Raw genomic sequence first — 57,671 nt, 5'->3', positions numbered from 1 at the left:
TCGCCCGTGAAGTCGACGTCGTGGGGCTCTTGTTCGTAGTGCACCACGAGTGCCTCGGCGGCCTCCCTGGCCTGCTCGGACGTCTCGGCGACGACCAGTGCCACCGGCCAGCCCAGGTGGGGCACCCGGTCGTGCTGGAAGACGGCGCAGGTCGGGTCCGGCCGCGTGCCCAGCAGGCCGACGTAATCGGTCTCGAGGCGTGGGGCGTTGCGGTGGTCCAGGACGGCGAGGACGCCCGGCATGGCGAGGACGGGGTCGGTGTCGATGGCGCGGATGCGGCCGCGGGCGACGGTGGACAGCGCCAGCCAGCCGTGCGCGAGGTCGGCGAAGGGGATCTCTCCGGCGTAGCGGGCCGCTCCGGTGACCTTGTCCCTGCCCTCCACGCGGGTGTGGGCGGTGCCGACGGAGGGCACCGGCGTGGGTGTCCCGGTGGTGACGGTGGTCATCGGGCGGTCTCCTCGGCGAGTTCGGTCAGTACGGCCACCACGAGGTTGCGCATGAGGGTCACCTTGTAGGCGTTGTGCGGCAGCGGTCGCGCCGCGGTCAGTTCGGCGTCGGCGGCGGCGGCGAAGGTGCCGGCGTCGGCCGGCGCGCCGGTCAGCGCGCGTTCGGCCGCGAGGGCCCGCCACGGACGGGAGGCGACCGCGCCGAAGGCCAGGCGGGCGTCCCGGACGACGCCGTCCCGGACGTCGAGCGCGGCGGCGACCGAGCCGATGGCGAACGCGTACGAGGCGCGCTCGCGGACCTTGCGGTAGCGGGAGTGGGCGGCGGTGGGCACGGGCGGCAGGGTGACGCCCGTGATCAGTGCTCCCGGCGGAAGTGCGGTCTCGCGGTGGGGGGTGTCGCCGACGGGGAGGTAGAACTCGGCGAGCGGCAACTCCCCCGGTCCGTCGGCGGTTTCGTAGTGCACGACGGCGTCGAAGGCGGTGAGCGCGACGGCCATGTCCGAGGGGTGTACGGCCACGCAGTGGTCGGAGGCGCCCAGGATCGCGTGGTTGTGGTGTTCGCCCTGGACGGCGGGGCAACCGCTGCCCGGGACACGCTTGTTGCACGGTTGGGTGACGTCGGTGAAGTAGCCGCAGCGGGTGCGCTGCAGCAGGTTCCCGCCGACCGTGGCCATGTTGCGCAGCTGCCCGGACGCGCCCGCCAGCACCGCCTGCGCCAACGCCGGGTAGCGGCGCCGGACTTCGGGGTGGGCGGCCAGGTCGCCGTTGGTGACGGTGGCGCCGATACGCAGGCCGCCCTCCGGCGTCGACTCGATTTCGCCGAGCGGGAGTTCACGGATGTCGATGAGCCGTGCGGGGCGTTCGACACCGGTCTTCATGAGGTCGACGAGGTTGGTGCCGCCGCCGAGGAAGCGGGTGTCCGGATCGGCGCCGAGCAGCGCGACGGCGCCGGCGACATCGGATGCCCGCTGATAGCCGAACTCCCTCATGCCACGGCCCCCTTCGTGCCCGCTGCCGCGGGGCTGACGGGCGCCGCGTGCGTGTCGGTACCGGCCTCGGCCGCACGGGCCACCGCCTCGACGATCGAGACGTAGGCGCCGCACCGGCACAGGTTGCCGCTCATTCGTTCGCGAATCTCCTCGGCGGTGAGGGGTGGTGGCCCCGCTTCGGGCCGGACGTCGTCGGTGACGGCGCTGGGCCAGCCCGCCGCGTGTTCCTGGAGCACGCCGATGGCCGAACAGATCTGTCCGGGGGTGCAGTAGCCGCACTGGAAACCGTCCAGGTCGAGGAACGCCTGCTGCACCGGGTGCAGCTGTTCACCGTCGGCGAGGCCTTCGATGGTGGTGATCTCGCGGTCCTCGGCCGCCACGGCCAGTTGCAGGCAGGCGACGGCCCGCCGGCCGTCCAGCAGGACGGTGCAGGCACCGCATTGCCCCTGGTCGCAGCCCTTCTTGGTACCGGTCAAGGTGAGGCGCTCGCGCAGTGCGTCGAGCAGGGTCGTGCGGTGATCGACGGGCAGTGTGTACTTCTCGCCGTTGATCTTCAAGGTGATGACACTGGACGTCGATAGGGCCATGAGCAGCTTCTTTCGCATTCCAGAACAGTTGGGGGGTCCGGCGGCCGGAGGACCGGGCGCCGTGGAGGGTGCGTGGTGCGGGTCGATGTCGCAGGGGCGAAGCGCAAGGGCGGGATGCCGGGGCCGAAGGTTGCGGCCGCCGACTGCCGTAGGGCCGCCTCCACGGCTATCGTGGACGGAACCGGACAGCTGTCCGCTATCTCGGAACCGTAACGGACAGCTGTCCGGTTAGCAAGGGCGGGGTTCGGCCACGAACCCTCGAGGAGGACGGACGAGTGCCGCAGAAGAAGGACCCACCCCTGCGCTCGGACGCGCGGCGCAACCGCGAACGCATCCTGGACGTGGCCCTCGCCGAGCTGACCCGTTGCGCCGACGCCCCGCTGAGCGCGATCGCCAAGAAGGCCGGCGTCGGGCAGGGCACGTTCTACCGCAACTTCCCCAACCGCGAGGCGCTCGTCCTGGAGATCTACCGCCACGAGATGCAGCAGGTCGCCGACAGCGCGGCCCAGCTGCTCGCGACACGGACCCCCGAGCAGGCCCTGCGCGCCTGGATGGACCGGCTCGCCGAGTTCGCCATGACCAAGGCCGGTCTGGCCGACGCGATACGCCAGGCGACCGGCGCACCGGGAAGTCCGGCGAAGCCCGCCAACACACCGGTGACCGCGGCGGCGGAACTCCTGCTGCGCGCCAACGAGGAAGCCGGCACCATCCGCCCCGGAATCACCCAGGACGACTTCCTCCTCGCCATCGCGGGCCTGTGGCAGCTCGACCCCCACGACGACTGGCAGCCACGCGCCACCCGACTCCTCGACCTCGTCATGGACGGCCTGCGCACGGGGGCGTCCGGCCGATGAACGCGGCACCGCCGGCGGCACGCCGGCGCGTCCGGCCGGTGAGCCAGGGTTCACCGCCGGCGGACCGTCGAGAGCGCCGACCGTACCCCCCGTACGGAGCCCGACAGCCCCGCCGACATCGCGTGGTCGGCCGACCGTGCCCGGCGGGGCCCTACCACCGGCACGAAGCCCGACAGCCGTGCCGAGACCGCGTAGTCGACCGCCCACGCCCGGCGGGGCCCCGGCGCCAACGCCGACCGAACCCCCGGCACGAAGCCCGACAGGCGTGCCAAGACCGCGTAGTCGACCGCCCACGCCCGGCGGGGCCCCGGCGCCAACGCCGACCGAACCCCCGGCACGAAGCCCGACAGCCGTGCCAAGACCGCGTAGTCGACCGCCCACGCCCGGCGGGGCCCCGGCGCCAACGCCGACCGAACCCCCGGCACGAAGCCCGACAGGCGTGCCTTGGGCGCGTGGTCGGCCGCCCGTGCCCAGGGGGGCCTCACAGACCCAACGTGATCGCAGCGCCGACCCCGCCGAGGACGAGGGCCAGTGCGGCCTCGGCCCAGCCGCCGCGGCCCCAGGGAAGGAACCGGTCGACGGACAGGCGGCCCGGGCCGATGGCCGCGACGGCCAGCGCGACCACGGCGATGCTGACGTTGTACTCGACGCCGCCGTCCGTCTCCCACAGGCCGTGGGCGGCGGTGACAGTCACCATGGCATTGATCATCACGCCGATCACGGCCGCGGCCGCCAGTGGAGTCAGCAGCCCGAGCGCCAGGCCGAGACCGCCGAGAAATTCGGAGAGGCTGCCGATCAGAGCGAAGACCTTTCCCGGACGGTAGCCGAGGCTTGCGAAGGCCCGGCCGGTCGCCGTCAGGCCGTCCCCGCCGAACACCCCGAACAGTTTCTGGGCCCCGTGGGCGGCCATCAGCAGCCCGAAGGTCAGTCGCAGGAGCAACAGGCCCCAGTCGGCGGCGGACGACGTCCGCGCGGCGGCGTCGTCTGCTCGCGAGTCCGCGGGACTCGAAGGGCCGTGCGGATTTCGTCTCGTATACATGGCAGTGCTCCGGAACGGGCGGTGCCCCAGTGCCGATCCTTCCGCAGCGACCATGATCATGCATCTGGGGCGGGTCCGCGCTGCCGGCGGTAGCCTGCTCGTGAGGGCAGCCATGGCCGAAAAGGTACGCATCCGGCTCCTCGGCGGTTTCACCGTGACGGTCGACGACCGCCCGGTCCCCGCCGGGGCGTGGCGGCTGCGCAAGGCCCGGAGCCTGCTGAAACTGCTCTGCCTCGAACCAGGCCACCGGATGCACCGGGAACGGCTCTACGACCTCCTGTGGCCGGGCCTGGACCGGACGGCAGCGGCCAACAACCTGCACCAGGTGCTGCACGCCGTACGACGGGCTCTGGCGGCCACGGGCGCGCCGGGCGATGTCGTCGTGCTCCGCGACGACATGGTGCTGCTCGGCCCCGACGGAGGTGTCCGGATCGACCTCGATGCCTGCGACGAGGCGGCCCGGCGGGCCGCCGACGGCGGCGGAACCGCGGACTACCGTGCCGCGCTCGTCCTGGCCGGTCCGGATCTGCTGCCGGAGGACCGCTACGAGTCCTGGGTGAGCGAGGCGGCCGGGGCGCTGGAGACACGACGTACGGCGCTGCGGCTGGGACTGGGTGAGGCGCTGGAGCGGGAGCAGCGCACGGCCGAGGCCATCGAGGTGCTGCGGGCCCTGGTGGACGAGGATCCCCTGCACGAGCCCGGCCACCGGGCCCTGATGCGGGTCCTGGCCGGCGCCGGCCGGCGCCGGGAGGCACTGGCCGCCTACGAACGTCTGCGGGACGCACTGGGCGCGGACGGCGGCGCCGACCCCGACCCGCAGACGCGCAGCCTCTACCGCACGTTGCTGGCCGACTCGGTCGAGGCGCAAGAACCGCGGGCGGAGCCCCGACGGCGGCAGCGGGCGAAGCCCCCACCGCACCGTCTGCCGGCACCGGCCACACAGCTCATCGGCCGGGAGCGGGAGCTGGCCGAGGTGGAGCAGTTGCTCGGCCGGAGCGGGCTGCTCACGCTCACCGGGGCCGGCGGCTGCGGCAAGACGCGGCTCGCGCTCGCGGTGGCAGCGCGTCGGGGCGACGACTTCCGGGACGGGGCGTGCTTCGTGGACCTCGCGGGGCTGGCGGAACCGGACCTCGTGCCCGAGGCGGTCGCCGCGGCGCTGGGGCTGCACCTTCCGCCGTACGGCGGTGGCCGGCAAGCCCTGGTCGCACAGCTCGGCGGCCGGGAGCTGCTGCTGGTGCTGGACAACTGCGAGCACCTGATCGACGCGTGCGCCACCCTGGCCTCCGAGGTCATCGCCCACTGCCCGGGCGTCTTCGTCCTCGCGACCAGTCGGGAGGCGCTGCGCTCCTACGGAGAACGCACCTTCCGGGTGCCCTCGCTGAGTCTGCCGGATCCGCGCCGGCTGCCGTCCGTGACGGAACTGGGCCGCTTCGCCTCCGTGCGGCTGTTCGTGGAGCGGGCCGCCGACGCGGCGCCGGGGTTCCGGCTGTCCGACGGTAACGCGGCCGCGGTGGCGCAGATCTGCTTCCGGCTCGACGGGATGCCGCTGGCCCTGGAGCTCGCGGCGGCCCGGGTGCACGTGCTCGCCCCGCGGCAGATCGCCGAACGCCTGGACGACGCGCTGGCCCTGCTCGGCCGGGGCAGCCGGCGCGGTGCGACACGCCAGGAGACGCTGCTGGCCACGCTGGAGTGGAGCCACCGGCTGCTGGACGACGAGGAACGGCGTCTGTTCCGCCGGCTCGCGGTCTTCGTCGGCGGGTTCTCCCTCGCCGCGGCCGAGGAGGTGTGCGCGGACGGGGTGCACGCCGCCTCGGTGCTGGACCTGCTCGGCCGGCTGGCCGACAAGTCCCTGGTGTGGGTGGAGCCCCGGCAGGACGAGGTCCGCTACCGGCTGCTCGAGACGATCCGGCAGTACGCGGCGGACCGGCTGCGGGCCGCCGGCGAACTGGCGGTCACCGAGGCCGGGCACCGGCGTTTCTACCTGGCGCTCGCCGAGGCCCTGGACCGGGAGCCGCCCACCGGTGTCTCGGGGGCTGCGTCGCTGGAGCTGGAGGCCGACTACGGCAATCTCCGGGCCGCCCTGCGCTCCCTGCTGCGCCACGAGCCGGACGGCGCGCTGCGGCTGGGCGTCGCCCTGCGCTCCTTCTGGCCCGAGCGGGGCCGCCTCGCCGAGGGCCGGCGGTGGCTGGACGCCGCCCTGGCCGCCGCACCGGAGCCCTCCCCCGAGCGGGCGCGGGCGCTGATGGGGCGGGCCGTGCTGGAGATCCGGCTCGGGGACGGCTCCCCGCTGGAGGACATCGGCGAACAGATCGTCGGGATCCACCAGCGCCGGCCGGACTCGGCAGCGCTGGCGTACGCCCGCTGTCAGCAGGCGGTCCTGCTCTGGATGCGCGGTGCCTGGGACCGTGCGGGCACCGCCCTCGGCCTGGCCCGAAGCCTGGCCCACGAGACGGGCGAGCCATCGGTCCTCGCCGTCGCGGCGCATCTCGAGGGCGTGTGGGCCGTCTGCCGCGGCGAGGGCGCGGTGGCCCGTGCGGCCTGCGGGGAGAGTCTCCGGCTGCTGGACCACGTCGCGGCCGGGTGCGGACCGTTCTTCCCGGTCATGACACCGGGCTACGCGCTGGAGGACGACGGGGCGGGGCCGGTGTCGCTGTACTTCGAGGAGACGGTGCTCGCCGGCCGTACGGTCGGTCCGTCCCGGGCGCGCGGCTACGCGCTGGCGAACCTCGCGTGGGCGAGCCGTCTCGACGGCGACACCGGCGCCGCCGTCGCCGCGGCCGAACGCAGTGCCGGCCACTTCCGCGCGCTCGACGATCCGCACGGCGAGTCCCTGGCCCTCAACGCGCTCGGCAACATCCACCGAAGCCGCGGCGACCTGGATGCGGCACGGAAGTACCTGGACGCGGCGCTGTCGATCAGGCGCCGGCTCGGTGACCGCCGGGAGGTGGGCATCACCCTCGGCTGCCTGGGCCTGCTCCAGCTGGCCGGCGGGGACACCGGCAGCGCGCGGGCGACCCTCGCGAAGGTCCTCGCCGGCTTCGAGGAGACCGACGACATCCCGGGCATCACCAACAGCCTGCTCCACCTCGGGCTCGTGGCCCGGGCCACCGGCGACTCGGCGCGAGCGCGCACCCTGCTGACCCGGGCCCTGCGTCTGGAGCACGTCGCCGGGTCGCCGTCCGCCGCCGGATGGGTCGCGCTCATGCTGGCGCGGCTGCAGTGGCAGGCCGGTGAGCGCGAGGCGGCACAGGCGACGGCGGCCCGGGCCGGCGACCTGTTCGCCGGCCTCGGCAACGCCCGCGGGCCGGCCGTGCTGCGGCGCGCCATCCCCGGCGGGCCCGGCGGCAAAGCGGCTGCTGAGTGAGTGCTAAGTGGCGCTGCCTAGCGTCCTGAGCGTCGGTGCACGCACTCACACCAAGGAGCCGATCATGTCGATCGACACGGCCAAGGGCATCCTGGGGGACGCCACCATCGCCGAGCTGGAGGCGGGCCTGCGCGGCACCGTCGTCCGCCCCGAAGACCCCGGCTACGACCAGGCCCGCGCCGTCTGGAACGCCGCCCACGACAAGCATCCGGCACTCGTCGTGCGGTGCGCCGGGACCGCCGACGTCATCCGCGCCGTCGAGTTCGCCCGCAGCCAGGACCTGCTCGTCGCCGTACGCGGCGGCGCCCACAGCATCGCCGGGTTCTCGACCTGCGACGACGGCATCGTCATCGACCTGTCCCCGATGAAGGGCGCCTTCGTCGATCCTGTACGGCGCCGGATGGTCGCCCAGGCCGGGATGACGTGGGGCGATCTCGACCACGAGACGCAGGCCTTCGGGCTCGCCGTGCCCGGTGGCCTGATCTCGACGACCGGGATCTCGGGCTTCACGCTCGGCGGCGGAGTGGGCTGGCTGCTGCGCCGCCACGGACTGGCCTCCGACAACCTGACGGCGGCCCAGGTCGTCACCGCGGACGGCCGCGTGGTGCACGCGGACGCGCAGGAGCACTCCGACCTCTTCTGGGCCCTGCGCGGCGGCGGCGGCAACTTCGGGGTCGTGACCTCGCTCGAGTACCAGCTGCACCCGGTCGGGCCGCAGGTCCTGGCCGGCCTGATCGTCTACCCGCTGGACGAGGCCCGGCAGGTGATCACGGGCTGGCGCGAGCTGATCGCGGACATGCCCGACGAGCTGACGACGCTGATCGTGCTGACCACGGCACCGCCGCTGCCCTTCCTGCCCCCGGAGGTCCACGGCACCCGCATCGTGGTGCTGGCCGGCATGTACGCGGGTGACCCCGCGGCCGGTGAGACGGCCGTCGGTCCGCTGCGGACGCTGGGGACACCCATCGCCGACGTCATGGGCCCGATGCCGTACACGGGGATGCAGTCGCTGCTCGACCCGATGTGGACGGCCGGTGCCCACAACTACTTCACGTCGGCGTTCATCGAGCCGACCGAGGCCGCCCTCGACGCCGTGCTGCGCCGCCACGCGACGACGCCCACGCCCTCCAGCGAGCTGCATCTGCACCAACTCGGCGGTGCCTTCGCCCGTGTGCCCGCGCAGGCCTCGGCGTTCAGCCAGCGGGATTCGGGCGTGCTGTGCAACGTGATCGCCCGGTCTCCCGACGCGACGGCCTTCGACGCGCATGTCGCCTGGGCCCGCGACACCCGCGAGGAGATCGCACGGCACGGCCACGGGGCCATGTACGTCAACTTCACCGGCGACGCCGCCGAGGACAGGGTGCGCGCCGCGTACCCCGGCTCGGTGCACGAACGGCTCGTGCGGGTCAAGGACGCCTACGACCCGACGAACCTGTTCCGCCTCAACCAGAACATCCGCCCCTCGGCCGCCGCATGACCGGCCGGAGGCGGATACCGGCGTCGGTCGTACAGGTGATCACCCGATCGTGCAGAGCCGTCCGGTCCCGCGTTGCGCCTGATCTCGCCGCGGACGCTCCCACGCGTGTGCTGATTCGCGCGGAGCCCTCCTCCTGACCGCGCGAGCCCGGCCGAAGGGCGCCGGCCGGTGTCAGAGGGCCATCTCGTCGAACAGGAGGGACAGGTCCGGTTCTTGGACCCGGCCCAGTGTCTGTTCGGCCCAGATCACCTTGCCGCGCGGTGCGTAGCGGACACCCCAGCTGTCGGCGAACTGGGAGACGAGGAACAGGCCGCGGCCTCCTTCGTCGGTGGTGGCCGCGCGTCGCAGCCGGGGTGAGGTGTTGCTGCCGTCCGACACCTCGCAGACCAGGGTGCGGCCCAGCAGGATCCTGACGCGTACCGGCGGAGCGCCGTAGCGGATCGCGTTGGTGAGGAGTTCGCTGAGGATCAGTTCCATGGTGAAGGCCTGCTCCTCCAGCCCCCAGTCGGCGAGCCGCCGGCTCGCCTCGGAGCGGGTCCGGGACACGGACTCCACGTCGAACGGCACGTCCCAGGTGGCTACCCGGGACGGGTCGAGCAGCCGGGTCCGGGCCACCAGCAGGGCCACGTCGTCACTGGGGTGCTCGGGCAGCATCGTCTCCACGAGGGCGCCGCAGGTCTCCTCCGGCGTCCCGCCCGCCCGGGCGATGGTGGAGCGGAGCAGCTCCAGGCCCTCGTCGATGTCCCGTCCGCGGTTCTCCACCAGGCCGTCGGTGAACAGGACGAGGCGGCTGCCCTCGGGGAGGTCCAGCTCGCCGGTCTCGAAGGGATGGCCGCCCACTCCCAGCGGCGGGGACAGCGCGAGATCGGGGAAGGTCACCCTGCCCTGGGCGTCCGCCACGGCGGGTGCCATGTGCCCGGCGCGGGCGAAGGTGCAGTGCCCGCCGACCGGGTCGTAGACGGCGTAGAGGCAGGTGGCCCCGGTGAGCGGGGCTTGGTCGTCGTCGGCGTGGGCCGTCTGTGTGTCCAGCCGGATCACCATCTCGTCGAGATGGCCGAGCAGCTCGTCCGGGGCCAGGTCCAGCGAGGAGAAGTTCAGTACGGCGGTCCGCAGCCGTCCCATGGTGACCGCGGCTTGCAGCCCGTGTCCCACGACGTCGCCGACGACGAGTGCCACCCGGAAGCCCGGCAGCGCGATGACGTCGAACCAGTCGCCGCCGACGCCGGACTGCGCCGGCAGATAGCGGGAGGCGATCTCCAGCGCGTCCTGTTCGGGCAGGCCCAGGGGCAGCAGGCTGCGCTGCAGCGTCACGGCCATCGCGTGCTCGCGGGAGTACCGGCGTGCGTTGTCGATCGCGACGGCGGCCCGGGCCACCAGTTCCTCGGCCACGGCGACGTCCTCCTCCTCGAACGGTGGGGAGTCCGTGGACCGCCAGAAGTTGACCATGCCGAGGACCACACCGCGTGCCCGCAGCGGCACCGTGATCAGCGAACGGATGCCGTAGTCCAGCGCCTGCCGGGCTCCCTGCGGGTCCCGGGCGCGCCAGTCCTGGGCGGTGTTCAGGTCGGGCACCAGGACGGCCTTGCCGCGGTGCAGTGCCGCCGCGCTCGGTGTGTCGGCCACGACGAACCGGATCAGGTCCCCCACCGGCTGCAAGGGGTGCCCGGCTCGTGATTCGCGCAGCGCGGTCCGCCGCATCTGGCGCACCGCGCCCGTGGGCTCCTCGCCGCGCAGCACGGAGTCGAGGAGTTCCACGGTGACGAAGTCGGCCATGCGCGGAACAGCCACCTCCGACAGCTCCTCGGCGGTGCGCCGCATGTCGAGGGTGGTGCCGATCCGCATGCCGGCCTCGTACAGGAACGACAGCCGGCCCCGCGCCACCGCGGCCTGGCCGGAGAGGGCTCTCAGCTCGGTGGTGTCACGGAAGGTGGCGACCAGCCCCTGCCCGCCGCCGTACGGTGCGGTGGGCCGGGTGTTCACCGCCAGCAGCCGGTCCCCGGCCGGGATCACCTCGTCGGACGCGGCCTCCCCCGATGCCAGCAGCCGTGTGAGAGCGGGGCCCAGCCCCAGCTCCGTCACCTGCCGCCGGTCGGCGTCCTCGGGAAGCGCCAGCAGCCGGCGTGCCTCGTCGTTGGCGAGCAGGACCCGTCCGTCGCCGCCGATGATCAGGACTCCCTCGCGCACGGCGTGCAGCACGGCGTCGTGGTGTTCGTACATCCGGGTCATCTGGACCGGGCCGAGTCCGTGGGTCTGCCGTAGCAGCCGGCGGCTGACCAGAGCCGTACCGCCGGTCGCCAGCAGGAGCGCCCCGGCCGCCGCACCGAGCAGCATCGGCAGCTGTCGGTTCAGCACGCTGGTCAGGTTGGCGTACTGGATCCCGGCGCTGACCATGCCGACCACACGTCTGCTCGCGTCCATCACGGGTACGACCGTGCGCACGGCGTCGGTCGGCCGACCGTGGAAGGTCTCCGTGAACGCCTCGCCGGCGGCGGCTCGGCCGACGCCCGGGGCCTTCTTGCCGATCAGGGTGGGGTCGGAGTCGGCGATCCGGACCCCGTGTTCGTCCAGGACGGTGATGAAGTCGACGCCGGACGCCTTCTCCGCCTGCTCCACCGACATCTGCAGCTGTGCCGACGCATTCGGTGCCCGCACCGCGAGTGCCGTGCCGGGCGCGTGGGCGAAGGACTCGGCGGCGGCCATCGACCGGTCACGGGCGCTGCGCTCGGCGTCGTACCGGCCCTGCAGGAGGAGGGCGGCGGCCGCCACCGCGACCAGTACCAGCACGATGAGGGCCTGGAGCAGGAAGACCTGTGCGGCGAGTGTGCGGACGCTCAGGGCCGACGAGAGGCGGCGCCCGTGTGACGGCCGGAACCTTGGGCGACGGGGCGGACGGGATGTCCGCCGTGCGCCGGGCGGCGGCGCCGCTCTCGCCCATGGCCGGCGGGAACGCCCGCTCATGTCCCTTTTCTAGCACTGGGTCTCCCTGCTCGGCGACCGGTGTGCCCCCTGTCGCCGCGTCGCGCGCCGTCACCGGCCCGCCGATCCGGGCCGCGGAGCCGGCCAGGTCTTACGGAGCCATGACGCCCAGGGCGCCCGCGTGGGGCCGCGGCGCGGGCCGCTCTAGCGTGGCCGTATGCGCGTACTGGTCACCGGCGGTGCCGGGTTCATCGGGTCCCATGTCGTCGAGGCACTGCGGGAGAGCGGGCACGAGCCGCTCGTGTACGACGTCAGGGACGATCCCGGCGCGGACGTCCGGGACGCGGGGGCGGTCGCCGGGGCACTGTCCGGTGTGGACGCCGTCTGCCACCAGGCGGCCATGGTGGGGCTCGGCAACGGTGTCGCCGACGCGGCGGAGTACGTCTCGCGCAACGACCTGGGTACGGCCGTGCTGGTGGCCGCCATGGCGGAGGCGGGGGTGCGGCGCCTGGTGCTGGCCGGTTCGATGGTGGTCTACGGGGAAGGGCGGTACGACTGCCCGCGCCACGGTGTCGTGCGGCCCGGGCCGCGGGCCGCGGCCGACCTCGACGGGGGATCCTTCGAGCCGCGGTGCCCGCAGTGCGGGCAGGACCTGGTGCCCGGCCTGGTCGGTGAGGACGCCCCGGCCGACCCCCGGAACGTGTACGCGGTCACCAAGCTCGCCCAGGAGCACCTGGCCGCCGTCTGGGCGCGCTGCACGGGCGGGTCGGCGGTGTCCCTGCGGTACCACAACGTGTACGGTCCCCGGATGCCGCGCGACACCCCGTACGCCGGTGTGGCTTCCTTCTTCCGCTCGGCGCTCGCCCGCGGCGAGGCCCCCCGGGTGTTCGAGGACGGGCGGCAGCGGCGGGACTTCGTGCACGTGCGGGACGTGGCCGCGGCGAACGTGGCGGCGCTGGAGGCGGAGTCCGCACCGGGTGTGCTCACGGCGTACAACACCGGCAGTGGTGAGCCTCGGACCGTCGGTGAGATGGCGCGGGCGCTGTCCGACGCGTACGGAGGCCCGCACCCCGTGGTCACCGGGGAGTACCGGTTGGGCGACGTGCGGCACATCACCGCGGACTCGTCCCGGCTGCGGGCCGCGCTGGGCTGGAAGCCGCGGGTCGGATTCGGAGAAGGGATGCGGGAGTTCGCGCGGGCCGGGCTGCGCGGGCAGTGAGTCAGGGCGCGGCGGGGATGGTCACCTCGAAGCGGCAGCCGCCGGGAATGTTGCGGACGGCCGCCCGGCCCTGGTGTGCCTCCACGATGCCCCGCACGATGGCGAGGCCGAGGCCCGCGCCCGCCGGGGGTGTCCGGGCGTCGGTGCCGCGCCAGCCGGTGTCGAAGACCCGCGCCAGGTCCTCCTCGGGGATGCCGCCGCAGCCGTCGGTGACGGACAGCAGCACACCGTCCTCGGTGCGCTCCGCCGCGACCGCCACCGTGCCGTCGGCCGGGGTCCGGCGGATCGCGTTCACCAGCAGGTTGCCCAGGACCCGGCTCATCTCCCTGCCGTCCACCTCCACCGGCAGCGGCTCGACGCGGTCGCCGACCAGCCGTACCCCGTGTTCCCGGGCGAGCGCGTCGGCTCCCGCCAGCGCGTCGCCGACCAGGTCGTACACGGAGACACGGGAGGGGCTCAGCGGGAGGGTGCCCGCGTGGATGCGGGAGAGTTCGAAGAGGTCGCCGACCATGTCGTTGAGCCGTTCGACCTCGGTGCGGATCTGCTTCAGGTAGCGGTCGGGGTCGGCGGCCACGCCGTCCTCCAGCGCCTCCGACATGGCTCGCAGTCCGGCCAGCGGGGTGCGCAGGTCGTGCGAGATCCAGGCGACCAGCTCACGCCTGGAGGCCTCCAGCGCCCGCTCCCGCTCCCGGGACTCGGCGAGTTTGGCGCTGGTCGCCGCCAACTGGCGGCTGAGCGCGTCCAGTTCGGCGGTGGCCGGGGCGACGGGAGCGGCGAACTCGCCGCCGTCGCCGAAGTGGCGGGCGGCTTCGGCGAGTTCACGGCTGCTGGCGACGACCCAGCGGCCGAGCAGCAGCGCGGTGGCCAGCGAGACGACGGCCGCCATCGCGACGACGGTGGTGACAACGGTCAGGTCGTGCGAGGACAGGAACATCGCCCAGGCGACGGCGAGCGTGCCGGCGAGCATCGCGACGACCCCGACGGCCGCGACCACGGTGAGCGATGCGGTGAGCGAACGGCGTCGGACCAGGCGCAGCAGGCCTGCTCCGGCGAGGCCGGTGGCCGCGGCGCCGGCGAAGGAGTACAGGGCCATGAGGAGGGTGTCGTGCATCGTCAGCGCACCGCCTCACGGGCTTCGAAGCGGTAGCCGACGCCCCACACCGTCTGGATCAGGCGGGGTCGGGCCGGGTCGTCCTCGACCTTGCCGCGCAGTCGGCGGACATGGACGGTGACGGTCGACAGGTCGCCGAAGTCCCAGCCCCACACCTCCCGCATCAGGTCCTCGCGGCTGTAGGCCCGGCCCGGGTGCCGCAGGAAGAAGGCGAGCAGGTCGAACTCGCGGAGGGTGAGCGCGAGTTCGCTGCCGTTCTTGGTGGCCCTGCGGGCCCCGAGGTCGACCGACAGACCCGCTCCGACCAGTTGGGGGCCGGTGGCGACGGGGCGGCTGCGGCGCAGCACCGACTCCACGCGCAGGACGAGCTCCCGGGGGCTGAAGGGCTTGGTGACGTAGTCGTCGGCCCCGACCTCGAGGCCCAGGATGCGGTCGTCCTCGTCGCCGCGGGCGGTGAGCATGATGACCGGTACGGGAGCGCGGTCGCGTATCCGCCGGCACACCTCCAGACCGTCCATGCCGGGCAGCATCAGGTCCAGGACCACGAGGTCGGGCCGGTGCGCCGCGGCGCGCGTGAGCGCCGTCGGGCCGTCGTCGGCGCGGTCGACGACATAGCCGGCGCGGTGGAGATATCCGGTGACGACCTCGGCGACGGTCGGGTCGTCGTCGACGACCAGGACCCGGGCCGGCCCGTCGGAGGCTTCGGCCCCGGGGGACTCGTACGGCGGTTGCATGCCCCCAGCGTCGCACCGCGCGCCTGCCGTCGCGGAGCCGGCGGGTGCGGCGTCCGCGTTTCGTAAGGAGCGCGCGCCCGTCATGTCCGGTTCCCGTTCGTAGGGTGAAACCGTGACGACCACTTCATCGGACGTCGACGTGGTGCTCCCCTGCCTGAACGAGGCCGACGCCCTGCCATGGGTGCTCGCCCGGATCCCGGCCGGCTGGCGCGCCCTCGTCGTCGACAACGGTTCCACCGACGGCTCGGCCGAGGTCGCCCGCTCTCTCGGTGCGACGGTGGTGCACGAGCCGCGGCGCGGCTTCGGCGCCGCCTGCCACGCCGGGCTGACCGCGGCCACCGGCGCCATCGTGTGCTTCTGCGACTGCGACGCCTCCCTGGACCCCTCGCTGCTCGTCCCCTTCGTCCGCGAGGTCCGGCGGGGCGAGGCCGACCTGGTCCTCGGCCGGCGGCGCCCGCAGGGCCGCGGTGCCTGGCCCGCGCACGCCCGGGCCGGCAATCTCGTGCTCGCCCGGATGCTGCGCCGGCGTACCGGGCTGCGTCTGCACGACCTCGGACCGCTGCGTGCAGCCCGCCGCGAGGCGCTGCTCGGGCTGGGCCTCACCGACCGGCGCAGCGGCTACCCGCTGCAGATGGTCGTGCGCGCGGCCGACGCCGGCTGGCGCGTCGCCGAACACGACGTGCCCTATCTGCCGCGTACCGGGGCCTCGAAGGTGACGGGCACCTGGCGGGGTACCTGGCAGGCGGTACGGGACATGAGCCGTGTCCTGGCCGAAGCACCGGCCACCCAGGCCCCGGCCGACGGGAGGACCGTACGGTGACCACGCTGCTCGTCATCGCCAAGGAGCCGCGTCCTGGACGGGTCAAGACCCGGCTCACTCCGCCGTTCAGCCGGCAGGAGGCGGCGGAACTCGCCCAGGCGGCTCTCGCCGACACCCTGTACGCGGTGGCGGCCGCGCCCGCGTCCCGGCGGGTCCTCGTCCTCGACGGTGCTCCCGGACCGTGGCTGCCGCCCGGCTTCGAGGTGGTGCCGCAGTGCGCGGGCGGCCTGGACGAGCGGCTGGCGGATGCCTTCGCGCACTGTTCCGGCCCGGCCCTCCTCATCGGCATGGACACCCCGCAGGTGACACCGGAGTTGCTGACCGTCGACCTCACGGACTGCGACGCGTGCTTCGGCCCGGCCGAGGACGGCGGTTTCTGGGCGCTGGGGCTGGCCGCAGCCGATCCGGCACTGCTGCGGGGCGTTCCCATGTCGACGCCCGTGACCGGTGCCGTGCAGCGGGCGCGCCTGGTCGCCGCCGGGCTGCGGGTACGGGACCTGCCCCGGCTGCGGGACGTCGATGTCGCCGCCGACGCCCGTGCCGTGGCCGCCCTCGCCCCGCACAGCCGGTTCGCCGCGCGCCTGGCGCGCTGCACGCCGGCCACCGGGCGATGAGCAGCCCGCCCGCCGCCCGCCTCGCGTGGGCGGCGGCCGACCCGTACTCCACCGCCCTGCGCAGCGGCCGGGGCCCGCTGTTCCTGCGCCGTGCGGACGGCTGGCTGCTGCCGCTGGAGGTGGAGCGCTGGTGCGCCCGGGCCGATCCGGTCGACCGGGAGGTCCTGGACCGCTGTGAGGGTGCCGTCCTCGACGTCGGCTGCGGGCCGGGCCGGCTGGTGGCCGAACTCGCCGCCCGGGGCCGGAACGTGCTCGGCATCGACGTCAGCGACGCCGCCGTCGAGCACACCGCGCGACGCCTTCGGTCTCCCCGGCCCGGTCAGCGAGCGCGTGGGGAAGGAAGGGCGCTGCGCCGCTCGGTCTTCGACCCGCTGCCCGGTGAGGGCCACTGGGACACCGTCCTGCTCATGGACGGCAACATCGGCATCGGCGGGGATCCGGCCGCCCTGCTGGAGCGGGTGACCGGGATCCTGCGCCCGCACGGTCTGCTGATCGTCGAGACCGTACCGGTCGACGTCGACGAACGCGCCCGGGTCCAGGTGGTCGATGTCGTCGACGCCTCCTGCGGCACCGGCGCCCCCTTTCCCTGGGCCCGCCTCGGTACCCCGGCCCTGCTCGGGTACGCGCGCGGGGCCGGGCTGCGGGCCGTCGCTCAGTGGGAGGCCGGCGGCCGGTGCTTCGCGGCCCTGCGGGCCCGCAGGGCCAGCAGCAGCGCCGAACCGCCGAAGAGTACGGCGCTGATCAGCAGCCAGCGGGTCAGGAAGCCGTTCGCCGAGAGCCCGGTGGCCGATCGGTAGCGTGCCGCCACCATGCCGCTGATCAGCGGGAACCAGACGAGAAGGAGCAGGGCGGACAGCGCGGCCGGTACCCGCACGTACGGGGTCCAGCCGCGCCGCCCGGCCGCCCCGAGACCCCGCACGACCGCCCGGTCCGCCACGGCGTACAGCGGCAGCAGGACCAGATCGTGCAGCAGGGCGGCGCCCACGAACCACAGCGCCACGCCGGCCCAGTCACCGGCGAACAGCCGTACCCCCGCGTATGCGGCGAGCGCGAAGGAGCAGGCGAGCAACAGCGTCTGCAGCGGACTGCCGAGGGGCGGAGGACGGCGCCTCATCACAGGTCTCCGAACGTGAGTCGGGCCACCCATTTGGTGTTGAGCACACCGGGCGCGGCGGGCACGATGACCCGTGCCGGGTAGCCGTGGTCGGGGGACAGGTCCTCGCCGTTGACCTGCAGGGCGAGCAGGGAGCGCGGGTCGGCCACCTGGTTGGCGCGCAGGGCCGCGTGCCGGAAGGCGCCGTGCCGTTGCAGTGACTCCACGAACACGTCCGGCGGATCGCCGTCGTGTCCGACGAGCGCCGCGAGGTCCCGCAGCCGTACCCCGCGCCACCACTGGTCGGTGGTCGACCAGCCCTCCACGCAGGCGATGGGCAGCGACGAGCTGCGCAGCGGCAGCCGGAGCAGCTCGGCGCGGCCGAGCCGGACGGTGCCGGCGCGGCCGGTGACGACGAGCCGCCAGGAGTCCTCGTGGGTGTCGGCCGGGGTGATGTGGGCGTAGGCGGCCGTCTTGTTGATCTGGAAGCCGTTCGGGCCGCCGCCCGGGTCGGCCGTGCCGTGCGGGGCGAGCAGGGCCGTGCGGCGGACGGGGCCGCCCAGGCTCTGCCCGACGGTGGTCAGGAACAGCAGCAGCGAGCCGCCGCCGACCAGCCCCAGCGCACCACGCCGGGAGACCGTCGGCGGATCGGGGCGCGGGGAGACCAACGGGTCCTGCGGGGGTACCGACGGATCGTGCGGGGGTGGCGACGGGGCGTGCGGGGAGACCGGCGGGTCGCCGGCCGCGGCGGTGTCGGCCGTCAGCCGCCGCCGTACGGTGCGCAGCGCGGTCGGTGTCTTCAGCACCGCGTGGGCCACGAACGCGGCGAAGAACACCCATGCCCCGTAGAAGTGCAACGGGTAGAACGAGCCGGGGAAGACGTAGTCCAGCTGGACGTTGAGCACCCCGGTCGTGAACTCGAACAGCCCGCCGCCGACCAGTAGCAGCAGTGAGATCCGCTCCAGCGCGTGCGCGACGGAGCGGGCCGGCGGCAGCGCGAACAGCTTCGGCACCACCGACCACAGCTTGGCCAGCAGGACGGGGATCAGGGTGATGCCGAGCGTGACGTGCATGCCCTGGGTGAGCCGGTACAGCCATACCGGGTCGGTCGGCCAGGCGAAGAGGTAGAAGCCGAGGACGCCCTTGTCGGGGGTCTGGTCGTTCACCGGGGACAGGCCCGGGTTGTAGGCGGCGTACGACACCAGGCCGGTCACGAACAGCACGGTGATGCCGACGAGCAGGACGAGGCCGAGCACCGAGGTGAACCCCGGGCCGCGCAGGGGGCTGCGCCAGAAGCCGGGAGAGCTGGGGAGCCGGGAATGGTCGCGCATGCCTCGACCGTAGGCCGGGAAGCCCCTGGGCAGCGGTCGGCGACCGATGACGAAACGCTGACGTCGGGTCCCTACGGCGGCCCGCCGCCGCTGCCCCGGCCCTAGCGTGTGGGCGTGACCCGCTTCCTCCGCCGCGATCTGTATGCCGCCGGTGCCGCCGCCCTGCTCGTGACGGTGGCGGTACTGATCGGCCGCCACATCCAGGGCATGCGCCACACGCTGTTCGTGCACTGGCCACCGGTGCTGGCCGAGTGGGATCCGCATGTCGGCCCCGGCACTCCGGCGGCCTTGGCGGTGGCGGTGGCCGCGGTGGTGTACGGCCCCGTCCTCGCGGCTCGTCTGCCCTGGCGCGCGCTGCTCGTGACGGCCTGGGCGACCGCGCTGGCGTGGATCCTCTCGCTCGCGCTCGTCGACGGCTGGCACCAGGGCGTCGCGGGCAAGCTGACCAGCCACAACGAGTACCTGCGCGTCATCCACCGCTTCCACGACATCCCGGCCACGCTGCGCGACTTCACCCACCACATCGTCAGCGGCACCCCCGACCCCTGGCCCGCTCACGTCGCCGGTCATCCCCCGGCGGCCCCCCTGACCTTCGTCCTGCTCGACCGGGTGGGACTGGGGGGCGGCGGCTGGGCCGGGATGTGGTGCATCACCGTGGGCGCGACGGGGTGCGTGGCCGTGCTGGTCGCGGTCCGCGCGCTGGCCGGGGAGGCGCTCGCGCGGCGGGCGGCGCCCTTCCTGGTGCTGGCCCCCGCGGCCGTGTGGCAGGGTACGTCCGCCGACGCCTACTTCGCGGCCGTCGCCGCGTGGGCGGTCGCGCTGCTCGCCCTCGCGCTCACCCGCCGGTCCCTGTCCTGGGCGGCCGGCTCCGGACTGCTGTTCGGTCTGGCCTGCTACCTCTCCTACGGCCTGACGCTCTTCGCGCTGATAGGCGCCGCGGTACTCGTCCTCGGCCGGCGCGAACTGCGGGGACGTCCCACCCTGCTGCTGCCCCTGCTCGCCGGAGTGGCCACACTGCCGGTGGTGTCGGCCCTGGCCGGCTTCGACTGGTGGGAGGCCTACCACCTCCTGGTCACCCGCTACTACCAAGGGGTGGGCGGCACCCGCCCCTACGGCTACTGGATCTGGGCCAACCTCGCCTGCACCGTGCTCATCACCGGCCCGGCGACGGCGGCCGGCCTGCGGCGGACCGCGGGGGCACTGTTCCGCCGACGCGGCGCCGACGAATCCTCGCCGGGGGCCACCGACGGGACGACGGGACGATTCCGCCTGGCGGTCCTCGTGTCGGCCGCGCTGCTCGCGCTGCTCGTCGCCGACCTGTCCGGCATGAGCAAGGCGGAGACCGAACGCATCTGGCTGCCCTTCGCGCTGTGGCTGCTGCCGGCCTGCGCGTTCCTCCCCCGGCGCCGCGCCTGGCTCACCGCGCAGGCCGTGCTCGCGCTGCTCCTCAACCACCTGTTGCTGACCGGCTGGTGACCGCCGCCCCGTCAGCGGCCGAAGGCGCCGACGGCAAGCAGGACACGCTCCGACTGCTCCAGTCGAGTTCGTCTGTCATCCAGAAGGGGGCATTCCACTCGTTCAAGGCTGCGCCCCACCCCTGGCACAGCCAGGATGACGGCTTACGAACGACGTGAAGTGCGAGTCTCGGGAGACCCCTGCTTGTGAGCATCCTCAACGAACCCCACGGTGCCGCGTCCCCCGAGGACTCGTACGAGAACGAGCTGCCGGTCAGGCGCAAGCAGCCCGGCAACGTGGTGGTGAAGTGGCTGACGACCACCGACCACAAGACGATCGGCACGCTGTACCTGACGACGTCGTTCGCGTTCTTCCTGATCGGCGGCGTGATGGCGCTGCTCATGCGCGCCGAGCTGGCCCGGCCGGGCATCCAGATCATCTCCAACGAACAGTACAACCAGGCGTTCACGATGCACGGCACCGTGATGCTGCTGATGTTCGCCACCCCCCTGTTCGCCGGGTTCACGAACTGGATCATGCCGCTGCAGATCGGCGCGCCGGACGTGGCGTTCCCGCGGCTGAACATGTTCGCCTACTGGCTGTACCTGTTCGGCTCGTCCATCGCGGTCGCCGGCTTCCTCACCCCGGACGGCGCGGCCGACTTCGGCTGGTTCGCCTACACTCCGCTGTCCGACGCCGAACACTCGCCGGGCATCGGCTCCGACATGTGGATCATGGGTCTGGCCTTCTCCGGCTTCGGCACCATCCTCGGCGCCGTCAACTTCATCACCACGATCATCTGCATGCGCGCGCCGGGCATGACCATGTTCCGCATGCCGATCTTCACCTGGAACGTGCTGCTGACCGGTGTGCTGGTCCTGCTCGCCTTCCCGGTCCTGGCGGCCGCGCTGTTCGCCCTGGAGGCGGACCGCAAGTTCGGCGCCCATGTGTACGACGCGGCCAACGGCGGCCCGTTGCTGTGGCAGCACCTGTTCTGGTTCTTCGGCCATCCAGAGGTGTACATCATCGCGCTGCCGTTCTTCGGCATCATCACCGAGGTCATCCCGGTGTTCGCCCGCAAGCCGATCTTCGGGTACATGGGCCTGGTCGCCGCGACCATCGCGATCGCCGGCCTGTCGGCCACGGTGTGGGCGCACCACATGTTCGTCACCGGTGGTGTGCTGCTGCCGTTCTTCTCCTTCATGACCTTCCTGATCGCGGTCCCGACCGGTGTGAAGTTCTTCAACTGGATCGGCACGATGTGGAAGGGCAGTCTGTCCTTCGAGACGCCGATGCTCTGGGCGGCGGGCTTTCTCGTCACGTTCCTCTTCGGCGGGCTGACCGGCATCATCCTGGCCTCGCCGCCGATGGACTTCCACGTCTCGGACACCTACTTCGTGGTGGCCCACTTCCACTACGTGGTCTTCGGCACGGTCGTCTTCGCGATGTTCGCCGGCTTCCATTTCTGGTGGCCGAAGTTCACCGGCAAGATGCTCGACGAGCGCCTGGGCAAGATCACCTTCTGGACGCTGTTCGTCGGCTTCCACGGCACCTTCCTCATCCAGCACTGGCTGGGTGCCGAGGGCATGCCGCGCCGGTACGCCGACTACCTGGCGGCCGACGGCTTCACCGCCCTGAACACGGTCTCGACCATCAGCTCGTTCCTGCTCGGTCTGTCGATGCTGCCGTTCCTGTACAACGTGTGGAAGACCGCCAGGTACGGCAAGCCGGTCGGCGTGGACGACCCGTGGGGCTACGGCCGCTCCCTGGAGTGGGCGACGTCCTGCCCGCCGCCGCGGCACAACTTCGTCGCGCTGCCCCGCATCCGCAGCGAGTCCCCGGCGTTCGACCTGCACCATCCCGAGATCGCCATGGCCGAACACGAGGTGAACGTCGGCAAGCGTGACGTGGCCGAGCCAGAAGGCGGCCGGTGATGACATCGCCGCGCCGCCACGGGGCCCCGCTGGACGGGCAGAGCGGCGCACTCGCCAACGAGGTCGAGGGCTATCTCCTGCTGCAGGCGGAGCGGGAGCAGGCGCAGCGCGAGGCCGAAGCCCTCTGCGCACGCCTGCCCTGGCTCACCTCCGGGCAGGCGGAAGACCTCACCCGCCATTACACCGAACAGCGTCTGGGTCTGACACGGCAGGCGCTCCAGGCGACGGCCGACCGGGCCAAGCGCCTGCGCGGCGAGTACGAGGCCCGCTACGCCGCCCTGCGTCGCACCTTGCTCCGACGCCACGCCGTGTGCGCATGCGTTCTGTTCGCCTGTTCCGTCACGACCGGTGCGGGGGTCTGTCTGCTGGCCCGCTGATGCGTCGCGGCGGCGCGGAGACCGGCGGTCCGGGGATGCGGGCCGCCGAGTGCCAGGCCCACTCACGGGTTCACTCGGACGAGTGATATCCGACGTCGGTGAGACGCTCAGGCGTTCCCTTTACATTCCGTGGTGTCTTGTCCGGTCGCGGCGCGCGGGGCAAGCGGTACTCCGGCTGACCACCTGCCGAAAGACCCGTATCGAGAGCCCTCCGAGCCGATCACCGAAAAAGCAAGAACGTCATGTTTGGAATGCGCAAAGTCTGGTTTGTGCTGTTTTGCAGATCGCGAACGGTTCTCGTCCCGGCTGTGGACGCTGTGAAGTGAGCGCTGCTAGCCTCGCTGCACCGATTCGTCGAGGACTGACCATCCTTTTCTCGTTCGGTTCAGCGTTCAGTCAAACGAAGTGACGGGGACTCCGTTGACGAATGACATCGCGCCTACTTTCATCCAGCATGGATTCGTGCACCTCAAAAACGCCGTGGATCTCGCTCCGGGATCCCGCCTCCAGGGGCTTTTCGAGAGCACACTGCGGCGGGAAGGGCTGTCCACGGACGGGCGGCTCACGGTGCCGCCGGGTCTCACATCGCTGCGGCCGAGCCGCGTCGCGGACCTCGCGGACGTGGCCCCCGTGCTCTGGGCGGCCCTGTGCACCCTGCTCGGCGGGGCCGGCCGGATCAAACGGCCCGTCCGCCTCAGCAACGCTCTGATCTGCAACTTCCGTACCACCCAGCTGTCCGAGAGCTGGCACGTGGACGGTGACTTCTTCGTGCACCACCCGGACAGTCCCGAACAGGCACTCCTGCTGTTCGTCCTGTGGTCCGACGTCGGCGAGGGCGCGGGAGCCACCCTCGCCGCGCCCTCGGCCACCGCGGACATCCTGCGCCACCTGGCCCGCCATCCGGCCGGACTGACCAGCGCGCAGATTCCCGCCCGCGATTACGTCGGACCGCCGGCGGACCACCTTTCCCTCACCGGAAAAGCGGGCGACGCCTGGATCCTGCATCCGCTGACCGCACACCGGTCGGCACCCAATCCCACCGGCCGTCCCAGATTCATCTCCAACCCGGCCGTCGCACTCGCCGCACCCATGAATCTCACCGACGGGCCGGCAGAGAAAAGCCCTCTCGAAGAATTGACGCGGCGACTTCTGGGAGAGTCCTGGGCACCGCGCGAGGAAGCGGTACGGAAAACCTTCGTACCGGGACGCATAGCCCGTTGGAACGGCGAAGGCACCTACACCGACCGTTCCTGAATGCCCGCGCCGTCACACGAACTGCCGATTCCCCCGGACCGGGGACGAGGTGAGCCCATGCACGCGCCCACGCCCATATCCACGCACGACAAGCCCGGCTCGCCCCGGGTGCTGCTGGTCAACCCACCGCTGTGGAACCCGTACGCCCCCCACCTTGCCGTGCCCCTCCTGCTGGCCGTGCTGCGCCGGCACCACGTGGCCGCGGCCGCGCTCGACCTGTCCGCCGAGACGATGCGCCATCTGCTCAGCCCGGACGGAGCCGGCGAGTACGCCGCCCACCGCGACCAGACGCTCGGCGCCCGCGCCCGCGACCAGTTCGAAGCGGCCCGGTCGTCGGTGGACCGCGCGGCCGCGTTCCTGCGCTCCCCGCAGAGCGTCACGGACATCGACGGCTACCGTGCCGCCACGGCCGTCTGCCACGCCGTGCTGAACGGAATCGCCGCCCTGACCCCGGGCGCAGAGCTGAGCTTCGACCGCTTCGACCTGCGCCACCGGCCCGTCTCCACCCACCAGGTCATGCACGCCGTGACGGACGCCGTGCACAACCCCTACCTTCCTGTCTTCGAGAGCGTCCTGGTGCCCCGGCTGCGCGCTCTGCCGGACCTCGAAGTCGTCGGCCTGTCCGTGTCCGCCGACTCCCAGCTCATCGCCGCGCTGACCGCCGCCCGTCTCATCAAGCGCGAGCGACCCGACGTGCACATCACCGTCGGAGGCAACTTCGTCACCCGTATCGCCGACCGGCTGTGGCCCGGACACCCGTTCTTCACGCTGGTGGACTCCCTCGTCTGCTACGAGGGCGAGGAGTCGCTCGTCGACCTCGTCGACCGGCTGCTGGCCGGCCGGGCGCTGCACGGCGTGCCCGGCATCGTCGTACCGGACGGTGCAGAGCTGCACCGGTGCCCGTCCGCCACCGCCTCGCTGGCCGAGCTGCCCGTGCCCGACTTCACCGACCACCCGCTGGCCGACGGCTACCTGGCGCCCGGCCCGGTGCTCCCGGTGATCGCCTCCCGCAGCTGCGCCTGGAAGTGCGCCTTCTGCGCGATCCCCTTCGCCTCCGACAAGTTCCGCATCCGGGCACCCGAAGCCGTCGTCGCCGAGATGGACGAGCTGCACCGGCGCCACGGCACCCGGCACTTCCAGTTCGTGGACGAGATCCTGACCGTCCGCAGCATGCGCGCCCTGTCCCGCGGGCTCGCCGACCGCGACTACCGCTGGTACGGCGAGACCCGGTTCTCCCCGACGATCGACCGACGGCTGACGGACGCGCTGTACACCGCCGGCTGCCGCCGTCTGGACCTGGGGCTCGAGTCGTACAACCAGGACGTCCTGGACCGGATGCGCAAGGACATCAAGGCGTCCTGGATCGCGCCCAACCTCGACGCGCTGCTCGCCTCCGGCATCAGCGTCCACCTCTTCGGGATCGCCGGCTTCCCGGGGGAGGCCCGCTGGCAGACGGCGCGCACCGTGGAGTTCGCGGCCGCCACCCTGGCCCGCTCGCGCGAGCGGTACGCCGTGCCGGACAGCACCTTCGGGATCGGTCCGTTCGTGCTGGACGCCCTGTCCCCGGTGGCCGCCGCACCGGACCGGTACCAGGTGCGCCTGCTGTACCAGGACCCCGGCGAGGACCTGCAGATGGCGCTGCGCTACGACTACTTCGGCCCCCTGCCGGAGCCGCGCAGTGCGGAGGACCGGGACATCGCGGCCCGGGCCGACCGCATTCTCAACGGCTCCTCCGGCTCGGCGGACCGCCCCGCCGAGGAGGTCATCTTCCTGCGGGCGGACCGCCGCCGGGGCGGGCGCGGCGACGACACCGCCGTCCGGCCCGGTGTGCCCTGCCCCGGGGCGCACTGGGACCGCACGGTGCTGCGCCCCGCCGAAGGCTGGGTCGTCCGCCTCCGCCAGGGCGACCGGACCCTGCTCTACGAGCCCCGGCAAGGAGCCCTGTTCAGCTTCCCGAGCAGACTGCTGGACGCCCTGCCCGCGAGCGCCACCGACGTCTGCCGCGACGCCTCCGAGCGCGCCCTGGTGCACGCCGCGCTGCACCACCGGTGCCTCGAACCCGTCGAGCCGGGCACGGGCCTGCTGACGGCCGACAGCCAGCTGAGCGGCGAGCTGCTGCTGCGCCTGGGCCCCGGCACCCAGCTGGTCCAGGAGGGCACCGACGTCCTCCTGACCTCGCGGATCACCGGGCAGCGGCTGCGGCTGTCCGCCTCGGGCGCCGCCGTCGCCCGCCTCGTCGCCGACGACGAGGGCGTGTCCTGGGCCCGGCTCACGGCGCGCTGCGCCCCCGGATCCGCACCGCGGCTGCGCACCTTCGTGTGGCGGCTGCTGGTCACCCGGCTCCTGTCCGTCGAAACGCCGGACAGGTCACCGCACCGACTGGCCGAGAGGAGGTGAACCACATGGCAGAGGAGCAGCTCAACACCGCCGAGGCGGAGGTCGAGTTCGAGGACGACGGTTTCTTCGAGCCCACCATCGAGGAGGCCATCATGGCCTCCGGCCTGCACAAGCAGTTCGTCGTGGACTGACCCGCCCGGGGTCGGGTCCGGTGCACCGGGGCCAAGCCGGTGCACCGGGCCCGCACCCATCATCGCGCACATCAGACACCGACGGTCGGCACGAAAGGACACCGATGCCGCAGAGCCCCGCACCGCTGCCGCTGACGCCGGTGGCCCGCACCGCCCCGGCAGCGACCGTGGCCGTGGTCTCGCTGCCCTTCTTCACCCCCTTCGCGACGTGCTACCCGGCCGTGCTCATCACCCGGCGGCTCCAGCAACTCGGCTGCCGGGCCCGGTTCCTCCCGGCACACATGGAGTTCTACGCCTACGCCCGCAGCCGGGGGCTGCCGGAGAGCGCGTACAAGCTGTTCACCAACCGCCACTTCACCGCCGACGTGGCCCTGCTGCCCCTCTGGTCGGCGCCGACCGCCGCCCACCGCGCCGAGCGCGCGGAACTGGCCCGCACGGAGTTCCTCGCCGGTGCCGACGAGGAGGCACGGCTGCGCGACCTGTTCGACGCCTATCTCGACCGGCTGGCCGAGCGCGTCGTCGGCAGCGCGGTGCTCTGCCTGACCAGCACCCACTTCCAGCTGCTGCCCAGCCTGTTGCTGGCCCGCCGCGTCGCGCGCCTCGCGCGGGACAAGGGGATGCCCCGGCCGCGCGTGGTGCTCGGCGGCTACTTCGGCTCCTACCCGGTCGCCCGCGACGTGCTCGCCCTCCATGAGGAGGTGGACGTCGTGGTGTACGGGGAGGCCGAGGACGTCCTCGGTGACGCGGTGCACCACGCCCTCGGCGGCCGGCGCCGCGTCGTCGCCGGCCGGGCCCACACCTTCAAGGAGGCCTACGCGGAGCAGTCCGCTCTCGTCGAGGCAGGCCTGCGCCGCCCCTGGCTGCGCGACCGGCTGGTGGTCAGCATGGAGCTGTCCCGCGGCTGCTACTGGGACCGGTGCGACTTCTGCAACTTCAACGACTCCTACGACGCCCGGTTCAAGATGCACGATCCCGCTCGCGTCCTGGCCGAGATGGCCCATCTGGCGCGGGCCTACGGGCAGCGCCGGTTCCAGTTCCTCGACACCGCGCTGCCCCCGCGTCTGACCGAGGCGGTGGCCGCCTCCGGCGAACACCACGACTACCGGGTCTTCTGCGAGATCAGGCCCGACTTCGGCCGGGAACGGCTGCGCGGGCTCAGCGCGCTGGGCCGGGTGACCGTCCAGCTCGGCATCGAGACCCTGCTCGACGACCACCTCGACCTGATGAACAAACGGCAGTCCGTCGAGGAGGGGGTCCGCATGCTGTACGCGGCCCGCGAGTTCGGCATGCACAGCGTGTGGGGCGTGATGATCGGCCACCCTAAGGAGACGCCCGACCACCGTCGGCGCCTGCTCGGCGAGATCCGCGCGCACCGCAAGGCGGGTCTCCCGGCACCCAAGTACCTGACCGAGTGCGAGCTGCGTCCCGGCAGCGGACTGTGGGAGGAGCGAGGCGAGCTGGGACTGACCGTCGAGTTCCCCTGGCGGATGTTCGACAGCCTCCTCAGTCCGCGGGAACACGCCTGCTCCCTGATCCCCAGCCGGGTGCGCGGCATGCCCTTCGAGGAGCCCGGCTACCGGGCCGACCGGCGCGCGATCAGCGAGGAACTCACGGCCTGGCAGCGGGAGCAGGGCATGGAGGTGGGGCTCGATGCCTGACCTCGCCGGCACGGCCGTGGCGGCCCGCTTCCGCGATGTCACCGTGGACTTCCTCTGCCAAGACCCCGGTGACGCCGCCCACCTGCGGTACTACCTCAGCGACCACCTCGAGCCACAAGACGCCTCCCGGCAACCGGAGGTGAGCGTACGGCTGGAGACCGACGGGGGCGGCTCCTTCACGGCGGCGCTCGGCACGGCCACGACCAAGCGCGTCTGGTGGCGCACGCCGGCCGCACCGTGGCGGCTCTACGAGGAGTGGGGGACGCGGGCCAGGTTGCCCTCGCCCGTACCGCCGTTCGGTCTGTCCCCGCTGCGCGACCTCGTGCGCACGGGGCACGGGGCCGCGCTGGCCGCTCCCGACGGCAGCGCACACGCGCTCGCCGTCACCGGTTCCAGTGGCGCCGGCAAGTCGGTCGTCCTCGTCCATCTCCTCCGGGTGGGCTGGCGGTTCGTCTCCGACGACCTGCTGGTGACGGACCGGCGGACGCATGGACGCCTGTACTACTACGGGCGTCCCGTGGGTGTCCGCGAGCGCAGCCTGCCGCTGCTGCCGTGGCTGGACGCCGCGCTGCTGGCCGACGCCCCGCGCGTGCCGACCCGCTGGGGCGACACCTGGATGGTGCGGCCGCAACGGCTCGGCCGGTGCGCCCCGGCCGACCAGCCGCTCCAGCTGGCCTGGCGCCTCCATCTGGTGCGCGGTGACCGCTTCACCGCGCGGACCGAGGGCCGCGCCTCGCGCGTCACCTGGGATCCGCAACGGCACCTGCACGACGTTCTGGACGTGTGCCGGCGGCTGACGGGAGAAGGAGACGCCCATGACGCCTGACCCGCCGCTCCCCGCGGGGGGCCCGGAGCACGCCGAGCGCCTGCTCGACTTCTTCGGCACCGTGGTGCGCGTCCGGTGCGCCCCCGCGGACGCCACGGACCTCGACTTCTTCTTCGGCCCGCACCGCGCACCACCCGGCGCGCGGGCGCGGTACCGGGTGGAACTGTCCGCCGGTGGCGGCGGGTTCCTGCGCTCGCTCTTGGCCAAGGACGACGCCCCGAAGTCCTTCCGGTTGAGCGTGGAGCCCGGCGGCCGGCTCATCGAGGAGCGTCGTTTCACCCGGTGGTCGTCGGTGCCGTCGCCGCTGCCGCCGTTCCGGACGATGCGCGAGAGCGTCGCGGCGGTGCAGGCCACGGTGCTCGTGCGCGGGAGCCGCTGTGTGGCCTTCTTCGGCGAGCCGCACAGCGGCAAGACCAGCCTCGGCCTGGCGCTGCTGGCCCGCGGATGGGCCCTCGCCTCGGACCAGTTGCTCGTCGTCGAACGCGCCACCGGTGCGGCCCGGCCGTATCTCACGCCGACCGGTGTGCGCGGCCGTACGCTGACGGCGATGCGCGAGGGGACACTGGCCGGGCTGGAACAGCGCCGCTCCTTCTGCACGGTGAGCGGTGAAGTGGTGCTCGCGCGGCCGGAGAGCCTGGGCGCGGTGGTGCCCGTCGGACGCCGGCTGGGGCCGTTGCACCTGGTCGCCGTACGGCGCGCGGGTGCGGCGGCGCCGACGCTCGTGCCGGGCGGGCCCACACCGCGCGTGTGGCCGGCCGGGGCCTGGTCCTGGCTGGGCGGCACGCTCGCGACCGACCGAGCACGGAGCCTGCTGACGCTGCCCGCCGAGGGCGGGGAACAGGCGGGCGCGGACCTTGTGGAGGAGTACTTCGGTGCCTAGCCTGACCGTCGATCAGATCACCAAGCGCTACCGTACGGGGACGGAGGCCCTGTCCGGCGTCTCCTTCGCCGTGGAACCGGGGACCCTGCTCGCCGTGGTGGGCCACAACGGCGCCGGCAAGTCGACGCTGCTGAACATCGTCTCGGGGCTGATCCGCCCCACGTCCGGCACGGTCACCACCGACGTCGGCCGCGGCCGGGTGATGTGGGCGCCGCAGCGCACGATGGTCGACTGGTCGCTGACGGTGCGTCAGAACATCGAGCTGGTAGCCCGGTTGACCGGCACTCCGGTCTCCGCCGTCGACCGTGTGCTGGAGCTGCTCGACCTGGACAAGGTCCGTTCCCAGCAGGCCGAGTACATCTCCGGCGGACAGCTGCAGCGCGTCCAGATCGGCCGCGCCCTGGTGGCCGAAGCGGCCGTCTACGTGCTCGACGAGCCGACCGCCGGTCTCGACCCGGCGGCCGGCGAACTCGTCATGGAGCACCTGCGCGAGCGGGCCGGTGCGGGCAGCACGGTGCTGGTCTCCTCGCACGACCTGGACGCCGTCGAGCGGGCCGCGTCCGATCTCGTCCTGCTCGACGAGGGGCGGCTGCGCGCCCACCTGCCCATCCAGGAGTTCATCCGGCGGGCGGGTGCCACCATGAAGGTGAGCGTGGTGTTCGCCGAGCCCATGCCCGAGCCCCTGCCGGACCGACTCGCCGCCGGACTGCCGCCGGAGTGGACCCTGGAGACCGCGGCGGACCGCGGCGGTCTGTCGGTGCAGGTACCCCTGGCCACCGGTCTGCGCCCGGTCCTCGCCTGGCTGCCTCCGGAGCTGCGGGTGCAGGACCTCAGCGCCGAGAAGCAGTCCCTGCGCGATGTGTACCTCGCGCGCTACGCCGAACGGACCCCCGCCTCCGAGAGTGTGATGGTGCAGCAGTGAAGACCTCCCTGACGCTGGCCCGCTTCCACCTGCTCAGCGTGTGGAACTGGCGCACCAGCCATCTCAGCCGGGTCATCGAGGCCCCCGCGTATTTCCTCTTCATGGTCACCGGCCTCAGCACCCTCGTCGCGGGCGCCCGCATCGACGGCATGACCTACGACGACTTCGCCTATGCGGGCGTACTCGTCGTGATCGCCGTCCGCGCTCTGTTCTGGTGCATGGGCGACGTGGCCAACGACCGCAAGTGGGGGGTGTACGCCGTCGCCCGGACCAACGACGTGTCCTTCCCGCAGTACATCGGCTCGATCCTGGCGGCGAACACACTGGTCGCCACCGTGCAGATCGCGGCCATCGCCGTCCTGAAGCAGTTGCTCGGACGGGGCAGCCCCGTCCAGGACCTGAGGATGGCCGGCCTGGCCGTGCTGGTGTGTCTGCTGACCGTGCTGACGGGCTGTGCGCTGGGGTTCGGGGTCAACAGTTACAGCAAACGCGACCTCATGACCTCCCTGTTCAGTCTGCCGCTGGTCATGACGGCGCCCCTGTTCTACTCCCTGGACGACCTTCCGGCGTTCATGCGGGTGCTCGCGGCGGTGAACCCGTTCACGTACTGCGTGCTGCTGGTCCGCTCCCCCGCCGCGGACAGCTTCCCGGCGCAGGCGGTCGCGGGCTGCCTGGTCGCCGCACTCCTCGTGGCGGGCGCCCTGTTCCTGGCCTCCGGCCGGCACGAGCTGGCCTCCAACGAGCAGGGCTGAGCGGGATGCGGGCACACGGGGAGAGCGGCGTACCGGATCCCGAGGAACCGGTGGCCGTGCACGGGCTGGTGACCGTGGGCACGGCCGGTTACTGGTGGCAGGACACCGAGACGGGTGCCCGGCTGCTGCGCGGGGACGCCTCCGGGGTGCACGAGGTCGTCCTGCCGGAGGGACCCGACGGCTTGGTCCCCCTGGCTGTCCACCCGGCCGACGGCACTCCCGCCGTCGTCCTGTACGGCCATCCCGGGGGCGACTACGGCTATCTGTCGGAACCCGGCACGCCGGACCTCGTGCTCGCCCGTCGCCCCAGCCTGGTACGCCTGGCGCGCGTGCCGTCGGCGACCGGCGGCGAGACGGGTCCGGGCTTCGTGTACACGGGCTTCGCCCCGGGCGCACGGCTGGCCGATCCGCCGGTGGAGGGACTCAGGGTCGCGGTGCACCGCACCGGTGAGCCCTTCGCCCACGACCGGCCGGTGGCGCTCGACGACGATCCGGGCGCCCTGGTGGCCCTGGAGGCGACGGCCGATCCCGCCGCCGTCCTGGTCAGGTCGACGCAGCACGGCTCGACGACCCAGCGCCTGCTGCGTTTCGACCCCGCGACGGGCCGCCCCGCCGTCACCCCACTGCCGGCGGCGACGACCCCGCGGACCCGTCTGCTGTTCGGCGCGGACCGCTGGTGGCACGGTGAGGCGCTCGGCACGCCCAGAGCGGTGCTGCGCGCGCTGCCGCCCGGCGAGACGGATCCGGCCGCGGGCGAGCCGGTCGCCTTCCCCGAGGGGACGGCACTGGCCTGGTGCTGGGGCACTCGCCACGGTGTGATCGTCCGGACCGTCGCCGGGCGCGGGGCTCAGGCCGCCGAGGCCCTGTACCGGATCGACGGGGAGACGCTGGAGCCGCGACGGGTGGCGGGGGGACGGCCCGGTGACTCGTTCCCCGACGTCACCGCCTCGCCCGCCGCAGACTGCGCGCTGTGGCTGAGGGTGTCCCGTCGACCGGACGGCACCGCGGCCGGACGGATGGAACTGCTCCCGGACCGCGAGAGGGCACCGCGCCCCTTCCGCACGACCCCCTGGCCCGCGCCCGTGCCCCGCACCACCCGGTACTGCACGGCGGGCGACGGCAACCGGCTCCCCGTGCAGCTGTCCGGCACGGCGGGTCCCGTCCTGCTGCTGGAGCACGGAGGACTGACCGCCCTCGCCAACGCGCCCATGGAACGCGCCGTGGAGGAGCTGGCCCGCGCGGGGCAGCTCACGGTGGCCCGGGCCGTGACGCGGTCGCTGGTCCCCGCCCATCGCGTGCCCACCGGGGAACGCGGCTACAACGACCTCCTGCACGCGGCCCGCCTGCTGCGCCAGGAGATCGGGCCACACCGACCCCTCCTCGTCCTCGGGCACAGCATGGGCGCGGTCGGCGCCGCACGCGCGGTCCTGCTGGAACCCGCGTTGTTCGACGGCTGGATCCTGCGTTTCCCCGTCACCGACCTGGTCGGCTTTCCCGCCCTCGGTATCGGCCGGCACTGGACGGCCATGCTCGGCGACCCGTCCCGTCCCGGCCATCTGAGCGCCCTCACCGCGCTGTCGCCGCTCCACCTGCCGTTGCCCACCGGTCCCCTGCCGCCGTTGCTGATCCAGACCGGAACCCATGACACCCGGGCCGACGCCCGGCACGGCCGGCGCCTCGCCGACCGGCTGAGCGCGAGGGCGCCCGTGACCCTCAGCGAGTACCCGGTCGGGCACGTCGAGCGGTTCTGCCAGGCCGCCTCACGCCGGGCCGTGGCGGAGGTGACGGCCTTCATCCGCGGCTGCCCGGCCGTCGTCCGTGACCTCGAAGGAGCCTCGCAGTGACCGTCACCGGCATCGACCACGCCTCCCTCGTCGTCGTCGACGACGTGTACGCCGACTTCGCACGCGCCCGGGCCGCCGCGCTGGCCCGCACCTTCACTCCTCGGACCGACAGTGCCTTCGCCTACCGCACCGCGCCGGCGCCGCGCTGGATGGAGGAGGAGGCCATCGGCCGGATCTGTGAGGTGCTCGGGCCCGGGAGCCGGGAGGAACTGATCGCCAATCACCTGCACATGTCCTCGGCCATGGACTGGAAGGTCAACCTGCACCGCGGTGCCCGGATCCACGTCGACGAGGCCCGCTGGGCGGGCGTGCTCTACCTCAACACGGCGGAGCAGTGCCGAGGCGGCACGTCCCTGTACGCCCACCGGCGTACCGGCGTGCGCCACTTCTTCGAACTGCGCGGCCGTCCGGACGCCCAGGAGATCCTCGCCGACGGCGGCGACATCGCCAACTGGCGGGAACTGGTCTCCCTGGCGATGGTGCCGAACCGGCTCGTGCTGTTCGACCCCGGCCAGTTCCACCAGGCGCAGGGGTACTTCGGCGACAGCAAGTCCTCGGCCCGGCTGATCCACAACTTCTTCTTCCGCCACATCCCGGCCCACTTCGACCCCGGCCGGCGCGCGGAGGGGGCGGACGACACCGCGGGCTCGCCGGCACGGTGAACGCCGCGGCCCGGCGGTGCCGCTGCGCTGCTGAGCGCTGCGTTGACCGCCGAGCCGAAGGTCCGGCTGATCGTGCCGCCGTACTCCGTGGTCTCCACCGGCCGTACACGCGCGCGTCACCTGTTCGCTCAGACCGGGCTCAGTGGATGTACCGCCGCGGTGGACCGCGGTGGCCAGGCCTGCGGGGAGAGAATGCCGAGCACATAGGCACGGGCGACCAGGGCCGGCCGGGTGGCGGCGCCCAGGAGGTCGCGCAGGCGGCTCAGGTGGTAGTCCACCGTCTGCCGCGAGAGGTGCAGCGTTCCCCCGATGTCCGCGTTGCTGCGCCCGGCGGCCAGCAGGGCGAGGATGCGCACCTGGGTCGCCGTCAGCGGCGGCTGTGGTGCGTGACGCAGACCGAGATGGGTGAGGACCGCCCACACACCGGAGACGCGCGACGGCGTACGGCACACGCTGCTCAGATGTACCTCGGCCCGGCGCTGCCCGTTGTCTCCGTCGACGAGCACGGCGCAGGTACGGGCGCTGCTGCGCCGCCCGCCGACGAGGTCGTCCCAGATCCGGTGCAGGGCTCTCCGCTCGGGTGTCCTCGCCAGCAGACTGTCGGCCGGCGACCCGATGAGGTCGCAGAGACGGACACGCAGCAGTTCGGCGACCGCGGTACCCGCCTCTCCCACCCGCCCGTCCGGCGACAGACGCAGGCAGGGCAAGCCGCCGTGGTCGCGCAGGGTGCGTAAGTCCTCCTCGGCAAGGCGCCGTTGCTCCAGCATCCGGAGGTCGGTGACGTCGACATAGAGGCCGGCCACACAGCGTCCGGTGCCCCAGCGGACGGGGAAGCGGTAGCCGGCGGCATGCCCGGGGGATCCGTCGGAGCGCCGGTAGGTGAGGCTGTGCCGTACGGATCTGCCCTGCGTCAGGACCTCCTGGTCCAGGGCGAGGAACCGGGCGACGTCGTCGGGGGCGTCGACGTCGGCGAGGTGGCGGCCGATCACTGCGTCGCGCGTGGTGCCGTACAGGTGGGCATAGGCGTGGTTGGCCCACAGGTAGCGGCCGGCGGCATCACGCACGAAGGCCGCGGCCGGGGTGAGGTCGGCGAACGAGGCGATCACTCCCGGTCCGCCGTCGGTCTCCCGCCAGGGCACGGGAAGACACGTGAGCAACGTCGTGGGATCGGACTCCTTCACGGCTCAACTCCTTGAATTTTCCACCGCATTACGTGGAGTAACACTTCATGCGTATCCCGTAGTGCCGCAGGCATGCGGAACGGTCCGGCGCCGGACCGGCGCACGGTGGTTGGGCATTTGCCTGAACGGTTCGCGCCATGGGGCCTCTCGGAGGCACGCCGGGGCTGGTTCGCTGGAAGGAGAGGGCGGAACGTTCCCCTAGAACCAGAGGAGTTGGGTCTTCGTGAGCAAGGTGCTGTACGTGCATGCCAAGGGCGGGCCCCCGGCGGGGTACGCCCTGGCCCGGGTGGCCGCGAGGGCCGCGGTGCACCTGCTGGCGCTCAGCGAACTGCCCGCCGCCACGGCCGCGGACGCCGGACGGCGATGCGCCTCGGTCGTCACGGCCCTGGACACACAGGGACGCGACCTCGTCGAGCTGATCACCGCCCGCGCCCGCGAAGTGGGCGCTGACGCGGTCATCACCTTCTCGGAGTACGCGGTGGTCGCGGTCGCCGAGGCGTCCCGGCGGCTCGGACTGCGGGGCGCCGGGCCCGCCGCCGCACGCGCCCGTGACAAGCGGCTGATGCGCACCGTCTGGGAGCGCCACGGCATACCGCAGCCGCGGTTCCGTGCCGTCACGAGCGCCGCCGAACTGGAGCGGGCGGCAGCCCAGTTGTCTTTCCCGTTGCTGTTGAAGGCCGCTTGGAGCGCCGGTTCGACCGCACACCGGATCCTCGAGGGACCGGAGGACGTGCGGGACGCCTGGCAGCGGTCGCGCGCGGTGATGGCGGAGTCGGCGCTGCTGGGGTTCGCGGAGCTGCACGTGGCCGGCGCCTGTGAGGACTTCATCGTGGAGGAGATCGTCAGCGGATGTGCCGAGGAGTGGTTCGACGGTACCGGCTGGGGTGACTACGTCAGTGTCGAGGGCGTGGTCGCCGACGGTGTCTTCCGTCCGGTCTGCCTGAGCGGGCGGATGCCGACGGTGGCGCCGTTCACCGAACGGGCCGGCATCACCCCGGCCGCCGTCGGGGGCGGGGCCCAGGCGAGGATCGTGGAGCTGGCGCGACGTTCCGTGGATGCCCTGGGGCTGCGGGACTGCGGCACCCACACGGAGATCAAGCTGGGCGCGGACGGCCGGATGTGGGTGATCGAGACGGCCGCACGGTTCGGCGGCGCGATGACGGTGCCGCAGATCGAGGAGGTGTTCGGGCTCGACCTGGTCGGTATGTTCACCGACCAGCTGCTCGGCGGCCGCCCGGCCTGGCCCGCGAGGGCGTTGACGCCCGAGGACGCCGAGGGCGCGGCCGGATCCCTGGTGGTCCTCGCCGTGCACGGTGACGGCTCCCCCTGGCTCCGGCGCCATCGATGGGACTCCGCGACCGTCGTCCGGTCCGCACCGGTCGGCACGGGCAGCACCCTGTCCGTCGTCCGGGAGAGTTCGCTGCCGGACGGCGCCCTCGTGCCGGTCTACGACCCCGCCGCCGGCGCCAACACCATGGCGGGGCTGTGCCGGTTGTCGGCCGACCGGCCGCAGTCGGTGGTCCGCGACTTCACCGCCCTGGTGGACGCCCTGCCGCGCATCCTGCCCACGGACGTCACCGAGGAGGTCCGCGCATGACGTCCGCACGGGACGAGGCGGGCGCACCCGATGCCTCGGGCGACCGTACGGTCGTCGGCGCCAACCTGTCGCTGCCGCTGTTCCGCGCCCTGTCCGGGGTGCTGGCCGGACATCCGTACCTCAAGGTCGTGGTGGACCGTACCGAGCACACCTGGCACCTGCTCGACACCCGCGTGCACCCCTTCCACGTCAACTACATCGCGACCCGCATCCTCGGCCTGACCCTGGACGAGCTGGACGCGGACCTGGACGCGTTCAACGACTCCGTGTACATGGCGCCCGAACGCCGGTTCCTGCTCGGGGTGTTGTCGCTGCACGCCGACGAGGAGACGGACGGCACCGAGCGGCCCTTCCTGGTGCTGGAGACGACCGAGGCGGACACCATGCACGCCGCCCTGCTGGAGGAGTTCTACCTCTACGTGCGGGGCCGGGTCGACGGACGCCTGCCGCTGCTGCTGAAGCCCGCCAACCACGGGCAGGAGCACGAGCTGGCCTCGGTCAGCGGGATACGCGTACCGCGCGTCCTCAGCCACGAACTGTTCGGCGACCGGACCCGCACCTGCCTCAACCCGGGTGAGGCCGAAGGACGGCTGCGCTGTTTCCGCACCACGGCGGAGTACGAGAGCGCCGCCGCGCGACTCGGCTGGTCGGACATCGTCGCGATGCCCTGTCTGCCCGACGACGTTCCCCGGATCGCCGGGTTCATCAACACGGCTCCCACCACTCCGCTCTCGCACACCAACGTCCTCGCCTCGGGCTGGGGCATCCCGAACGCGATCGTGCGCGACCTCGACGCCCTGGTGCAGCGGCACGGTCTCGACGGCGCGTGGGTGCGCTACCGCGTGCGGGAGGACGCCATCACCCTGGAGCGGCTGTCCCGCCCGCCGACGCTGGAGAGGCCCGCCTGGCACCAGCAGCGCATCCGTATCGAGACACCGCTGCTGGAGGACGCTCCGATCCTGGCGCTGCACCGGCTGCGGCGCGCGGACCGCGACAGCTACGGCACCAAGGCGGCCAACCTGGGGGAACTGCACCACGTCCTGGACAGTCGCACGGCGGACCTCACGGCCTTCTACGCGCGCCCGCGTCCGCCACGGCCCGATCTGCTGGGCCACCTCGCCGCCCGGCTCGGCGAGGCCGGTGCGTCGCGGGAGCGGTTGCGGGCCGCGGCGGCCGAACGGGTGGCGCAGACGGTCCGGGCACCCGAGGGCGTGGCACTGCCGTTCCGCCTGCACCATCTCTTCCTGACCTCGTCGCCCGCACTGCAACAGGGCATAGGCAAGCTGAAGATGGCGCTCGAACTCGAAGCGTTCGACCTGATCGACTCACTGTGCCTGGGTCTCCAGCACCTGATGCGCAGTACGCCGATGCCGGAGGAGGTGGCGCGGGCGGTCACCGGATCAGTGGCGGGGCTGCCTGACGGACGCCGCCTGGTGGTGCGCTCCTCCTCGAACGCCGAGGACCTGCCCGGCTTCTCCGCCGCCGGGATCTACGACTCGGTCACCACGGTGCTCGGCACGGAGCAACTCATGGACGCCGTACGGCAGGTGTGGGCGTCGCTGCTGTCGCCGCGCAGCGTGCGCCTGCGGCACCAGGTAGGCATCTCCCTGGACGACACCTACATGGGCGTGATCGTCCAGGAGTATGTGCCGGCCGGCCTCGGGGGTGTGCTGGTGACCTGCAATCCGACCCGCCGCGAGGACTTCCGCAACGTGTACCTCAACTGCACGCCCGGCTCGCCGGAGCGGGTGGTCGACGGTACGGTCCTGCCGCACCAGTACCTCTACAACACCGTCGAAGGCGGCGGGCGCACGGTCGGCGTCGGCCCGTCGGGCGAGGACCTCCCGGCCGCGAGGCGCGCGGCACTGGGCCGACTGGCCCTGGTGGGACGTCTGTTGCAGTCGCACTTCAGCGCGGGTGACCCGGACGAGGCCCTGGACATCGAGTGGCTCATGACCGCCGAGGGGGCCTTCCACCTCGTGCAGGTCCGCCCCTACGCCCGGTGAGGCGCCGTATGCCTGCTGTGCGGCGCCCCTCCCCCGGGCCGGTACCGACTCCGGCCGCGCGGCGCGTCATCCGCCTCAACAACGGGTTCCAGCTGCTGTTCAATCTGCTGTGGTGGATGCCCGTCTTCTACGCCTACCAGCGGGACGCGGGTCTGTCGGACGGCCAGATCTTCGGCATCCAGAGCATCTACTACATCGCCTTCTGCCTGTTCGAGATACCGACAGGCGTCGTCGCCGACCGCATCGGGGCCCGCAACTGCCTGCGCGCGGGCGCGGTCGTGATGACGGCGGCGAACCTGGCGCCGGTACTGGCGCCGTCGTACACGGGATTCCTCGTGCACTTCCTCGCCATCGCCGCCGGACGGTCCCTGACCTCGGGTGCGGCGAGCGCCTACCTCTACGACGGGTTGCGGGCCGAAGGGGCGGACGCCCACTATCTGAGGGCCGAGGGCACGGCGCGTGCCCTCGGGCTCGCCGCGAAGGTCGTGTGCTGGCCGCTCGTCGGGCCGCTGATGGCGCTGGCCCCGCAGACGCCGTACGTGCTCAGCGCGGCGAGCGCGGCCGGTTCGCTCGGCTGCGCCCTGGCCCTGCCGCGGCTCGACGCGTCCGGCTCGGCCGCCCGGCCGCGCGACCGTGCGCGGCGGGCCGGGGGCCTCCTGCGCGACATGGGCGCCGCCTGGCGCGCCCTTCGGTCGTCGCCGTGGCTGGCCCTGCTCATGGTGCAGGGGGTGGCGGTCTTCACGCTGTCCCGGATCTGCCAGGTCAACCTGTTCCAGCCGGTGCTGCTGGAACACGGCATCGGGGAGAGCGCGCACGGCAGTGTGCTCGCGGCGATGACGGTCGCCGAGGCGGTGGCGTCGGCCCGCCCCCAGTGGCTGGGGCGGCGGCTGTCGCCCACGGTGTGGGTGTCCCTGCTGAGCGTGGCGCTCGCCGGCGCCCTCGCGGGCACGGCCGTCGGCGGTCCCTGGGCCGTGGTCGGGCTGTTGTGCGCGTTCGCCGCGATCACCGGGTTCGTCTATCCGGTGCAGCGCAAGCTCGTCAACGACGCCGTCCCGGCGGACGCTCCGCGGGCCACGTTGCTGTCGGTGGAGAGCATCGTGGACCGCGGCGTGTGCGCGGTGGCCGCGGTGGCCGCGGGCGCCTATCTCGCGGCGGGCCGACTCGACGCACTGCTGTGGCACAGCGCCGCGGTCACCTGCGTCCTCGTACCGGTGCTTCATCTGGCGCTGCACCGCATGGCTCCGGGCGGGAACCCGGCCGGGGACCTGGCGCCCGGTCCGGCTACCGCGACAGCGGTGTGCGGTCGCCGGACGAGCCCGCCGCGCTGCCGGTCGACGAGGGCGCGGCGCCGCGGCCGTGAGCCGGGTTCAGTTCGTCGTGGACGAGGCCCGGCGCGGCAGCTTCCAGTTGGGGCGCGGGAAGTGGCAGGTGTAGCCGTTGGGGTAGCGCTCCAGGTAGTCCTGGTGCTCCGGCTCCGCCTCCCAGAAGTCGCCCACGGGCTCGACCTCCGTGACGACCTTCCCCGGCCACAGGCCGCTCGCCTCGACGTCCGCGATGGTGTCCACGGCGACGCGGTGCTGCTCCTCGTCGGTGTAGTAGATGGCGGACCGGTAGCTGCGCCCGATGTCGTTGCCCTGGCGGTCCCTCGTGGTCGGGTCGTGGATCTGGAAGAAGAACTCCAGGATGTCGCGGTAGCTCGTGGCCGTGGGATCGAAGAGGATCTCGATGGCCTCGGCGTGGTCGCCGTGATTGCGGTACGTGGCGTTCGGGGTGTCACCGCCGCTGTAGCCGACGCGCGTGGACACCACGCCCGGCTGCTTGCGGACCAGGTCCTGCATACCCCAGAAACAACCGCCCGCCAGCACGGCTCGCTCGGTTCCCACTGTCATCGGTCGCTCCCTCACGCTCGGGCCGGCACGGTCGTCGCCGTACCGGTCGATCACCCAGCCTATTACCGCCCGCGCGCGGCCGATCGACGGTCGCTCGGGGCGTGCTGGTGGTGGAACCGGAAAAGGGCCCGGTTGATTCCCCGTGGATGCGGGTCCGGACACCGCCTCCGGGAAGTCAGCGGCCTCCCCGCCCGCGCCGGGGTGTCGGTCCCGCGGTGATCGAGGACGGGCGGCTCACCGTCCTGGTGCAGCACAGGCCGCCCGCCGGCACGCGTGGCCGTGTGCCGCCTCCTGCAGGTGCGGGTCCTCGGTGGGCGGACCGCCGCCGACGGCCGCCCGGTCCTCGTTCACCAGCGCGACCACCTGCCCGACGGTGTCGGTCGGGGCCGACTGCGCCCTGCGGTGGTGAACCTCTGGCCGGCCGTTGTCAGCCGCGGGCCTGCTTCGGCTCCGAGCCGGTCTCGCGCGCGGGCCCGCCATGTGCGATCCGGGTCAGATCGGTCAGCAGCGAGTCCAGCCAGGACACGGTCGCGTAGTACAACCGCGGCGCGTCGCACGGCTCCGCGCCGAACCCCGCGAGGGTCGCATCGATCAGCGGCAACGGCGCGGTCGGGGTGTCGTCCCCGGGATCCACGGCCGCCGAGACCAGCAGCATCCGACCGGCCACCCGCTCGCCCAGCCCGCCCACCGACTCGGCAGCCGCCGGACCCAGCCCGCTCGGCGGCGGCTCCAGCAACCGTTCGGACCCCCACAGGGTGTGATGCCCGACGATCAGCGTCGCCTGCCAGTCCACACCGGGCAGCGCCACGCTCCGGCCCCTGCCCCCGAAGGGCGTCGGCTCGCTCTGGTGCTGCGCGTACGCGGACTCCGCGAGGACGACCGCCCGCCGCAGCGACCGATGACCGGGCACCCCGGACGGGGCGGCCACGGCGCCGCCCCCGGCGACCGAGGCACTGGTGGCCACCACGATCTCGGCTGCTCTGCGTAGCAGTTCCGCCGCCGCGTGGCGCAGTTCGTCGTGGGCCCCGCGGGGCCAGGCCAGCAGACCGAAGACGGCACCGATCGCGCTGCCGACGAGCACGTCCAGCATCCTGACCTCCGCCAGCCGCCATGTCGACGGCGCCAGCTGGGCGAAGACCAGCGCCACGAGCACGGTGAACAGGCCCTGCGCCCAGCCCACCCCTCTGACCGGCCCGACCGTGAAGGCGAACACCATCCAGACCGGCAGCACGGCCGCGTACACCACGGTGTCGGTCCCCACCAGGGTCAGTGTCGCGGCGGTCACCAGGGCCCCGGCCAGCGTGCCCGCGAGCGCCCGGCGGATGGCGCTCCAGGTCTCGTCCATGGTGGTCCGGGTGAGGGTGAGCGTCGCCAGCATGGCCCAGAATCCGTGGGGCAGCGTGTCCACCCCGGCCACGAGCCGGGCCGCCGTAAGGGCCAGCGCGATGCGCACCGCGTTCTGGAAGAACACCGACCGTCGTCCGACATGGCCGCGTATGCGGTGCCACCACAGGACCGGGGCCCAGGTCGTGGCGTACCAGAACCGGCCCGACGGCACCTCCACCACGGCGTGCCGGCCCTGTACCGCCAGATCGGCCGCCGTGCCCATGGCCAGCGCGGCGTCGGCGATCTCCAGCACGGCCGCGTGCCGACGCAGCACGGCGGCCGGGAAGCCGGCCGCCGGGGCGGTGCGGGCGGAGGACACGGAGCCGGAAGCCGAAGCCGTGCCGACGGAGGACACGGAACCGGAAGCCGGAGCCGCGCCGTCACAGGACGCGGAGCCGGACGTGTCGGTGCGGGTGGGGCCCGCGGATGAGGCTGAGAGGTGTGCGCGGGCCGTGAACAGGTCCTTGTGCGCTGCCACGGGGGGTGTCCCCTCGTGCAGGCAGGTCTCGGTCGCCGTGGCCAGTCGGGCGACCGCGTGCAGTACGGCGGTCACGTCACGTCCTGGGTCCTCCCCCGGCACGGCGGGCAGTTGCGCCAGCCGGCTGAGCAGGGTGCGGGTGGCGAGACCGGTGTGCGCGAGGGCGCGATCACGTGCCCCCGGCCCCGCCGGACGCTCCGCCTCGGGCACCGTCAGGGGCCGCAGCGCCTGGCCGGCCTCCCGAGTCGCCCGGATGTCCGCCCCGGTCAGGGCGTACGGAGGTGCGGCGAGGAGCGTCGCGCAGTGCGCGGCGGTCCGCGCGGCCCGGCCGGCCCGCTCCCGGTACGGCGTGGGGCCGGGCTCGGGAAAGAGCAGCGCCTGGGCGGCCACGAAGAGGACCAGCCCGGTGGTCGTGCCGATCAGCCGTTCGCCGAGGGACGCGGGGTCGTACGGAGGGAAGGACGGCAGGATGTAGAGAAGCTGCAGGCCCGGCGCCGCCCCCGCCGCGCGGGGCCCGCCCACGGCGGCGAAGGCCAGCGTGAATCCGACCACCAGCATGCCGAGGACCGCGCTCCACGTCCGTACCGAGAGAAAGGTGCCCACGACCACGAGCGCCCAGCACACGGGCAGCAGGCGGAGCACCACCCTGGCGCGCTGCCGCCCGGTACCGGGGATCCTGGAGAGTCCGCCCAGTGCCACGACGGCGAACAAGGCGTAGGTCCCCGCGACAGGGCGGTCCAGGCCGTAGCAGAAGAGGTAGAACCCGGCCGCGGCCACCAGCGTCACGGGTACCGCCCGGCGGCCCGCGGCGGCGTAGGCCGCCGGTATCCGACCGGCCGGGACACCCCGCACCCCTACAGAATCCCCCACCACCGCGCGCCCGGCACCTTCCCACCCCGCGCCTCCCCTCCCCCCGGCACCCTTCCCACCCAGCGCGGCGTCTCCTCCCGCCCGGCACCTGCCGCTGCGTGTCGGGGCTCCCTTGCACCGCGGCGCGCCCGTTCTCAGGGCTCGCGGTGCTCGTGCGCCGCGCGTTCCAGTTCCTGCTGCTCCGCCTCGGCCAGGCGGGTCTCGGCCTCCACGTCGATCGAGCGGGTCAGCCACCAGTACAGCGCCGCGGAGACCGGCAGCCCGATGAACAGGGAGATGTCCGCTCCGCCGAGCGCCTCGGCCGCGGGGCCGACGAACAGGGTGCCGACGGAGAAGAACGGGATCATGACGGCGAAGCCGACCAGGTACGCGATGATGCCGTGCCAGCCCCAACGGCCGTAGATGCCGTGCGGTTTGAAGATCTCGGCGATGGCGTAGTGCCCACGGCGCACCACGTAGTAGTCCATGAGGTTCACCGCCGTCCACGGGATGAACAGGTAGAGCACCAGCAGCAGGAAGTTGTTGAAGTTCGCAAGGAAGTTGGAGGTCGCGGACAGGGCGCCGATCAGGGAGAGCGCCGCGGTCAGGCCGATGGTCAGCAGGCGGACGCCCAGCGTCGGCCGTACCCGCTTGAACGAGTCGATGGCGCTGATGAGCGTCAGCGAACCGCCGTACATGTTCAGCGCGGTGACGGACACCAGGCCGAGGGCGGCGAAGAGCAGCACGATCGCGCCGAATCCGCTGAACACCTTGTCACCGGCGGCGTCGATCGACCTGATGGTCTCGAAGTCCTGGCCGGCCCAGGCGGCGAGCAGCGTCCCGAGCACCATCATCCAGATGCCGCCGAGCGCGGAGCCGAAGTACGTCCAGTAGAAGGTCTTGCGGACGGTCACGTCCGGCGGGAGGTAGCGCGAGTAGTCCGAGACATAGATGGCCCAGCTGATCTGGTAGCCGGCGACCACGCCGAACTGGGCCAGGAACGGCGTCCACTCGAAGGCGCCGAGATCGAAGGAGCCGGCCGGGTAGTGCAGGGTGAGAAGGACGCCGACCGTGAAGATGCCGAAGACGATCAGGAAGGTGTAGGTCAGGAATCGCTCGGCCTTGTGGATGACGTCGTAGCCCACCAGGGCGATGACGAGCGCGATGACGGTGACGACGACCACCCACAGCTTGACGCCGCCGTGCAGCGTGGTGTGCAGGGAGTCGGCGGCGAGGATGCTGTTGAAGACGTTGAACCCCGCGTACTGCACGTACGCGAAGAGCCACACCAGCAGGGCGCCGACGTATCCGAACTGGGGCCGGGACTGGATCATCTGCGGCAGGCCCAGCTGGGGGCCCTGGGCCGAGTGGAAGGCCATGAAGAAGGTGCCGATGACAGTGCCGGCGACGATCGCCAGCAGCGACCAGATGAGGTTGCCGCCCTCGGTGATGCTGATCAGTCCCACGGCCAGGGTGGCGATCTGGGCGTTCGACATGAACCACAGAGGGCCCAGATGCCAGAGCTTGCCGTGCCGCTCGTCCAGGGGGACGTAGTCGATGGATCGGATCTCAAGGCCTGACACCCTGGGTTCCGCTGAAGTGCCCATGCCGCCTCCAGAACTCGGTCCGCCTCCTGCGGGACACATTCTTCTCCCGCATCGATGTCACCGCCTTCCGCACCCCGGGTCATCGGGGCTGCCCCCTGTCGTCCAGGTGTGCGGCGCCGTGTCCGTCGTGCGCGTGCGCGTGCGACCGTCCGAACGCGCTTGTCCGGCATTCCGGTGCGGCACTACCGTGCCGGAGTGGATCTCTTCTCACGCTCTTGGACGGCGTTGCTCGAGGCTGTCGCCGAGACCCCGGACGAGGACTTCGAGCGGCCGTCCGGCTGTACCGGCTGGCTCGTGCGGGACTTGGTGTGTCACCTGGTCATCGATGCCCAGGACGTCCTCATCACCCTGGTCACGCCGGCCGAGACCGAAGCCACCGTGGACGCGGTCACCTACTGGAACCTCGTCGAACCCCCGACCGGCGAGGACCCGCTCGATGCGCTGATCCCCCGGCTGGCCGCCGCGTACGGCGATCCCCGGTTGCTCAAGTTCCACTTGGACGACGTCGGTTCCGCCGCCGGCCGCGCCGCGAGACTCGCCGATCGCGCCCTCCGCGTGAGCACCCGCGACGTGGTGCTGACCGCCGGGGACTACCTGTCCGCCTACGTGCTCGAATGGACCCTGCACCACCTCGACCTGATCGCGCATCGGCCGTCGGCCACCGAGCCACCCGCCGAGACCCTCGCGGCGGCCCGCGCTTCGCTGGAGAAGATCGCCGGGACCCCCTTCCCCGCCTCGTTCTCCGACAGTGACGCCCTGCTGATCGGCACCGGCCGCCGCACGCCGACCGACGCGGACAAGGCCGCGCTGGGCGATCTCGCCGCGAAGCTCCCCCTCGTCCTCGGCTGAGCGGCGGGCGACCGCGGCGACGGCCACGACGAGTACGGGCACGGCTGCGTGGGGGCCGGTGTCTCGGGTCGCGGCCACGCACGTGTCCGGCCAGTCGAAGAGGCAGGGGAATGCCGATGCGGTCGACGACCGGTGTGATGTCGTACGGGGAGACCTCGGTGAGCAGGTCGAACGGGGAGCCGATGGCATACGGCTTGGCTGCGGTGCGCACATGGTGCCGCATGCGTCCCGCGGCGGCCGACGGCATGATGGGAGGACGGGGCGGGGGCACGGTCGCACATCCGAGGGGAGAGCCGCCATGGCGCAGCAGTCGGCGACGAAAGCCCCGGCCGGACAGCGCGTCGGCACAGGCAGCGTGTTCTTCGCGTTCGCGCCGTGGATCATCTTCGGGGTGGTCGCAAGCCCCAGCACCTGGGAGTACGCGGCCCTCGCCGCACTGATCGCCTCGCTCGCGCTGTCGGGGCAGGACCTGCTCCGTGGAAAGCTCCGCGTCCTCGACCTGACCGGCATCGCGTTCTTCGCCGTGCTCTCGGTCCTCGCGCTGGCCCTGGACCGCGGGCAGCTCACCTGGCTCGAGACGTACGCCCAGGTCATCTCCAACGGGCTGGTGGCGGTCGTGGCCCTGGGGTCGCTGTTCTTCGACCCCTTCACCGCGCAGTACGCCCGGGAGTCGGCTCCTCCGGGCGTCTGGGACTCACCTGTCTTCCGGCACATCAACCGGGTGCTCACGACGCTGTGGGGCGTGACCTTCGCCCTGATGACGCTCTCGACCTGGCTGGCCATCCGTTACCCCTCCCAGAGCGACTGGTTCAACTGGGTCATCCCCATTGCGCTGCTGGTGTGTGTGGTCAAGTTCACCGAGCGGTATCCGGAGTCGTACAAAGCGCGCGTCACCTAGGCCGGTTGTCTCAGACCTCCGGATCACCGGTCCGGCGCGCTGCCGAATTCTGGCCGAAGTCTCCCCCGCTGCCTCCGACCCGGGTAGGACGGGGCAAAGTCGATGTCCGAGCGCGCCGTTGACGGCGGACGTTCCTCATCCTGGTGTGGCTCGAGGCCGGAGGCCCCTTCCTGAGCAGCGTGGCGGTGCTCTTCGCATTCCGGCCCCAGCCGCCACCACTCCTCGGGGTGAGCGGAGCGCGTGACGTGGCCGTCGTCTGCCGAGGGGCTTGGCAGTGAGGGCGTCAGCCGGCGACTTCTTCTCCGGCCGGGGTGCTCGCGGCGGCCGAAGACACCGGTCGTGGGGGCGCGGCCCGGCGCAGTGAGCGGACTTGGGGAGAGGAAAGGGCGGCCAGGGTGGCGAGCACCACCACGGCCGCGCAGCCGGCCAGGGCCGTCCCGGAACCGACCTTCTGGGCAAGGGGCCCGGCAGCGAGCAGACCGAGGGGAGCAAAGGCCAGAGAGCCGAACAGGTCGTAGGAACTGACGCGGGGCGACGATCAGCCGCAGCGCGCCGTCCCCGCTTTGCAATGCTTGCTCGAGGATTCGCAGCGTGCGCGCTTGAGCGTTGCGCCTCCCCCATTGGTTCACGGTGCCGGGTCACCTCGGCGGGTGGACTGCCCGGTGCCGCTCGCCCTCGCCGCACCCGCCGGGACCCGCCGTGCTGCGCCGGCGCGAGCAGAGGCCGCGCTGGCCCCCGGCGGGCCCGAACATCCGCGGACGTGGCTTCGTTCATCTTCAGTGGCTCTTGCCCACTTTCCGTGGCGTGACCACGGAGAGTCAGATCTCGGTGCCAGTCGATGTCTGTTCGGGTGCAGCCGCAGCCCGACCTCTTCCATCCTGCCGTCGAGCGCACAGAGCACCTCTCGGGCTTCACGCTCGCTGGCGCAGTGCACGACTGCGTCATCGGCAAAGCGCTCGAACTGGATCCCCGGATACGTCCGGGTGAGCCACGCGTCCTGCGCGTGGTGCATGAACAGGTTCGCCAGCACCGGCGAGACCGCGGATCCCCGGGGAGTACCGCGGCCCCTCATCTGCAAGGGGCCGTCGGGTAGTTGGAGCAGCGCACGAAGACACCTCTTCACATCCAGCTTCACCCAAACGGCATCGGTGTGAGCCTGCACAGCCTTGACGATGAGGTCCCAGCGGGCGCTGGCGAAGAATCTCTGGTTTCGAGATCGATCACCCAGTTACGCTTCCAACAGCGCCGCCGGCACACCTCAATGGCGTCCAGAGCCGACCGTCCAGGCCTGTATCCGTAGGAGCCCTCGTGGGACACACTGCCCACACGAGCACCCGGATGCCGGGCTACGACGGTCTGTGCGACCCTGTCGGCCAGCGTGGGGATGTCCGGCCCGGTTCGTGCCCGGCGACGCGTTGGTCAGCTCGAACAGCCAGCTCGAACAGCGTGTCCCCACGGACGGGCAGGCAGTCGAAGGAGTCGTCGCCAAGGGTGACGCCACCGCGAACTCAGAGGGGCCGGCCATCGCAGACCGACCCGCGGTTGAGCCACAGTCGAGAAGCCGCGTTCGGGGGTTGTCAGCGTCCGGGGAACCGCTCCGTGATTTCCTGGAGCACCCAGCCATTGCCGTCCGGGTCGCTGAACGAGGCGAAGGAACTGTAGGTGGCGCGCTCGGGGTGCGGCCCCGCCAGGCGCTTTTGACCCGCGCCCCGGTGGCTGACGGCTCCGCCCTCGTGACCGTGAGCCAGCACGCCTCCCTCATCGTGGAACGTATCGCTCACCTCGATACCCCGGCCGCCGAGTTCGGCGCGAGCCTCCTCTATGTCGGGCACGATCAGGTAGAGGCCCTGGGTGGAGCCAGGTTCCGCGGAGGTCATTCCCTTGCCGAACATGATCGAGCACCCGGAACCGGGTGGCGTGAAGTGCACCAGCCGGTAGTCGTCGCTGAATGTCTGATCGACGTCGAGGCGGAATCCGAGCGTCTCATAGAAATTCTTGGCCCGATCGACGTCGGAGACAGGCAGCACGATGACTTCGAGTTTGAGGTCCACGAGATGTCTCCATTCGGAGATAGACGACTTTCTAGGGCCAGCTCAGGAATCCGGTGGTACCACCGTCACAGGTGAGGGAGCCGCCTTTGATCGCTCGACGCCATGCATCTGATGTCGTCGTGGTCGACCTTCTAGAGCCCAAGGTAGTGGCGAGGTGTGCTGTCAGCCACCGCAGACGCAGCTCACACGTCAGGAGTGCTACGAGGTCAAGAGCGCGCACTGGTCGGTCGTGGACGGAGAATCGCCGCGCGGTCGCCCCGCCGGAACGGCGTACGGGTCTTCCTGCACCAACCGCTGAACACCCACACGGACGCCCGGCTCACCGAGCGGCTTCTCCCGCCGCTGAGGTCTGTGAGCCGACCAGCGGCTCACCACGCGGCCAGACGGGCGCGCGAGGCCACCTGCCTACGGACTCGAACGAGCGGTCGCCCCGGCATGAGCCCCTCCCCGTCGCACGAGTGCTGGTCGTGCCGCAACCATCCAGACATTGCGACCGGGAACTGCGAGCGTGCGCTCCTATACGGCGGAGGAGGGATGCTTCCCGCCGCAGGAAGGCGACATGCTCCGCGCACAGTCCGGCGATGCGGCCGTGTCCACGGGAGCGACAGCAAGCCTTCCGGAACAGAGGAGTCCTTATGATCACCCTTGTCAAGAAGACGGCGCTCGCCGCTACCGCGGTGATGGCCATGGCCGGCGGTCTCACCGCGGCAGGAACACTCTCCGCCGATGCGGCCACTCCAGAGTGCGGCGACAGTTGCATCCAGATCTACAACGCCGGGTCCGGCACCTCACAGCAGCCGAACCTGGTGGAGACTGTGTATCGGGGCGTGGCGAGGGTCGGCCAGCCCACCACGATGCACCCCGTCAGCACGTCCGACCCGGCCGGGGACATCGTCGGGCACCGCGCGGGCCTGGTGTCCGACTTCCACAAGGACGGCCTCGTGTCCGCCGAGGTGAACCAGCACTACGACAGCCTGCGCGCGGTGGAGGTCGAGTACGCGCCGCACGGCCGGCACACAGGCCTGTGTGCGGGTCTGGCTCACACCGCGTACCAGAACGAGGGCCTCAGCCTCCAGAAGTGCGGTGTGTCTGCCAAGACCGTGTGGATCATCGACACTCCCCCTCAACCGCCTCGCAGGGACACTTCCCTCTCGTCAGCGGTTCGACGACGAACTTCGACCACCCCTACGCCATGACCTTCCGCCATGACTCGCATGTGCACAGGGGTTCGCGGATCGGAGGCGCCGGGCATCACGACCACCGCACCGCGGTCCCCTCGCAGATCCGGGTCGCCAGGCTGATGGGCAACCCGTCCCACGTCCCCGACAGCCAACTTTGGGGCACGACGAAGTAGCGAGCCGTACGTCCCGGTTGCGGGAGGGCCGCGCAGCGGCGGGCGCACGGTGCCGATGCGTCCCTCGCGCGTGACTGTCCGACCACGTTCCCCGTGGGGACCTCTGAGGCCTGTACGCGGGCCGACCTGCCACCACTCGCTTCGGACAGTGTGTGCCCTCGCGCGGTCGATCAGAGCCTCGAAGGCCTACAGCGCCGACGGGCTGACCGTGTTCGCCGAAGGAGCGGACTGGGCAGCCGCCTGCTCCGCCGCATGGCAGATTCCGCACGTCAGACGCCTGGCCTCGGGCAGCGAGGCGGATGTACCGGCGGCAACCGCGACTCTGCTGACATGCACGTGCTGGCCGCAGATCCCAGCCCCGCAGCGGGCACAGATGCCCGCAGCGCTGGCTGGGCTCGGGACGACGGTCCCACCGAGTGCTGCAACGATGCAGTCGAAGCAGATCATGGCAATCGACCTTCCTCCGGTAGGGGACTGCCGAGAAGTCGTCGACGAGGTCGGTGTCACCGGCAGTGTGGTGTTCCGTGATCCCCTGCACCGAGCCTTGCCGGCCGGGACCACAAGGTCGGGAATGAGACATGTGTCGCGCAGTCGACCTCCCGGACCGGGCTGGCCCTGACCAGCGCAATCACGCCCACACCTCGGCTTTCCGGCCGGAAGGGGCCGGGTCTGAGTCCACCATTTCATTCAGCTTCATGCCTACGGGTTCCGCAACACGATGACTGCCACTGTGGCGGCATGGCACCCCGAGTCGCAGGTCGGTCGCCGCACGCGAGGGCGTCGGTGATCGACGCCGCCGCCGACGACCAGGTCTACGCGATGAGAAAGGCAGCCGCCGCCGGCACCGGCAGTCCGGGAACCCGGCCAGGGCCACCAGGGTCACCGTGGGCAGGGACGAGGACGGCAAGCCGTAGCCGCGGCTCACACTCGGCCCCGGCGCCGTAGCGGTGATCGGAACAGGCCCCCCTTGTCCGCGACGAACAGAGCAAGGGGCGGATCCGCCAGTATTTCCGGCACCCCTCAGCCACGGCGCCCCGCCGAGAGGCCGACACCGGCCAGCTCCTGGCCGCCCACGCATGCCTGACCGTCCTGCGGGCCGCGAGCTGGATGCCGGAAACCAGAAACGGGTCCTCCCACGACGGCCCCACCGCCTACTTCTCCACGCTGCCCATCAAGCGCTGCGTCCAGGAGGTGCAGAAGACCGGCTTGAACTCCGAGGTCTCCCAGACCGCCGGGACGTTCGTGTGCAACCACGTCTTCTACGGCCTGATGCACCTGCCGGCCACCGAGGGCAAGCAGCGGCGACGAGGCTTCGTCCACATCCCGCACACCCCCGACATGCCCGCCGCCGCGAACCACTTCGTTCCCTCGCTTCCGTTGGACACCACGGCGGACGGCCTCCACGTGGTCCTGTCGACCGCGCTCGCACACGAGACGGACATCACCGTCGCCGCCGACGCGACGCACTGACACCGCGAGATCGCTTCGAGGTGCGGGAAGACGGACCGTGGATGTTGTCGGGCAGCGCCCGGGGCCTGGGTACGCCGAAGGCTGGCTCGGCGAGGTCGAAGGACTCCGGATCAGCCTGGCTGGCGCTGAAGACAAGCTTGCGCAAATGGACCGACGAACTCCCGTGGCACGGCGATCGACCTCGGTCGGTCAGGCAGGAGTTGAAGCCCTCCAGCCCCACCCGCACCCGGTCGTGGGGCACGCCCAGCAGACCTGCGGTGCCGGTGCCCAGGGCGGCGCCGCCCAGTCCGTAGGGGGCGTACCGCCAGTCCGTCGTCAGCAGGGCCAGGGCGAAGACGGCGCCCGTCCACGCGTTGTCCAGGAACATGACCTGGGCGAGGCCGCGCAGCACGTACCGCCCGAACTCCGGGCCACGTCCGGGACACCAACGGCGCGCCTCCCCCGACATGTGCGCGCGACCGAGCGCTCTCACCATCGTCCGGCGCCGCATACCCACGCCTCTCCCACCCTCATGTTTCCGCTTAGCGAGATTGCCTTTCCGTCATACGATATCGACATGGGGAGGCGTGCCGGGACCGGGAGTCGGCGTTTGACATGGAGTGCGCTCCAATGCCTAGCGTCCTCGACGAACGGTTCCGACGGCCCAGGAGGCAGCAGCATGACCGACGTCCCCACCCGGTACCTGGGCCGACTGGCGGTCTCCGCGCAGGGCCTGGGATGCATGGGCATGAGCCACGGCTACGGTGCCACGGACGACACCCAGTCGGTGGCGACGCTGCACCACGCCCTCGACCTCGGGGTGACCTTCCTGGACACCTCCGACTTCTACGGCTCCGGGCACAACGAAGAGCTGATCGGACGAGCCGTCGCCGGGCGCCGTGACGAGGTGGTGCTGGCCACGAAGTTCGGCTTCGCCAACCGCCTGGGCGAGCCCACCCGGATCCGTGGCGACGCCGCCTACGTCCGGCAGGCGTGCGAGGCGTCGCTGCGTCGGCTCGGGGTCGACCACATCGACCTCTACTACCAGCACCGGGTCGATCCGCAGGTGCCGATCGAGGAGACCGTCGGCGCCATGGCCGAGCTGGTCCGGGCCGGGAAGGTCCGCTGCCTCGGGTTGTCGGAGGCCGGCGCGGACACCATCCGGCGGGCGCACGCCGTACATCCGATCACGGCGCTGCAGAGCGAATGGTCGTTGTGGACCCGGGATCTGGAGGCGGAGATCGCCCCGGTCTGCCGGGAGCTGGGCATCGGCCTGGTCCCGTTCTCCCCGCTCGGGCGCGGCTTCCTGACGGGCCGGTACAGCTCGGTCGAAGGGCTGGCGGAGACCGACGTGCGGCGCGGCCAGCCGCGGTTCGCCGACGGCAACCTCGAACGCAATCTGGCGATCGTCGCCACACTGGAGGAGCTGGCCGCCGCCAAGGGAGTCACCGCCGGTCAGCTCGCCCTGGCCTGGGTGCAGCACCGGGGAGACGACGTGGTGCCGATCCCCGGCACCCGGCGGCAGCGGTACCTGGAGGAGAACCTCGCCGCCCTGGACGTCGAGCTGTCCGCCGAGGACCTCGCAGCGATCGAGGCCGCCGCCCCGCCGGAGCGGATCGCGGGCGACCGTTACGACGCCACCAACCTCACGTTCGTCAATCGCTGAGCCCGCTTCGGCGGGCGCTGCGCCACCGGACCGGGTCGCGGGCGCCCCTTACGACGCCACCGACCTCACGTTCGCCGATCGCCGACCCCACTTCGACGGGCGCTGCGCCACCGGACCGGTGCAGGACCCGTTCGATCCAGGCGCTCGCGGGCCCGGGAGTCAGGCGGTTCAGGCACCGTCCGTGCGCAGGACCGCGCGCACGCCGTGCAGTTCACCCTTCTCCATCCGCGCGTGTACGTCGCCTGCCGCGCTCAGTGGGAGGACCTCGATCCTCCGCGGGCGCAGGGCACCCTGGCCGAGCAGGTCGTTGATGCAGGCGGCGGCTTCGGCGAGTTCGCCGGGTGTGGCGTGCGAGATGACGAAGCCGACGACGGAGCGGTCCTGCATGTACAGCGGGCCGGCCGGCAGCACGGGGCGGGTCCGGGCACCCGCCAGCAGCACCACGCGGCCACGACGGGCGAGCAGATCGACCGAGGTCTCCAAGTCGTTGACGCCCGCCGTGTCCAGGTACAGGTCGAGGCCGGACGGCGCCGCCCGGCGGATGCCGCGGACCAGGTCCGGGTCCCGGTAGTCGAACACCTCGGCCGCGCCCGACTCCGTGCAGTACTCCGCGTCCCGCGCGCCGGCCGTGGCGAGGACACGGGCGCCGGCCCGCGCCGCCAGCGTCACCAGGGCGCTGCCGACATGGCCCGCGGCGCCCGCGACCAGCACGGTCTCCCCCACGCGGAGGCGCCCGTGGACGAACAGGGCGAGATAGGCGGTCGCCGCCGGGTGGAACACCGCGACCGCCGCGTACGGATCGGCTCCGTCGGGCAGGTGGTAGAGCCGGTCGGCCGCCACCACCGCCTGTTCCGCTGCGGCGCCCTGCCGTCCCTCGTGCCCGAGGCTGTTGCACCACACCCGGTCACCGGGACGGAAGCCGGTCGCTCCGGGCCCCGCCTCCGCGACCGTGCCGACCAGGTCACGGCCGACGACGAAGGGGAAGTCCATGGGGGTACGGAAGACACCCGAGCGGACGAAGGTGTCCACGGGGTTGACCGTGGTGGCCTGGACGTTCACCAGTACGTCGGTGGGGCCGGGCCGGGGAGCGGCGATCTCGCCGTACCGGATGACGTCCGGAGGACCCAGCTCCTGAAGGAACGCAGCACGCATGCTCCTTTCCTACCCCGGTCCACCCGTCTGCCGGTGGACCGGGCGCGGCGGTTCCCGTACCTGGTTGCTCGGGCAAGCGCTGTGTGCCGGGGAGTCGAGAAGGTCAGCCGGTGGGCTCGGCCGGTACGGCGAAGCGTGACCAGTCGGTGAACTCCCAGTCCCAGCGGCGGCAGACGCGCTCCTTGGGGAGGTCGTTGCGGGAGGGGTCGAGCAGCATGAGGCGGGCGTGCCGGCCGTCTCCGACGATGAGGGCCAGGAGATAACCGCCCGGCTCGGTCAGCATCAGCGACATCTCGTTGTTGGTCATGGCGAACCGTGCGTCGGGGCGGTCGACCTTCTTCACCTCGATCCGCACCGGCTGTCTGTGGGGATCGGTCCCCTCCAGGTCGTAGCCGACGTTCTGTCCGCTGACGTCGCGCAGGCTCCAGCCGAGTCGGTTGAGGTACTCCATCGCGGCGACCTCGGCCGCTCGCCAGCGGGTCAGCACGGTGGCCAGGGAGTCGGCCGGACCGGTGGCGGTCCTGGTCACGCGGAGACCGTCGTCGGACGGTTGCGGGGCGGGAGCATCGGGCTGGGGCGTGCCGTCGTCGACGAGGCGGCTCTCGGCCGGGGTGAGCTTGCGCCCGTGGGTCCGGGCGAGTTCGCGAAGGTGGGCGGCGAGCCGGGTGCGGAGTTCGTCGGACAGCAGGGACGGATCCGTTCGGGCCAGCACGCTGCTGAAGTCGATGCCGCCCAGGCCGAGGACCGCTTTGAGGGCGCGGGCCGCGGGCTGGTTGCCCGCCTCGTACAGCGCGTGCGGAGCGCCGGCCGGGAAGAGGACGGCCACATCGTGCGGGGTCAGCGGCAGCGGCGAGTGGGCGAACGGCGGGCGGTGCGCCGTCATGTCCTCTCGTAGCGCGGTCACGAGCAGCTTGGCGGCCGAGTCGGTGGCCGCGAGCAACACCGTGCGCAGATCCTCGCCGTCGAGGACGAGGTGCCACAGTCGCTCGAACACCTCATGACCGGGCGAGCGCAGTCCGTCGGCGAGCGCACGGGCGGCGTCCGCGAGCACCAGGCGGGTCGAGGCGTCCGCGGTCACCGCGTGGGTGCGGGAGGGATCGGTGAGGAGGTCGCCGGAGACGACGACGGGCAGTCCCACTTCGTCCTGGAGCGGCAGGAAGCATGCCAGGCGTCCCCGGACACCGGTCAGGGCGAGGGCGCGCGCGTCGAGCGGTACGGCGACGGTCGCCGAGCCGTGCGCCAGCAGCGCGAAGGCCGCTTCCTCCCCGTCCAGGCGGAGGACGACCGTACCAGCGCCTCGCTCGACTCGGATGTCCTGCCGTGCGCCCGCGGTGAGCGTACGGATCTCGGTGATGTCGCGCAGGAACAGGGCGCTGAGCGGGTCGATCGCACCCGGGGCTGCCGTGATGTCGCTTCGGCACGTGACCGTGAAGACCACCTGCTCGGTGTGCGGGTCGGCACGGACCTCGCCGGGGATCCGGATCAGCGGTACGGCGTCGGCTCCCGCGCCGCCGAGCAGCGCTGCCGCCGTCGCCCGGTCGAACGCGAACCGCACGCCGGCCGACTGGACTTCGATGCGTGTGGCGATCGCGGCGAGCGACTTGAAGCCGATGCCCCGGTATCCGATCGAGTCGCCGCCCCGTGTCTTGGTGGAGTTGGCGCTGCGGCACAGCGCCTCCACGTCGGCCGAGTTCAGCGGCCGGCCGTTGTTGCTCCACCGGAAGCGGCCGTCTCCGAGGTCTTCGACGAGCACGCGGGTGGCGCCGGCATCGTCGGAGTTCTGCAGCAGTTCGTACGGCACTCGGTCGCGATAGGTGTCGGCGAGGAGTTCCTCCATGCGCGCGATCTCGCGGAACAGCCCCGGAGCCTGGGCGTGCTCGGCGACGAGGGTCCGCTGCAGGAGGGTGACGTCTGCGATCAGGTCGGTCACAGGTCCTCCGCGTCCAGGAGACGCACCACCACACGGTCCGGTTCGCCGGGCAGGTCGTCGAGGTCGAAGGAGTACTGGGCGATCCAGCGAGGCCGGCGGGACGGCACCCGTCCGCCTTCCCCGACGGGGATCCTGCCGTACAGCGAGGTCTCCCGCTTGTCCAGGAGGAAGCCGGTGCTGTCCACGACCTCGACGGCCAGGCCGGGAACGGGGGTCTCGAACGGGCACTCCTCGGCGAGGTCCTGGCTGCGCCACTCCTCCACCGCGACGAGATCCGCGAGCAGCCGGTCCGCGCTCTGGAACTCGGCGAACCCGCCGAGCCTGACCTGGAGGCAGCGGTCGGTGTCCTTGCCGACCAGCACGGCGTCACCCGCGGTGGGCTTGAGCCGTACGGCTTCGTGCGCCGTCTCGTCGATCACGTCCAGCGGCAACGGCTGCGGCGTCACCGACGGGAAGACGAAGTCGATGTTGGTCTCCTCCAGGTCGAAGGAGGTCATCCGCAGTGTGATCTCGTCGGGGCGGACCGGGGTCGCGCACTCCCAGGTGCGGCTCGACTTGGAGAACCGCACCGGCCGCTTCCCGGCCTTCCTGATCGTCTCCAGCAGGGCGTAGCCGTAGGTGACCGCATCCGGGGCGCCCGCGTGGCTCACGCCGATCAGGAGCGTCGGCGGGTAGTTCTCCGGATCGTCCCCGGTGAAGCGCTCCGTCCAGTCCTCGGGCAGGAACCTCGCGGTGCCGGAGACGACGATCTCCTGGAAGTGCACGTCGTCGAAGCTGTCCGTCATCAGGCGCGCCCGGACGTCGTCCACCTGCCAGCCGACGAGCGACAGGCCCAGCTCGTCCACCTCCACCTGGAGGTCCTCGATCTTCCTGCCCATGGAAAAGCCCACCCCTCACACTGACGATTGCGCAGATCAGGCCATATGTGCAGCCGATATGCAGACGATAACCCGAATTGATCACACTCCCGTCACGCACCCCGCATCTCGGCGCCTCGGCAGCCCGCGGGCGATACAGGTATGTTGACATAGGTATATCGGCTTACTTATATTCGCCGTATGCCTCAGCACAGCGCGCCCGCACCGGGCCTCGACCACGTGGCCGCGAGCCTCGTGGCGTGCCTGCCCGCGCTGTCCCGTGCCCTCGAGCGCCGGGTGGACCTGGTCTACCCGCACCCCAAGCCCTCCGAAGGGCAGCTCGCGCTGCTGCGGCACGTCGAGGCCCATGACGGTGTCACCGTGCGCGCGGCGGCCGAGGCGCTGCTGATGAAGCCGAACAACGTCAGCGCACTGGTCACTCAGCTGACCGAGCAGGGGCTGCTGGAACGCCGCTCCGATCCCGCGGACAAGCGGGTCGCGCATCTGCACCTCACGGCGCTCGCCGGGCAACGACTCACCGAGGTCGAACAGCTCATGGGTGCCCATGTCGCGCACGCCCTGCGTGCCCTGACCGACGGCGAACTGGACGCCCTCGGTTCCGCCTTGGGTGCGCTCCAGGCGCTCAGCCGGCACCTGCACACCGGCGCCCGCTGAGCGTGGGGGGGGGGGGGGGGGCGGCGGCCGGCGGCGCGGGGGGGGGGGGGCGGCGCGCCCCCGCCCCCCACCCCCCCCCCCCCCCCGCGCCCGGCGCACGCGGCGCGCGCG

General features: G+C 72.2%; 46 protein-coding genes and 1 pseudogene (1 of these 47 cut by a window edge). 29 read left to right on the top strand and 18 right to left on the bottom strand.

Translation table 11 applies throughout. From position 1 onward, the window contains the following. The 3 genes in view from ACGFRF_RS22290 to ACGFRF_RS22280 are tightly spaced (each overlapping or abutting the next) and all read right to left on the bottom strand, a layout consistent with a single transcriptional unit that may run on beyond the window. Positions 1-446 carry the start of a xanthine dehydrogenase family protein molybdopterin-binding subunit gene (locus ACGFRF_RS22290; protein WP_393742466.1) on the bottom strand. Its footprint begins 1,687 nt before the window's first position, so the window shows 446 of its 2,133 coding nt (coding positions 1-446); the start codon lies at positions 444-446; its stop codon lies off the left edge, out of view. Further along, entirely contained in the window at positions 443-1,435 is a 993-nt protein-coding gene (locus ACGFRF_RS22285) for an FAD binding domain-containing protein (RefSeq protein ID WP_393742464.1), read from the bottom strand. The genes ACGFRF_RS22290 and ACGFRF_RS22285 overlap by 4 nt, the downstream gene beginning before the upstream one ends. Further along, positions 1,432-2,022, bottom strand: a complete 591-nt coding sequence (locus ACGFRF_RS22280; RefSeq protein ID WP_393742462.1) for a (2Fe-2S)-binding protein — start codon at positions 2,020-2,022, stop codon at positions 1,432-1,434. The genes ACGFRF_RS22285 and ACGFRF_RS22280 overlap by 4 nt, the downstream gene beginning before the upstream one ends. 275 nt (positions 2,023-2,297) lie before the next feature. Between ACGFRF_RS22280 and ACGFRF_RS22275 the strand changes: the two genes are divergently transcribed. Then, positions 2,298-2,876 (top strand): TetR/AcrR family transcriptional regulator, encoded by a 579-nt coding sequence (locus ACGFRF_RS22275; RefSeq protein WP_393742460.1) that lies wholly within the window; start codon positions 2,298-2,300, stop codon positions 2,874-2,876. A 481-nt stretch (positions 2,877-3,357) separates the two neighbouring features. Here the strand turns inward: ACGFRF_RS22275 and ACGFRF_RS22270 are convergent, their stop codons facing one another. Beyond that, the gene (locus tag ACGFRF_RS22270; protein WP_393742458.1) at positions 3,358-3,915 is read right to left on the bottom strand and encodes a DoxX family protein; all 558 of its coding nucleotides are present in this window, start codon (positions 3,913-3,915) and stop codon (positions 3,358-3,360) included. 112 nt (positions 3,916-4,027) lie between these two features. On the opposite strand from ACGFRF_RS22270, the gene ACGFRF_RS22265 reads away from it, so the two are divergent. Beyond that, the gene (locus ACGFRF_RS22265) at positions 4,028-7,279 is read left to right on the top strand and encodes a tetratricopeptide repeat protein (RefSeq protein WP_393742456.1); all 3,252 of its coding nucleotides are present in this window, start codon (positions 4,028-4,030) and stop codon (positions 7,277-7,279) included. A gap of 64 nt (positions 7,280-7,343) precedes the next feature. Further along, positions 7,344-8,756, top strand: a complete 1,413-nt coding sequence (locus ACGFRF_RS22260) for an FAD-binding oxidoreductase (RefSeq protein ID WP_393742454.1) — start codon at positions 7,344-7,346, stop codon at positions 8,754-8,756. A 171-nt stretch (positions 8,757-8,927) separates the two neighbouring features. Here the strand turns inward: ACGFRF_RS22260 and ACGFRF_RS22255 are convergent, their stop codons facing one another. Next, positions 8,928-11,714 carry a SpoIIE family protein phosphatase gene (locus ACGFRF_RS22255; RefSeq protein WP_393742452.1) on the bottom strand — a complete coding sequence of 929 codons (2,787 nt, stop codon included), beginning with the start codon at positions 11,712-11,714 and terminating at the stop codon, positions 8,928-8,930. A 175-nt stretch (positions 11,715-11,889) separates the two neighbouring features. Between ACGFRF_RS22255 and ACGFRF_RS22250 the strand changes: the two genes are divergently transcribed. Continuing rightward, complete coding sequence (locus ACGFRF_RS22250; protein WP_393742450.1) at positions 11,890-12,891, top strand: NAD-dependent epimerase/dehydratase family protein; 1,002 nt, start codon at positions 11,890-11,892, stop codon at positions 12,889-12,891. A gap of 1 nt (position 12,892) precedes the next feature. Here ACGFRF_RS22250 and ACGFRF_RS22245 read toward each other — a convergent pair whose 3' ends face one another. After that, complete coding sequence (locus tag ACGFRF_RS22245; RefSeq protein ID WP_393742448.1) at positions 12,893-14,002, bottom strand: sensor histidine kinase; 1,110 nt, start codon at positions 14,000-14,002, stop codon at positions 12,893-12,895. Positions 14,003-14,004: 2 nt separating this feature from the next. Then, on the bottom strand, positions 14,005-14,736 hold the full coding sequence (locus tag ACGFRF_RS22240) for a response regulator transcription factor (RefSeq protein WP_393742446.1): 732 nt from the start codon (positions 14,734-14,736) through the stop codon (positions 14,005-14,007). Between the two features lie 112 nt (positions 14,737-14,848). Between ACGFRF_RS22240 and ACGFRF_RS22235 the strand changes: the two genes are divergently transcribed. The 3 genes from ACGFRF_RS22235 to ACGFRF_RS22225 are packed head-to-tail and all read left to right on the top strand — an operon-like array spanning position 14,849 to position 16,967. Further along, positions 14,849-15,556 carry a glycosyltransferase family 2 protein gene (locus ACGFRF_RS22235; protein ID WP_393742444.1) on the top strand — a complete coding sequence of 236 codons (708 nt, stop codon included), beginning with the start codon at positions 14,849-14,851 and terminating at the stop codon, positions 15,554-15,556. Beyond that, positions 15,553-16,170, top strand: a complete 618-nt coding sequence (locus ACGFRF_RS22230; RefSeq protein ID WP_393742442.1) for a DUF2064 domain-containing protein — start codon at positions 15,553-15,555, stop codon at positions 16,168-16,170. Before ACGFRF_RS22235 ends, ACGFRF_RS22230 begins: the two co-directional genes overlap by 4 nt. Beyond that, positions 16,167-16,967 (top strand): class I SAM-dependent methyltransferase, encoded by an 801-nt coding sequence (locus ACGFRF_RS22225; protein WP_393742440.1) that lies wholly within the window; start codon positions 16,167-16,169, stop codon positions 16,965-16,967. Before ACGFRF_RS22230 ends, ACGFRF_RS22225 begins: the two co-directional genes overlap by 4 nt. 316 nt (positions 16,968-17,283) lie before the next feature. Here ACGFRF_RS22225 and ACGFRF_RS22220 read toward each other — a convergent pair whose 3' ends face one another. After that, positions 17,284-18,594, bottom strand: coding sequence for a molybdopterin-dependent oxidoreductase (locus ACGFRF_RS22220; protein ID WP_393742438.1), 1,311 nt, complete (start codon positions 18,592-18,594; stop codon positions 17,284-17,286). Between the two features lie 114 nt (positions 18,595-18,708). Between ACGFRF_RS22220 and ACGFRF_RS22215 the strand changes: the two genes are divergently transcribed. The 13 genes from ACGFRF_RS22215 (at position 18,709) to ACGFRF_RS22155 (ending at position 33,686) form a co-directional block, all read left to right on the top strand. Beyond that, positions 18,709-20,070: a hypothetical protein gene (locus tag ACGFRF_RS22215; protein ID WP_393742436.1), complete on the top strand. Its 1,362-nt coding sequence runs from the start codon at positions 18,709-18,711 to the stop codon at positions 20,068-20,070. 185 nt (positions 20,071-20,255) lie between these two features. After that, on the top strand, positions 20,256-21,983 hold the full coding sequence (gene ctaD / locus ACGFRF_RS22210; protein WP_393742434.1) for a cytochrome c oxidase subunit I: 1,728 nt from the start codon (positions 20,256-20,258) through the stop codon (positions 21,981-21,983). Next, positions 21,983-22,360: a hypothetical protein gene (locus tag ACGFRF_RS22205; protein WP_393742432.1), complete on the top strand. Its 378-nt coding sequence runs from the start codon at positions 21,983-21,985 to the stop codon at positions 22,358-22,360. The genes ctaD and ACGFRF_RS22205 overlap by 1 nt, the downstream gene beginning before the upstream one ends. 462 nt (positions 22,361-22,822) lie before the next feature. Then, complete coding sequence (locus ACGFRF_RS22200; RefSeq protein WP_393742430.1) at positions 22,823-23,614, top strand: phytanoyl-CoA dioxygenase family protein; 792 nt, start codon at positions 22,823-22,825, stop codon at positions 23,612-23,614. A gap of 57 nt (positions 23,615-23,671) precedes the next feature. After that, on the top strand, positions 23,672-26,011 hold the full coding sequence (locus ACGFRF_RS22195; protein WP_393742428.1) for a B12-binding domain-containing radical SAM protein: 2,340 nt from the start codon (positions 23,672-23,674) through the stop codon (positions 26,009-26,011). 5 nt (positions 26,012-26,016) lie between these two features. Beyond that, on the top strand, positions 26,017-26,142 hold the full coding sequence (locus ACGFRF_RS22190; RefSeq protein ID WP_262414099.1) for a hypothetical protein: 126 nt from the start codon (positions 26,017-26,019) through the stop codon (positions 26,140-26,142). Positions 26,143-26,246: 104 nt separating this feature from the next. Then, positions 26,247-27,800, top strand: coding sequence for a B12-binding domain-containing radical SAM protein (locus tag ACGFRF_RS22185; protein ID WP_393742426.1), 1,554 nt, complete (start codon positions 26,247-26,249; stop codon positions 27,798-27,800). After that, entirely contained in the window at positions 27,793-28,626 is an 834-nt protein-coding gene (locus tag ACGFRF_RS22180) for a hypothetical protein (RefSeq protein ID WP_393742424.1), read from the top strand. The genes ACGFRF_RS22185 and ACGFRF_RS22180 overlap by 8 nt, the downstream gene beginning before the upstream one ends. Beyond that, positions 28,616-29,506 carry a hypothetical protein gene (locus ACGFRF_RS22175; protein ID WP_393742422.1) on the top strand — a complete coding sequence of 297 codons (891 nt, stop codon included), beginning with the start codon at positions 28,616-28,618 and terminating at the stop codon, positions 29,504-29,506. Before ACGFRF_RS22180 ends, ACGFRF_RS22175 begins: the two co-directional genes overlap by 11 nt. After that, positions 29,499-30,428: an ABC transporter ATP-binding protein gene (locus ACGFRF_RS22170; RefSeq protein WP_393742420.1), complete on the top strand. Its 930-nt coding sequence runs from the start codon at positions 29,499-29,501 to the stop codon at positions 30,426-30,428. Before ACGFRF_RS22175 ends, ACGFRF_RS22170 begins: the two co-directional genes overlap by 8 nt. Then, the gene (locus ACGFRF_RS22165) at positions 30,425-31,180 is read left to right on the top strand and encodes an ABC transporter permease (RefSeq protein ID WP_393742418.1); all 756 of its coding nucleotides are present in this window, start codon (positions 30,425-30,427) and stop codon (positions 31,178-31,180) included. The genes ACGFRF_RS22170 and ACGFRF_RS22165 overlap by 4 nt, the downstream gene beginning before the upstream one ends. Before the next feature lie 5 nt (positions 31,181-31,185). Then, on the top strand, positions 31,186-33,024 hold the full coding sequence (locus ACGFRF_RS22160) for an alpha/beta hydrolase (protein WP_393742416.1): 1,839 nt from the start codon (positions 31,186-31,188) through the stop codon (positions 33,022-33,024). Beyond that, positions 33,021-33,686 carry a DUF6445 family protein gene (locus ACGFRF_RS22155; RefSeq protein WP_393742414.1) on the top strand — a complete coding sequence of 222 codons (666 nt, stop codon included), beginning with the start codon at positions 33,021-33,023 and terminating at the stop codon, positions 33,684-33,686. The genes ACGFRF_RS22160 and ACGFRF_RS22155 overlap by 4 nt, the downstream gene beginning before the upstream one ends. Before the next feature lie 128 nt (positions 33,687-33,814). On the opposite strand, the gene ACGFRF_RS22150 is transcribed toward ACGFRF_RS22155, so the two are convergent. Continuing rightward, positions 33,815-34,867: a PAS domain-containing protein gene (locus ACGFRF_RS22150; RefSeq protein ID WP_393742412.1), complete on the bottom strand. Its 1,053-nt coding sequence runs from the start codon at positions 34,865-34,867 to the stop codon at positions 33,815-33,817. Positions 34,868-35,090: 223 nt separating this feature from the next. Between ACGFRF_RS22150 and ACGFRF_RS22145 the strand changes: the two genes are divergently transcribed. From ACGFRF_RS22145 to ACGFRF_RS22135, 3 genes and pseudogenes are all read left to right on the top strand, one after another. Further along, positions 35,091-36,464 (top strand): acetyl-CoA carboxylase biotin carboxylase subunit family protein, encoded by a 1,374-nt coding sequence (locus ACGFRF_RS22145; RefSeq protein ID WP_393742410.1) that lies wholly within the window; start codon positions 35,091-35,093, stop codon positions 36,462-36,464. Next, positions 36,461-38,470, top strand: a complete 2,010-nt coding sequence (locus tag ACGFRF_RS22140) for a PEP/pyruvate-binding domain-containing protein (protein WP_393742408.1) — start codon at positions 36,461-36,463, stop codon at positions 38,468-38,470. Before ACGFRF_RS22145 ends, ACGFRF_RS22140 begins: the two co-directional genes overlap by 4 nt. An 8-nt stretch (positions 38,471-38,478) precedes the next feature. Next, positions 38,479-39,676 (top strand): annotated as a pseudogene (locus ACGFRF_RS22135) (MFS transporter); the annotation flags it as partial. A gap of 161 nt (positions 39,677-39,837) precedes the next feature. Here the strand turns inward: ACGFRF_RS22135 and msrA are convergent. From msrA to ACGFRF_RS22120, 3 genes are all read right to left on the bottom strand, one after another. Continuing rightward, a complete protein-coding gene (msrA, locus tag ACGFRF_RS22130) occupies positions 39,838-40,359 on the bottom strand; it encodes a peptide-methionine (S)-S-oxide reductase MsrA (RefSeq protein ID WP_393742406.1) in 522 nt (173 codons plus the stop codon). 427 nt (positions 40,360-40,786) lie between these two features. Next, positions 40,787-43,093 (bottom strand): FUSC family protein, encoded by a 2,307-nt coding sequence (locus ACGFRF_RS22125; RefSeq protein WP_393742404.1) that lies wholly within the window; start codon positions 43,091-43,093, stop codon positions 40,787-40,789. Positions 43,094-43,227: 134 nt separating this feature from the next. Beyond that, the gene (locus tag ACGFRF_RS22120) at positions 43,228-44,655 is read right to left on the bottom strand and encodes a purine-cytosine permease family protein (protein ID WP_393742402.1); all 1,428 of its coding nucleotides are present in this window, start codon (positions 44,653-44,655) and stop codon (positions 43,228-43,230) included. A 219-nt stretch (positions 44,656-44,874) separates the two neighbouring features. Here ACGFRF_RS22120 and ACGFRF_RS22115 point away from each other — a divergent pair, with 219 nt between their 5' ends. Both ACGFRF_RS22115 and ACGFRF_RS22110 read left to right on the top strand, forming a co-directional pair. Next, positions 44,875-45,528 (top strand): maleylpyruvate isomerase N-terminal domain-containing protein, encoded by a 654-nt coding sequence (locus ACGFRF_RS22115; protein ID WP_393742400.1) that lies wholly within the window; start codon positions 44,875-44,877, stop codon positions 45,526-45,528. Positions 45,529-45,826: 298 nt separating this feature from the next. Then, a complete protein-coding gene (locus tag ACGFRF_RS22110; RefSeq protein WP_393742398.1) occupies positions 45,827-46,426 on the top strand; it encodes a hypothetical protein in 600 nt (199 codons plus the stop codon). Between the two features lie 625 nt (positions 46,427-47,051). On the opposite strand, the gene ACGFRF_RS22105 is transcribed toward ACGFRF_RS22110, so the two are convergent. Further along, entirely contained in the window at positions 47,052-47,498 is a 447-nt protein-coding gene (locus ACGFRF_RS22105; RefSeq protein ID WP_393742698.1) for a reverse transcriptase domain-containing protein, read from the bottom strand. 505 nt (positions 47,499-48,003) lie between these two features. Further along, positions 48,004-48,477, bottom strand: a complete 474-nt coding sequence (locus tag ACGFRF_RS22100; RefSeq protein WP_393742396.1) for a VOC family protein — start codon at positions 48,475-48,477, stop codon at positions 48,004-48,006. A gap of 635 nt (positions 48,478-49,112) precedes the next feature. Here ACGFRF_RS22100 and ACGFRF_RS22095 point away from each other — a divergent pair. Then, positions 49,113-49,673 carry a hypothetical protein gene (locus tag ACGFRF_RS22095; protein WP_393742394.1) on the top strand — a complete coding sequence of 187 codons (561 nt, stop codon included), beginning with the start codon at positions 49,113-49,115 and terminating at the stop codon, positions 49,671-49,673. Positions 49,674-50,938: 1,265 nt separating this feature from the next. Beyond that, a complete protein-coding gene (locus ACGFRF_RS22090) occupies positions 50,939-51,301 on the top strand; it encodes a hypothetical protein (protein ID WP_393742392.1) in 363 nt (120 codons plus the stop codon). On the opposite strand, the gene ACGFRF_RS22085 is transcribed toward ACGFRF_RS22090, so the two are convergent. Beyond that, positions 51,273-51,692, bottom strand: a complete 420-nt coding sequence (locus ACGFRF_RS22085; RefSeq protein WP_393742391.1) for an urea transporter — start codon at positions 51,690-51,692, stop codon at positions 51,273-51,275. The two genes, ACGFRF_RS22090 and ACGFRF_RS22085, sit on opposite strands and share 29 nt — an antisense overlap. Before the next feature lie 267 nt (positions 51,693-51,959). On the opposite strand from ACGFRF_RS22085, the gene ACGFRF_RS22080 reads away from it, so the two are divergent. Continuing rightward, positions 51,960-52,946, top strand: coding sequence for an aldo/keto reductase (locus ACGFRF_RS22080; protein WP_393742389.1), 987 nt, complete (start codon positions 51,960-51,962; stop codon positions 52,944-52,946). A 168-nt stretch (positions 52,947-53,114) separates the two neighbouring features. Here the strand turns inward: ACGFRF_RS22080 and ACGFRF_RS22075 are convergent, their stop codons facing one another. The 3 genes from ACGFRF_RS22075 to ACGFRF_RS22065 form a co-directional block, all read right to left on the bottom strand. Next, a complete protein-coding gene (locus tag ACGFRF_RS22075) occupies positions 53,115-54,098 on the bottom strand; it encodes an NADPH:quinone reductase (protein WP_393742387.1) in 984 nt (327 codons plus the stop codon). A gap of 103 nt (positions 54,099-54,201) precedes the next feature. Further along, entirely contained in the window at positions 54,202-56,028 is a 1,827-nt protein-coding gene (locus ACGFRF_RS22070; RefSeq protein ID WP_393742385.1) for a sacsin N-terminal ATP-binding-like domain-containing protein, read from the bottom strand. Next, complete coding sequence (locus ACGFRF_RS22065; protein WP_393742383.1) at positions 56,025-56,906, bottom strand: hypothetical protein; 882 nt, start codon at positions 56,904-56,906, stop codon at positions 56,025-56,027. The genes ACGFRF_RS22070 and ACGFRF_RS22065 overlap by 4 nt, the downstream gene beginning before the upstream one ends. A gap of 180 nt (positions 56,907-57,086) precedes the next feature. Between ACGFRF_RS22065 and ACGFRF_RS22060 the strand changes: the two genes are divergently transcribed. After that, on the top strand, positions 57,087-57,560 hold the full coding sequence (locus ACGFRF_RS22060; RefSeq protein WP_393742381.1) for a MarR family winged helix-turn-helix transcriptional regulator: 474 nt from the start codon (positions 57,087-57,089) through the stop codon (positions 57,558-57,560). Positions 57,561-57,671 lie beyond the last annotated feature (111 nt).

The sequence above is a fragment of the Streptomyces sp. NPDC048521 genome (assembly GCF_043199855.1).
In the GTDB taxonomy this organism is placed as follows: Bacteria; Actinomycetota; Actinomycetes; order Streptomycetales; family Streptomycetaceae; genus Streptomyces.
The sequence above is the reverse complement of the archived record's forward strand: the minus strand, read 5'-3'. Positions and strand labels throughout refer to the sequence as shown.

Excerpts from the sequence above, each read along its gene's own strand:
- ACGFRF_RS22080 (WP_393742389.1), top strand. The coding sequence starts at position 51,960 with ATGACCGACGTCCCCACCCGGTACCTGGGCCGACTGGCGGTCTCCGCG.
- ACGFRF_RS22075 (WP_393742387.1), bottom strand. The coding sequence starts at position 54,098 with ATGCGTGCTGCGTTCCTTCAGGAGCTGGGTCCTCCGGACGTCATCCGG.
- ACGFRF_RS22195 (WP_393742428.1), top strand. The coding sequence starts at position 23,672 with ATGCACGCGCCCACGCCCATATCCACGCACGACAAGCCCGGCTCGCCC.
- ACGFRF_RS22190 (WP_262414099.1), top strand. The coding sequence starts at position 26,017 with ATGGCAGAGGAGCAGCTCAACACCGCCGAGGCGGAGGTCGAGTTCGAG.
- ACGFRF_RS22065 (WP_393742383.1), bottom strand. The coding sequence starts at position 56,906 with ATGGGCAGGAAGATCGAGGACCTCCAGGTGGAGGTGGACGAGCTGGGC.
- ACGFRF_RS22180 (WP_393742424.1), top strand. The coding sequence starts at position 27,793 with ATGCCTGACCTCGCCGGCACGGCCGTGGCGGCCCGCTTCCGCGATGTC.
- ACGFRF_RS22260 (WP_393742454.1), top strand. The coding sequence starts at position 7,344 with ATGTCGATCGACACGGCCAAGGGCATCCTGGGGGACGCCACCATCGCC.
- ACGFRF_RS22225 (WP_393742440.1), top strand. The coding sequence starts at position 16,167 with ATGAGCAGCCCGCCCGCCGCCCGCCTCGCGTGGGCGGCGGCCGACCCG.
- ACGFRF_RS22110 (WP_393742398.1), top strand. The coding sequence starts at position 45,827 with ATGGCGCAGCAGTCGGCGACGAAAGCCCCGGCCGGACAGCGCGTCGGC.
- ACGFRF_RS22270 (WP_393742458.1), bottom strand. The coding sequence starts at position 3,915 with ATGTATACGAGACGAAATCCGCACGGCCCTTCGAGTCCCGCGGACTCG.
- ACGFRF_RS22240 (WP_393742446.1), bottom strand. The coding sequence starts at position 14,736 with ATGCAACCGCCGTACGAGTCCCCCGGGGCCGAAGCCTCCGACGGGCCG.
- ACGFRF_RS22105 (WP_393742698.1), bottom strand. The coding sequence starts at position 47,498 with ATGAGGGGCCGCGGTACTCCCCGGGGATCCGCGGTCTCGCCGGTGCTG.
- ACGFRF_RS22285 (WP_393742464.1), bottom strand. The coding sequence starts at position 1,435 with ATGAGGGAGTTCGGCTATCAGCGGGCATCCGATGTCGCCGGCGCCGTC.
- ACGFRF_RS22280 (WP_393742462.1), bottom strand. The coding sequence starts at position 2,022 with ATGGCCCTATCGACGTCCAGTGTCATCACCTTGAAGATCAACGGCGAG.
- ACGFRF_RS22060 (WP_393742381.1), top strand. The coding sequence starts at position 57,087 with ATGCCTCAGCACAGCGCGCCCGCACCGGGCCTCGACCACGTGGCCGCG.
- ACGFRF_RS22265 (WP_393742456.1), top strand. The coding sequence starts at position 4,028 with ATGGCCGAAAAGGTACGCATCCGGCTCCTCGGCGGTTTCACCGTGACG.
- ACGFRF_RS22140 (WP_393742408.1), top strand. The coding sequence starts at position 36,461 with ATGACGTCCGCACGGGACGAGGCGGGCGCACCCGATGCCTCGGGCGAC.
- ACGFRF_RS22205 (WP_393742432.1), top strand. The coding sequence starts at position 21,983 with ATGACATCGCCGCGCCGCCACGGGGCCCCGCTGGACGGGCAGAGCGGC.
- ACGFRF_RS22095 (WP_393742394.1), top strand. The coding sequence starts at position 49,113 with ATGATCACCCTTGTCAAGAAGACGGCGCTCGCCGCTACCGCGGTGATG.
- msrA (WP_393742406.1), bottom strand. The coding sequence starts at position 40,359 with ATGACAGTGGGAACCGAGCGAGCCGTGCTGGCGGGCGGTTGTTTCTGG.
- ACGFRF_RS22220 (WP_393742438.1), bottom strand. The coding sequence starts at position 18,594 with ATGCGCGACCATTCCCGGCTCCCCAGCTCTCCCGGCTTCTGGCGCAGC.
- ACGFRF_RS22255 (WP_393742452.1), bottom strand. The coding sequence starts at position 11,714 with ATGAGCGGGCGTTCCCGCCGGCCATGGGCGAGAGCGGCGCCGCCGCCC.
- ACGFRF_RS22185 (WP_393742426.1), top strand. The coding sequence starts at position 26,247 with ATGCCGCAGAGCCCCGCACCGCTGCCGCTGACGCCGGTGGCCCGCACC.
- ACGFRF_RS22090 (WP_393742392.1), top strand. The coding sequence starts at position 50,939 with ATGCCGGAAACCAGAAACGGGTCCTCCCACGACGGCCCCACCGCCTAC.
- ACGFRF_RS22250 (WP_393742450.1), top strand. The coding sequence starts at position 11,890 with ATGCGCGTACTGGTCACCGGCGGTGCCGGGTTCATCGGGTCCCATGTC.
- ACGFRF_RS22245 (WP_393742448.1), bottom strand. The coding sequence starts at position 14,002 with ATGCACGACACCCTCCTCATGGCCCTGTACTCCTTCGCCGGCGCCGCG.
- ACGFRF_RS22175 (WP_393742422.1), top strand. The coding sequence starts at position 28,616 with ATGACGCCTGACCCGCCGCTCCCCGCGGGGGGCCCGGAGCACGCCGAG.
- ACGFRF_RS22160 (WP_393742416.1), top strand. The coding sequence starts at position 31,186 with ATGCGGGCACACGGGGAGAGCGGCGTACCGGATCCCGAGGAACCGGTG.